Here is a 57,671-nt window from a genome sequence, read left to right on the forward strand (position 1 = left end):
TCTGTCCGGATTCCAGTCGTTGTTTCCTTCGGATGCCGGGCACTCGTGGAGAGTCCCAGGAGTTCCAGGAGTGCTGAGCATCCCTTAAGGACCACCGCCCGCCCACCATCGCAAGGGAGCACGCATGGCAACCCGTGCCGTCGCCCGTCGTCAGTCCGCCACCGGCGAGACGGCCGACTCGGCCCGCAGTGTTCGCGCCCATGGCGGCGAGATCGCCGATCGCGACCTGGTCGGTATGTATCTCGACGAGATCGCGCGCACGCCGCTGCTCGACGCCGCCAAGGAAGTCGAGCTGTCCCAGACCATCGAGGCGGGTGTGTTCGCGCGGCAGGTCCTCGACGGCGAGGAGGAGTCACACACGGATGCCTCCCGCGAGGAGTTGGAGGCCCTGGTCGCCGCGGGCGAGCGGGCCAAGGACGTCTTCATCCGCTCCAACCTCCGCCTGGTCGTGGCGGTGGCCCGGCGCTACCCGCGCAGCGGCCTGCCCCTCCTCGACCTGATCCAGGAGGGCAACGCCGGTCTGGTGCGCGCCGTCGAGAAGTTCGACTACCGCAAGGGCTTCAAGTTCTCGACGTACGCCACCTGGTGGATCCGTCAGGCCATCACCCGCTCCATCGCCGACCAGTCCCGCACGATCCGGCTCCCCGTCCACCTGGTGGAGGAACTGGGCCGTATCCGCCGCGTGCAGCGCGAGTTCAACCGCGAGAACGGGCGCGATCCGGAGCCCGCGGAGATCGCCGCCGAGCTGGGCTCGACGCCGGAGCGCGTGACCGACGTGCTCGACTGGTCCCGTGACCCGGTCTCGCTCAACATGTCCGTGGACGACGACGGCGACACCCAGTTCGGCGACCTCCTGGAGGACACCTCGGCGGTGTCACCGGAGCAGTCGGTGCTCACGCTGCTGCGCAGTGAGGAGCTGGACGACCTGATCGGCCGCCTGGACCAGCGCACGGCCTCCATCATCAAGATGCGGTACGGCATCGAGGACGGCCGTGAGCGCACCCTGACCGAGGTCGGCAAGGAGCACGGCCTGACCCGCGAGCGCATCCGCCAGATCGAGAAGCACGCGCTGCTCGAACTGAAGAAGCTGGCCCGCACCACCGGCTTCGACGCGGCGGCGTGACGGACGGGGAAGTGCGGCCATGACGAAACCGGGCGTACGCCCGGTGGCGAAAGACGGCGCAAACATGGCGTGGTCCCATCGCTTCAACCCCGGGGCCCGAGGGAACAACCCTTCAGGGCCCAGGAGTTGGACCCCAGGGCCCGCACTCCCGCCCTTCGCGGACACCCCACGTCTGCCAGTGACGAGCACGTCGTAGGTCTTCTTCGTCAGTTCCTGCTCGACAAGTGAGCCACGTCCCCGCGCCATCCCCCCCCGGCGCCGGGACCTTCCCAGAGCCGGGCTTCGGCGCCTACCCCCCCCCAGGCGCCGGGGCCCGGCTTCTTGCCGTGGGCGCGGGGGAGGAGAGCGGGGAGCGGAGGAAGAGGGTCGGCTCGCCGAAGGCCGGCGGTGCGGACATGCTGGATCGGCGGGCCACCCCGTACCTGAACCCCGGGGTGGCCCGCCGGATGGCAGATTCTGCCACATCGGCATAGCCTGCCGAGGTGAGCACCCCCAGCACCACGGGCAACACCGCGCACCAGCCCTTTTCCGCCTCGGCCCCCGCCCCGGCGTCCCTGACGGAGCGCCGCAAGGCGGAGACCCGCATGGAGATCGCCCGCGCGGCGGCCGCCCTTTTCGTCCGCCAAGGGCTGCGTGCCACCCGGGCGGAGGACATCGCCCAGGCGGCGGGCATCGCCCCGCGCACGTTCTACCGCTACTTCGCCTCGAAGGAGGAGGCGGTGGCCCCTCTCTACGCGGCGGGTGCCCAGCTCTGGACGCAGGCGGTGCGCGAGGCCCCGCCGGCGCTCACCGTCCCGGAGGCCCTGCGCCACGCGGTCCACCAGACCCTCACCCCCGGCGCCGCCGTCTCGGCCTCGTCCTGGGAATGGGTCCGCACCCTGATCCGTCTGGCCGACGCGAGTCCCGCCCTGCGCAAGGTCTGGGCGGAGGTCTGCCAGTCCTCGGAGAAGACGCTCGCGGAGATTCTGGCGGAGCGTTCGCCGGTGTCCCGAGGGCAGACGGTCTCCGCCGATCCGGAGCCCGGCGACAACGTTGCCCGCCCGGCCGCGATCCCCCCGCGCCTCCACTTCGCTGCGGCGGTGGCGGGCGCGGCGGTCCGGGTGGCCGTCGAATCCTGGTCCACCACGACGTCTCCACCCACCGGCCCCACCGGCCCGGCAGCCCTGGCCCTCCAGAACCTGGATGCGCTGGGGGAGTTCGAGTGGGACGAGGAGTAGCCGGCACCGTTCGCTCCGCCGGCTGTGCGGCTGCGGGCACGTTGTGGCCGGTCGCGCAGTTCCCCGCGCCGCTGGGAGTTGCAGCCCCGTCGGCTGCGCGGCCGCTCAGGAGGTCGGCTGAAACCCGCCTAGGCCGCCCCGGTTCCCCCCGCCCGGCTCAACCGCGCGCCCAACTCACGTACGCACACCGCGAGTTCGGCCGGTCCCCGAACCGAGAACTCACCCCCCGTCATCGCCAGCCGCACCGCCAGCCACTCCACCGGATCCCCGCTGCTGCCCCGCACCACGCACCAGCCCTCCCCGTCCGGCTCCGGCACCCCGACCCAACCGGGCACCCGCGACGACACCTCTTCCACGGACCCGGCGAACCGGACCTCGAACTCGTACGTCCCGGTGTCGGGCCGCCGCTGGATGGACCGCCGCAGGTACTCCGCCGCGCTTCCCATCGGCAACTCCCGCGGAGCGAACCGCACGCCGGTGGCGAACGGCTCCCGTACCCGGTCCACCCGGAACGTCCGCCAGTCGTCGCGCCCGAGGTCGTACGCGACGAGGTACCACCGCCGCCCGGTGGACACCAGCTGATGCGGCTCGGCCAGCCGCCGTGACTCGCTGCCGTCCTTGTCCCGGTAGGCGAACCGCAGCCGCTCGTGCCCGGCCACCGTCGACGCCATCACGGTCAGCGTCTCGGGCGCGATGCTCGCCCCGTCCCCGCTGGTCAGCGCCGTCGTCGCGGCCTGCAGCGTCGAGACCCGGTGCCGCAGCCGCGAGGGCAGCACCTGCTCCAGCTTCGCCAGCGCCCGCACCGACGCCTCCTCCACCCCCTCCACCGCGTGTCCGGCACCGGCCCGCAGCCCGACCGCGATCGCCACCGCCTCCTCGTCGTCGAGCACCAGCGGCGGCATCGCCTTGCCCGCGACCAGCCGGTATCCGCCGTCGGCGCCCTTCGTGGCCTGCACGGGATAGCCCAGCTCCCGCAGCCGGTCGATGTCCCGCCGCACGGTACGGCGGGACACCCCGAGCCGGTCGGACAGCTCGCCGCCGGGCCACTCACGCGGGGTCTGGAGGAGGGAGAGCAACTGGAGGAGCCGAGCCGGAGTGTCCGTCGTCATGTGTTCGAGAATGCCCTACAACTAGGACACGATCTGACCTAATGGGGTCCTAACTTGTACCCATGACCTCCACGGAACAGACCCTCAGCGCAGAGCAGAGCCCGGGCGACCGCCGCCGGTGGTTCGCGCTCGCGATCGTGATGACCGCGGCCTTCATGGACCTCGTCGACGTCACGATCGTCAACATCGCGATCCCCTCGATCCAGCACGACGAGGGCGCCTCCTTCAGCCAGATCCAGTGGATAACCGCGGGCTACGCCCTGGCCTTCGCCGCCGGTCTGATCACCGGCGGCCGGCTCGGCGACATCCACGGCCGCCGCCGGATGTTCCTCATCGGCATCGGCGGCTTCACCCTGGCCTCGGCCCTGTGCGGCTTCGCCGCGAACCCCGAGATGCTGGTCGCCTCCCGCATCCTGCAGGGCGGCATGGCGGCGATGATGGTCCCGCAGGTCCTGTCGATCGTGCACGCCACCTTCCCCGCCCACGAGCGCGGCAAGGTCTTCGGTCTCTTCGGCGCGATCGTCGGCCTGGGCGCGGTCTCCGGCCCGCTGCTCGGCGCCCTGCTGACGGAGTGGAACCTGTTCGGGCTCGAGTGGCGCCCGATCTTCCTGATCAACCTCCCCGTGGGCGTCGCCGCCTTCCTCCTCGGGCGCCGCTTCATCAGCGAGTCCCGCGCCCCGAAGGCGCTGAAGCTGGACCTCGTCGGCGTCGCCCTGGTGACCCTGGGTCTGCTGATGCTGCTCTACCCGCTCACCCGCGGCCGCGAGCTGGGCTGGCCGCTGTGGGGGTACGTCTCGATGGCCGGCGCGTTCGGCGTCTTCGCGGCGCTGGTGGCGTACGAGCGGCGCAAGGCGGCCCAGGACGGTTCCCCGCTGATCGAGCTGTCGCTGTTCCGTGTGAAGAGCTTCGCCGCCGGTATCGCCGTGCAGGCCGTCTTCGGCGTGGCGCTCGGCATCTTCTTCCTGGTCTGGACGCTGTACATGCAGGTCGGGCTGGGCTGGAGCCCGCTGCGGGCCGGCCTGACGGGCGTGCCGTTCTCGCTCGCGGTCTCGACGGCGGCCGGCATGTCCGTGCAGAAGCTGGTCCCGCGCTTCGGCCGTAACGTGCTCCAGATGGGCGCGCTGGTGATGGGTGCGGGCGTCCTCGTCTACATCTGGGAGTCGCACCGGTACGGCCTCGGTATCGCCTCCTGGCAGATGGCCCTTCCGCTGGTCGTGATGGGCGCCGGCATGGGCCTGATCGTGGCCCCGCTGACGGACGCGGTGCTCTCGGAGGTGCCGCGCGAGCACGCCGGTTCCGCGTCCGGCCTGATCAACACCGTGCAGCAGATGGGCAACGCGCTCGGCCTCGGACTGGTCTCGGTGGTGTTCTTCGGCGTGATCGACGACCGGCTGACGCGCGCCGAGGTGGGCCCGGCCTTCGTCCACGGCTTCCAGCACGCGCTGTGGTGGGTGGCCGGCGTGATGGGCGTGATCTTCCTGCTGATGTCCGCTCTGCCGAAGCGTCCGGCGCAGCACGTGGAGGGCGCGTCCGACGCTCCGGCGGTGGAGAGGGAACCCGAGCTGGTGTCCTGACCAGAGGCAGGAGGGGGCCCGGTACCGACCAGGTACCGGGCCCTTCTGCTGTCCGGACAGAACCGGAAGTCCGTTCATGCCCGATTGTGGCCCGAACCTGTTTACTTCCCGAAAATCGAGGCGTAGTCTCGCGGTGAAACCACACGTTCGGGCATGAGGCGGAGGCAAACGGACATGTACGCACCGGAGCGGCAGCAGGAGATCCTCCGGATCGCCCGTGATGGCGGCCGGGTGGACGTGCTGTCGCTGGCCGAGGAGTTCCAGGTCACGGCGGAGACGATCCGCCGGGATCTGAAGGCCCTCGACCGTGCGGGCCTCGTCCGCCGGGTGCACGGCGGTGCCATCCCGGTCGGCCGCCTCGACTTCGAGCCGGACCTCGCCGAACGCGAGTCCACCGCCGCCGACGAGAAGGACCGCATCGCCAAGGCGGCCCTCGCCGAGCTGCCCGTCGAGGGCACGATGATCCTCGACGCCGGTACGACGGTGGCGCGGTTGGCCGCGGCCATCCCGCTGGAGGCCTCCCTCACCGTCGTCACGCACAGCCTGCCGATCGCCGCCCGCCTCGCCGACCACCCGGGCATCCAGCTGCACCTGGTCGGCGGGCGCGTCCGGCACCGCACACGCGCCGCGGTGGACGCCTGGGCGTTGCGCGCGTACGGCGAGATCCGCGCCGACGTCCTGTTCGTCGCCGCCAACGGCTTCTCCGCCGAGCACGGTCTGACCACCCCCGACCTCGCCGAGGCCGCGGTCAAGCGCGCGGCCGTCGCCGCCGCCCGCCGCGTCGTCCTCCTCGCCGACTCCGCCAAGCACGGCCAGGAGCACTTCGCCCGCTTCGGCGACCTGAGCGACGTGGACCTGCTGATCACCGACAGCGGGCTGAGCCCCGAAGACGCCGCCGTGATCGAGCGCGGCGGCACGGAAGTAGTGCGCGCATGATCCTCACCGTCACTCCCAACCCGTCCCTCGACCGCACCTACGAGGTCCAGAAACTGAAGCGTGGCGAGGTCATCCGGGCCGAGACCGAGCGCACGGACCCCGGTGGCAAGGGCGTGAACGTCTCGCGCGCCGTCGCGGCCGCCGGGCGGCGCACGGTCGCCGTACTGCCCCTGGGCGGTGCGCCGGGTGCGCTCGTCGCCGATCTGCTCGACGCGCAGGGCATCGAGGTCGCTCCGGTCCCGGTCGCCGGTGCCACCCGCTCGAACATCGCGCTCGCGGAGGCGGACGGGGTGCTCACGAAGATCAACGCGCCGGGCCCCGAACTGTCCCCGGCCGAACAGGAGCTGCTCCTGGACGCCGTCCGCGAGCAGTCCCGCGACGCGGACTGGATCGCGTGCTGCGGAAGCCTGCCCCGGGGCCTCACGCCCTCCTGGTACGCCGACGTCGTCACGCGGGCGCACGCCGGCGGCGCACGCATCGCCCTGGACACCTCGGGGCGCGCGCTCCTGGAGGCGCTGCGCGCCCGGCCCGACGTGGTGAAGCCGAACGCCGAGGAGCTGGCGGAAGCCGTCGGGCGCCCCCTGGCGACGGTGGGCGACGCGGTGAAGGCGGCCGAGGAACTGCGCGAGATGGGCGCGCGCGCCGTGCTCGCGAGCCTGGGTGCCGACGGGCAGCTGCTGGTGGACGGCGCGGGCGCCTGGTTCGGCAGCGCGCACGTGGACGCCGTACGCAGCAACGTGGGCGCCGGCGACTCCTCCCTCGCCGGCTTCCTGATCGCCGGCGGCCGCGGCCCGGAGGCCCTCGCCTCCGCCGTCGCCCACGGCGCCGCCGCCGTCCGGCTCCCCGGCAGTGTGATGCCGACCCCCGCCGACCTGGCCCCGGCCGCGGTGACGGTCACGGCCGACATCCCGGTCGACCGCGAACTGACGGAGCCGGTGTCATGAACGTCCACGAGCCCCGCACGGCCGCGCCGATCACGCCGGCCCTGCCGTCGGCGCCGCTGCGGCCACCGGCCATGAAGCGGCGGGGCTCCCCGTTACCCGCCGCCTCGGCGGGCCGGCAGGACGCCCCGATCCGCCCTGCCACCCCCAGCAGGCAGGGTCTCCCCGGCCAGGCCTGCGCCCACCCCGCCGCCTCCCCCCGCAGCACTCCCGTCCCCACCTCCGCCCACCCCACTCCCCGGGCGATACGCGTGCATAGGAGCCCGCGATGAGCGACATGATCACCGCGGACCTGGTCGACCTCGACCTGTCCGCCGACACCAAGGAAGCGGCGGCGCGCGCCCTCGCCGAGCGCATGGTGGCCCAGGGCCGGGTGACCGACCTGGAGGGCTTCCTCGCCGACGTGGCCGCCCGGGAGGCCCAGATGCCGACCGGCCTCGACGGCGGCATCGGCATCCCGCACTGCCGCAGCGCCCATGTCACCGAGCCGACGCTCGCTTTCGGCCGCAGCGCCGCCGGCATCGACTTCGGCGCCCCGGACGGTCCCGCCGACCTGATCTTCCTGATCGCGGCCCCGGCCGGCGCCGACGACGCGCACCTGACGATCCTCTCCTCGCTGGCCCGGCAACTGATGAACACCGAGTTCACGGACGCGCTGCGGTCGGCGGGCGACCCGGGGACGACGGCGGCGCTGATCCGCGGGGAGCAGGCACCGGCGACCGCGGACAGCGCGTCCGCCGGTGCACAGGCGTCCGAGGACGCCTCCGAAGACTCCGCTGCGACGCCGGTGGCGGCCTCCGCCGGCGCCGCAGCGGGCAGCACGGCCCCGGCGCCGGGCGCGGCCACCGAGAGCGGCTCCGCCCCGGCGCCGGGCGCCACGGGAACGACGGGACCGGGCGAACGCCCCTTCCGTATCGTCGCCGTCACCTCCTGCCCGACCGGCATCGCCCACACCTACATGGCGGCCGAGTCCCTGGAGAACGCGGGCCACGAGGCGGACGTCGAGGTCGTCGTCGAGACACAGGGCTCGGCCGGCTTCACCCGGCTCGACCCGGCGGTGATCGCGGCGGCGGACGGCGTGATCTTCGCGCACGACGTCCCCGTACGCGACAAGGAGCGCTTCGCGGGCAAGCCGACGGTCGACGTCGGCGTGAAGGCGGGCATCAACCGCCCCGCCGAGCTGATCTCCGAGGTGCGCGGCAGGGCCGAGCGCGGCGAGGTCACCGCGGGCGCCGCCGCGGGGACGCCGGTCGAGCGCGCGGGCGACTCCACCGAGGGCTACGGCACCAAGCTCCGCAAGTGGCTGATGTCCGGCGTCAGCTACATGGTCCCGTTCGTCGCGGCCGGCGGTCTGCTCATCGCCCTCGGCTTCGCGATCGGCGGCTGGAAGGTCAGCAAGGCGCCGTCGGTCATGGACCACTTCGTCTGGACCCAGTCGGGCAGCTGGGGCGCGCTGCTCCTCCAGATCGGCGTGGTGTCCTTCGGCTTCCTCATCCCGGTCCTGGCCGGCTACATCGCCTACGGCATGGCGGACCGCCCCGGCCTCGTCCCCGGCTTCGTCGGCGGTTCGATCGCCCTCACCATCAACGCCGGCTTCCTCGGCGGTCTGGCGGCCGGTCTGATCGCCGGTGGTGTGGTGACGGCGATCCAGAAGATCAGCATCCCGGCGCCGTTGCGCGGCATCATGCCGGTGGTGGTGATCCCGCTGATCTCCTCGGCGATCGTCGGGTTCCTGATGTTCGTCGTGATCGGCAAGCCCATCGCGTCCGCCCAGAAGGGCCTGACCGACTGGCTGGGCGGCCTCACCGGCACCAACGCCATCCTGCTCGGTGCCCTGCTCGGCCTGATGATGTGCTTCGACCTGGGCGGCCCGGTCAACAAGGTGGCCTACACCTTCGCCACCGCGGGCATCGCGGTCGCCAGCCCGAGCGACTCCGCGATGAAGATCATGGCCGCGGTGATGGCGGCCGGCATGGTCCCGCCGCTGGCGATGGCCCTGGCCACGACGGTCCGCGGCAGGCTCTTCACCCGGACCGAGCGCGAGAACGGCAAGGCCGCCTGGGTGCTGGGCGCCTCCTTCATCTCCGAGGGCGCGATCCCGTTCGCCGCGGCGGACCCGCTGCGGGTCATCCCGTCCGTCATGGTGGGCGGCGCGATCACCGGCGCGCTGTCGATGGGCTTCGGAGCCACCCTGCGCGCCCCGCACGGCGGCATCTTCGTGGTCCCGCTGATCGGCAACCCGTTCCTCTACCTGATCGCCATCGCGGTCGGCGTCTGCGTCAGCGCGACCCTGGTCGTCCTCCTCAAGGGCATGCGCAAGCAGGCTCCGGAGGCCACGGCCACGGACCCCGCCGCCAACCCCGCCACGACGCCGAAGGAGGCGAAGCAGCCCGTCGCCGCCTGACGGGGTACCGCCACACTTGTCCCTTTGGTGAGCTGTGAGTTGTTCACGGCACCTGCGAGATACGTCACGGTCCGGGGTCAAAGTCCCGGACCGTGGTGTCTACTGGACGGCATGCCTGAGCAAGTCCCGACTCTTCAGCTGATCGGCGTGACCGTCCTCACCCTGGCGGGCGTCGTCTGGGCCCTCGCGGTGACCCGCATCATGCGCCGTGCCCGTGTTGAGGCTGCTCTGGCGGCCTTCCCGCACCAGCGCTTCGGCCCTCCGCCGCAGGAGTACGTCGAACTGAGCGCGGCGGAACAGGACGCCTTCGCCGGCCTCGTACGGCGACTCGGAAGCCGCTGACGGAAGCGGGCCCCGACGCTGCTGTCAGGCCTGCCGCGCCGCGCGCCGTTCCATGGCGTCCCGGGCCGCGTCCTCCGACGTGTAGACCTCGCACATGTGCCGTCCGTCGGGCGTCGCCGTGTGCTCGACCTCCCACAGCGAGACCTCCCGGTCGTCCGGCAGCAGGAACGCGTGCTCGTACAGCGCGAAGCTCAGGCCCGCGCGGCCGGTCCGGCCGGGCCGCCCGAACGCCTGGGTGATCTGATGCGCGGCCGCCGTCGCCAGCAGCGCCGCCGTCTCCGCGTCCGGACGGTCGGGGTTCTCCGCGCGGCGCAGCAGCCGGCGCGCGTGGTCCGCCGAGTCGTCCGGGGCGTACACATGCCGGGGCTCGGGGATCGCCGACAGCTGTATCAGCACCGGCAGCTCGAAGTCCGGGGTGTCCGCCGGCAGCGCGAGCCGGGCGGTGGCCGTGTGCAGCTCCTCCTCGTCGACGTACACCTCGTGCTGGGCGTCGCCGCCCGGCACGGTGTTGTGGACCAGCTCCCACAGGGTCACCGCCGAGCCGTCGGCGAGCAGCCAGGTGTGCCGGTACGTCTCGCGGTGCAGTCCCGCGCTGTGGTGGGCGGAGTGCAGGGAACTGTCCTGCGCCAGGGCGCAGTCGAGCTGCCGTAACACCTCGTCGGGCAGTTCGAAGGAGTTCAGGGCACGGCCGAGGAGTCGCTCGAGATGCTCCTCCGGAGACTCGGGCGACTCGGCTGGTTCGTACGCTGCCGTCTCGTACGGAACGCTCAAGGCTTCTCCCGGCGTTGCTGCATGTCACCTTGTGGGTGCATACCGTAGCCCCTCGGTCGGACATCATGTCCGGGAACCGAGAAAACGTATGCCCGGAAAACGCGCGGGCCGCGCGAGAAGTTCCCGCGCGGCCTCACGAACCGTCAGAATCGGCCGGTCAGACGGCGTTTCCGGCGGTCCAGGCGCTCCAGGACATGTTCCAGCCGTTGAGGCCGTTGTCCGGGGACACCGTCTTGTCCGGGGAGTTCTTCACGATCACGACGTCACCGATGAGCGAGTTGTCGTAGAACCACTTGGCCGTCGTGTCGCCCTGCGCGCCCTGCACGTCCGCCAGGCCGACGCAGCCGTGGCTGGTGCCCTCCCGGCCGAACGGCGGGTTGCCCTTGTTGTACCAGTAGTTGCCGTGGATGAACGTGCCGGAGGTCGTCAGGCGCATCGCGTGCGGCACGTCGGAGATGTCGTACTCCCCGCCGAAGCCGACGGTCGAGCCGTTCATACGGGTCTGCACGAACTTCTCGGAGATGACCATCTGGCCGTTGTACGTGGTGTGCTGCGCGCTGCCCGCGGAGATCGGCACCGACTTGAGCGTCTTGCCGTCCCGCTGCACCGTCATCGTCTGCGTGTTGACGTCGACCGTGGAGACCTGCGAGCGCCCGATGGTGAAGGACACCGTCTTCTTCTGCACGCCGTAGACGCCGTTCGCGCCCTGCACCCCGTCCAGGTCGATCTTCATCGTGACCTTGGAGCCGGCCTTCCAGTACTCCTGCGGCCGGAAGTCGAGCCGCTGGTTCCCGAACCAGTGCCCGACGATCTGCTGACCGCTGCTGGAGCCGACCGTGATGTGCGACTGCACGGCCTTCTTGTCGGTGATGGCCTTGTCGAAGGTGAACGACACCGGCATGCCCACGCCGACGGTCGAGCCGTCGTCCGGGGTGTAGGTGCCGATGAAGCTGTTGGCCGAGCTGACGGTGGTGAAGATGGAGTTGGCCGCCGCCGTGCGCCCGCTCGCGTCCTTCGCGGTCGCGTCGATCTCGTACTTCGTGCCGCGCTCCAGCTGTCCCTTCGGCTTCCAGCTGCTGCCGTCCGCCGATATCGCCCCCTGCACCGCCTGCCCCGACCCGGCCACGGTCATCTTCACGTCCGTCAGCCTGCCGCCGCTGACCTTCACACCGGTGGCGTTGATCGACGCGCCGGTCGAACCGTCCTTGGCCGAGATCACGACCTTCGCCGTCGACGTCCTGGGCGAGTCCTTGCCGCCCTTGCCGTCGTCGTTCGAGGCGTTGGCGCTGCCACCGCAGGCGGTCAGGGTCAGGGCGCCGACCACCAAGGCGGCACAGGCCCCCAGTACGCGCCGCGCTGCAATGTCCGGCGTTGTCACGGGCTGCTCCAGGTTCGTGTGATGTGCGTGATCCGTTCCAGTGCGTCATGAAAGAGGGCCCGGGCCCGGGGGGAGGTTCCCTCCGCAGCCGGTTGACGTCATCACGTGACAGAACCGCGACAATCCGTGGCTCGACCCGCGGCCCGACGGCCGCCGGGGCTCAGCGCTTCCCGTACAACTCCCTGTACGACGGCCACGTTCCACCCCGCCCGTCCACCGGCTCGGCGGCGCGCACGGCCCGCACGATCGCCCGGGTCACGACATCGGCGCCGGCCGCGAGGACGTCGTTGAGCGCCAACGGGCCGGCGCCGTCGAGCGTGCGGGTGCCGGTCGCCAGCGCGAAGACCGTGTCGCCGTCGTGCAGCAGGTGCACCGGCCGCACGGCGCGTGCGATGCCGTCGTGCGCCGTGCCCGCCATCTTCTGCGCCTGCGCCTTGGTGAGGTCCGCGTCGGTCGCGACCACCGCGAGCGTCGTGTTCAGCGGCGGCGGCGCGTTCTTCGCGGCCACCTCGGCGAGACGCCGACGCGCTACCTCGTGCACGCGCTCCTCCGGATACCGCACGCGCCCCTGGAACAACTCCCCGTACAGGACGCCCGTGTCCGGATCCAGCACCGACCCCGCCGCGTTCACCACCACCAGCGCGGCCACCGTGATCCCCGAGTCCAGCACCGCACTCGCGGTGCCCACCCCGCCCTTGAGCTGCCCCGCCACGGCGCCCGTACCGGCGCCCACGCACCCCTCGTGCACGGCCGCGCCGCGCCTGCTCGCCGCGGCCGCCTCCACCGCCGCACGCCCCGTCGCCGCGTCCGGACGGGCGCGGAAGTCCCCGCCGCGCCCCAGATCGAAGACGCACGCGGCGGGCACCACCGGCACGACGTGCTCCGGGTCAGGCCCGACCCGCACCCCGCGCCCCTGCTCCTCGAGCCAGGCCATCACCCCGGACGCCGCGTCGAGCCCGTAGGCGCTGCCTCCGGTCAGCACGACGGCGTCGACCTTCTGCACCACGTTGCGCGGATCGAGGGCGTCGGTCTCCTTGGTGCCGGGACCGCCCCCGCGCACGTCCACGGCGGCGACCGCGCCGCCCTCGGGCGCGAGGACGACCGTGGTGCCGGTGAGCCGGCCGTCCCCGCCGAGGGTGGCGTGTCCCACCCGCAGCCCGGCGACATCCGTCAATGCGTCAACTGTCATGGGGTCAGTCTGGCCCAGCCCCAGGACGCGTCCGCGGGGTTCAGGCGGCCGGTGCCGTCGCGTTCGTGCGCCGCCCGCGGGAGACCATGCGCGCCGTGAGGGTGACCCCGACCACCACCGAGGCGGCGCACACGAGCCCCGCGGCGAGCACCGCCCACTCACCCAGGAAGGTGCAGCAGACCACCACCAGCGCCGTGACCGGAAGCACCAGCTGCTGGCCGATGCCGACCTTGAAGTACCGCGAGTGCAGCGCCCACACGGTCAGCAGGTACAGCGCCGTCGGCAGGGTCACGGCCGCCGAGGCGGACAGCGTCGAGATGTGCGCCTTGCCGACCGCCTGCTCCACCGCCACCTCCAGGCCGGCGCCGATCGCCGCGGCCGAGGCGAAGATCAGATAGTGGCCGTAGCCCCAGAGGAACGCTTGCCTGCTGGAGCGCAGGTGACCGTGGATGGGCACCACGAAGTAGATCCACCACGCGGCGAAGACGATCAGCAGGCCGCCCGCCGCGATCGGCAGCAGTTCGCCCAGCGCGTCCTGCTCGTCCAGCGCCGACTTCACGGCGACCGTGGCCGCGGCGATCGTCTCGCCGAGCACGATGATCGTGAACAGGCCGTACCGCTCGGCGATGTGGTGCGGATGCCAGGACGTCCCACGAGCCTTCTCCGCGTACAGCGGCACGGACAGCTCCGCGATCACCATCACCAGGAACACCCAGGGCCGGGCCGGCTCCGGCAGCAGGATCAGCCCCAGCCAGCCGACCTGGCACAACAGCACACCGCACACGTATCTGAGCGCCATGGTCCGTTCCGGACCCTCGGTCGATCGAGCCGCTCTCAGCCACTGCGCGACCATCGCCAGCCGCATGATCACGTAGCCGAGGAAGACGACCAGGAAGTCGTGGTGCTCGAACGCCCGGGAGACACCCGCCGCCAGTACCAGCACACCGGCGATCTGGACCAGGGTCACCACCCGGTAGAGCGCGTCGTCGTTGTCGTACGCCGAGGCGAACCACGTGAAATTCATCCAGGCCCACCAGATGGCGAAGAACACCATCGCGTAGTTCAGGATCCCGTGGCCCGCGTGCCCCTCGACCACGGCGTGCACGAGCTGCACGCCCGCCTGTGCGATGGCCACCACGAAACACAGGTCGAAGAAGAGCTCCAGCGGGGAGGAGACCCGGTGCGCCTCGTCGCGCCTGCGCGCGGTGAGCGGCCGCAGGGGCCCCCGGGAATTGTGCGCACCCGGGGCGGGCGCCGGAGCGGAACTGGACGTCATGCGTCCCAGCACAGCAGAAAACCGCGACAAAATCTTGTGAAGGGATTCACAATCCTGTCGGGGCCCGACGCGGCGGAGAAACCTCCAGGTCAGAGGCTGCGCGTGGGCGCCCGGGCCGGGGCCGTACCCTGGGGACATGAGCACCGCCCCCGAACCCGAGTCGCGCGACCCGAAGCCCGCGCTGATCTTCGACGACCCGTTGAGCCAGCAGTCCTCGGACGACACCGACCGTGGGTGGGGCGAGCGCCCGGACGGCGACAGTGCCGCCGACCTGAAGCGCTTCCTCGACGAGAAGCCGCCCCACCACCTCTGAGCCGCCCGCGGGAGCGCCGCTAGCGCTCGTCGCGTCCCGATCCGCGCTGGGCGACCAGCGCGTCGCGGATCTCCTTGAGGACCTCCAGCTCGGTCACCTCGATGATCTCGTGCGTGCCCTCCCTCGCCTTCCGGCGGGCCTCCACCCGGGCCAGGTACTTCGCCATCGGCAGGACCATCAGGAAGTACACGACGGCCGCGGTGATCACGAAGCTCAGCGTCGCGCCGAGGACCGATCCCCACATCAGCCGGATGCCCTGGTCCCCCTTGCAGCTGCTGCTCAGGCACGAGCTGTAGTGGTCCAGGTTCTGTGTGCCGATCGCGCCCACCAGCGGGTTGATGAGCCCCTTCACCACCGAGTTGACGATGTTGGTGAAGGCGGCGCCGATGACCACCGCGACTGCCAGATCGACGACGTTGCCGCGCATCAGGAAGGCCTTGAAGCCCTGCCAGATGCTCGGTTCCTTCTTCGCGTTCACCTCGGGGACTCTCCTCGCGCGCACAGGGTGTGGAACCAAACGCTCCGCAACCTACGGCACGATGCGGCCATTGTGTCCAATTCCGTAGCTCGATCGTTGGACTTGACGGCGGGTCGCAGAGACATCGGCCGAGGTGACTCAGCACAGCGTCACCGCCAGCCGAGCGGTGGCGCTCGCGCCCACGAGCCGCGCCGCCATGGTGCGCGGCACCGACAGGACGACCAGCGCCCCGCTCTCGGACGCATCCTCCAGCGGCTCCGGCACCCTCGTCACCCGCACTCCCCGCGCGAGCACCCGGGCGCCGCCTCCGGCCGAGGGGTCCTCGGCCGCGACGACGTCGACGCGGTCGCCGGGCCGGAGCAGCCGGACGGTGGCGGCGTCCGAGATCCGCACCGGCGCCGTCACCATGCGCACCGCTCCGTGCCGTCGTGCGGGTTCCGTGACCGGGTGCCCGCGGACCCGTTCGGCGCGGTGGGGTTCGGCCGCGGTCCGCGGCCCCGCCGCCACGAGCGCGGCAGCGGTCACGGCGAGGCCGGCCGCGACAGCCCGCCTGCGCTGCCGTACGAACCGTTGCAGCTGATACAGACCGCCGCGTACGCGCACCGGGGCGAAGGGTGGGACCTCGCAGGTCGCCGGGGCGTCGGTGCCGAGGGGAAGCGGGAGACGGAGGGGAGGTGCGGCCGGACCGGGGGACGACGGGGTCAAGGGCATGGGGATCACCGCCTGCGACGAGGGGATTTCGGCTTGCCCTGCCACGATGACGCCTCGCGCCGAAGCCCGCCGGAGCCGGTGGACCACCGAGAGGTTGTGGACAACCCGCCCACCCGAACGAGGACTTCCGCTCGCCCGTCCGTCGCGTATCCACGTCCCGCGCGTCGCCTGTCCCCCACGGCGCCGGCCCCCGCGCGTCGCCCGTCCCTCGCCGCGCCCCGTTCCCGGTGTCGCCCGGTCCCCCGCTACGGCAGTCGGAAGCCCGGATCCATCCCGCCGAGCGCGTTCTTGCAGAGGCAGTCCCGCGCCCCGGTCTCCGGCAGCGCCGCCACCGCGTCGAACAGCACGCCCCGCAACCGGTCCACGTTGGCCGCGAACACCTGCAGCACCTCCTCGTGGGAGACCCCCTCGCCGGTCTCGGCACCGGCGTCCAGGTCGGTGACCAGGGTCAGCGACGTGTAGCAGAGCTCCAGTTCACGGGCGAGAGCCGCCTCGGGGTGGCCGGTCATGCCCACCACCGACCAGCCCTGCGCCTGGTGCCACAACGATTCGGCGCGGGTCGAGAAGCGCGGCCCCTCGACCACGACCAGCGTGCCGCCGTCCACCGGTTCCCACTCCCGTCCGCGCGCCGCCTTCAGCGCGGCGGCCCGGCCGGCGGGGCAGTAGGGGTCGGCCATGGACACGTGCACCACGTTGGGCACCGTGCCGTCGGGCAGCGGCAGCCCGTCGAAGTACGTCTGGACCCTGGCCTTCGTGCGGTCCACCGTCTGGTCCGGTACGAGCAGGGTGCCCGGGCCGTACTCGGGGCGCAGTCCGCCGACCGCGCACGGTCCGAGGACCTGCCGGACGCCGACCGAGCGCAGGGCCCAGAGGTTGGCGCGGTAGTTGATCCGGTGCGGTGGCAGGTGGTGGCCGCGGCCGTGCCGGGGCAGGAAGGCGACCCGTCGGCCGGCGATCTCGCCGAGGAAGAGGGAGTCGCTGGGCTGCCCGTAGGGGGTGTCCACCTGGACCTCGGTCACGTCGTCGAGGAACGAGTAGAAGCCCGACCCGCCGATGACACCGATCTCTGCGTTCGCCATGACGAGCACACTAGCTGGCCCCCGAAAGGCGGGGGAGCCGGTGCCCGGGTACACCCCGGGCCCTGCCGTCACGCGACGGCAGGGCCCGGGGAGCGAGATCTCAGGCCGCGGAGCTGCTGCTCGAGGAGCCCGACGAAGTCGAGGACGAAGAGGACGCCGAAGACGTCGAGGACGCCGACGGGGACGACTTCGCGTCGGTCGACGAGGAGCTGGACGACTTCGTCGCCGGGCTGCTGCTCGACGTGGAGCCGCGGGAGTCGTTGCGGTAGAAGCCGGAGCCCTTGAAGACGATGCCGACCGCGGAGAACACCTTCTTCAGGCGGCCACCGCAGTTGGGGCACTCGGTCAGGGCGTCATCGGTGAACTTCTGAACCGCCTCGAGGCCCTCGCCGCACTCGGTGCACTGGTACTGGTAGGTCGGCACTGTCTTCCTCCTGGCACTCTGACTCAATGAGTGCTAACGACGGTCCATAGTGACGTATTCCCGGGGATCAGTCCACCGTCACCGGCACGCGGTGACCGACGCCACGTGCGACCGTGCGGGTCTGGGCCCGGGCGACCAGCCGCGAACGCAGGGCGACCAGGGTGACCAGCGCGAGCACGGTGCCGGCCATCGGCACCAGGAAACCGGCACCGCCCCACAGGCGGTCCTCCAGCTGTCCGGCGACCGTGACGGCGGCCGCCTGACCGAGCGCGACGGCACCGGTCAGCCAGGTGAACGCCTCGGTGCGGGCCTCGGCCGGCACCAGGCCCTCGACCAGCGTGTAGCCGGTGATCAGGGCCGGCGCGATGCACATGCCGACCAGCAGGCCGAGACCGGCCAGCAGCAGTACCGAGTGCGCCGTCCACAGCGCGGACGCGGTCAGCGCGAGCGCGGCGTATCCGACGACCAGGCGCCGCTGCGGGGCGGCCTTCCAGGCGATCGCACCGCAGACGATGCCGGAGAGCATGTTGCCCGCGGCGAAGGTGCCGTAGAGGACACCGTTGAGGCCGGGCTCGCCGATCGACTCGGTGAACGCCGCGAGCGCCACCTGCATGCCGCCGAAGACCGACCCGATGCCCAGGAAGGTCACGACCAGCACCCGGACGCCCGGGACGCGCAGGGCGGAGGTGTGCTGCACGTGCGCGTGCCCGCTCCCGCCGGACACCGACGGCTGCGTGCTCTTCTGCGCGGCGAACAGCAGACCGCCGACGAGCGTCAGCGCGGCCTCGGTCACCAGGCCCGCGGACGGGGTGACGGCGGTGCACAGCGCGGTCGCCAGCAGGGGCCCGAAGACGAAGGTCAGCTCGTCCGTAACGGACTCGAAGGCCGCCGCGGTGGTCATCAGGGGCGAGCCCTGGAGCTTCACGCCCCAGCGCGCACGCACCATGGGGCCCACCTGCGGCACCGAGGCGCCGGTCGGCACGGCCGCCACGAACAGCGCCCACAGGGGCGCGTGCGCCAGCGCGAGCGCCGTCAGCGTCAGGCCCGACAGCGTGTGCACCAGGACACCCGGGATCAGGACGGCGCGCTGCCCGTAGCGGTCGGCGAGGCGGCCGCTGTACGGCGCGAACAGCGCCATGGAGACACCGGTGGCGGCCGCGGCGGCGCCTGCGGCGCCGTACGAGCCGGTGGTGTGCTGCACGAGCAGCACGATGGAGATGGTGAGCATCGCGAACGGCTGGCGCGCCGCGAAGCCGGGGAGCAGGAACGTCCAGGCGCCGCGGGTGCGCAGCAGCTGTCCGTATCCGGGGCGGGAAGGGGCCGGCGAGGTCGTCTCCGGTGCGGTGGTGCTGACCGTGGATCCCACGGCCCGTGCCTTTCTGCCGCCTGGTAGCGCGTGCCCCGTTGTGGGCCCGGGCGCCGAGAGCTGTCCTCTTGCGCAAACTGCGGTAGATACCGGCGCCCACTGTGGGTGGGAGAGGCCCGGCCGCCATACGGTCGCGCCAGCTCTGCGTCAGGCAGAGTTGGTTCGATCAAAGTGCGCCTTCATCGTACAGGCGGCTTTGCCTCGCCCACCTGTGAAAATGAGCACCACCCGGGGCGATCACCTGTGATTGCCGAGGGTGTGAACCGTACGAAACACCCCCTTAACGTGAGCTGCCCGCCCCGTCCGTGCCCAGCCAGCCGGCCAGCTTGCCGCCGTGGGCGACCGCGCGCAGGCGCCGTTCCGCGGCGTCGCGCACGGGGTCGGTGGCGACCACGAGGAGTTCGTCCCCGTGCCGCAGCACTGTCGTGGGCAGCGGAACAAACGATTTTCCGTCCCGGACGACGAGGGTGACGGCGGCGCCGGGCGGCAGCCGCAGCTCGTTGACCTCGACGCCGTGCATCCGGGAGCCCTCGGGGATCGAGACGGACAGCAGATGCCCGCGCAGTCGCTCCAGGGGGGCCGACTCGATGCCCAGGTCGGACGCTTCGCCCGGCCCGCCGAGGCGCAGCCGGCTCGCCAGCCAGGGCAGGGTCGGCCCCTGCACGAGGGTGTAGACGACGACCAGCACGAAGACGATGTTGAAGATCCGCTGGCTGCCGGCGACGCCGTTCACCATGGGGATCGTCGCCAGGATGATGGGCACGGCGCCGCGCAGCCCAGCCCAGGACATCAGCGCCTGCTCCGGCCACGGCACCCGGAACGGGGCCAGGCTGAGCACGACGCTCAGCGGGCGGGCCACCATGGTCAGCGCGAGCCCGATGACGAGGGCCGGCCAGATGTCGTCGCCCAGCTCGTGCGGGGTGACGAGCAGGCCGAGCAGGACGAACATGCCGATCTGGGCGATCCAGCCGAGCCCCTCGGCGAAGCCGCGCGTGGCGGGCCAGTGCGGGAGCTTGGCGTTGCCGAGCATCATCGACGCCAGGTAGACGGCGAGGAAGCCGCTGCCGTGGTCCAGGGCGCCGGCGGCGTAGGCGGCGACGGCGATCGCCAGCACGGCGATCGGGTAGAGGCCGGAGGCGGGCAGGGCGACCCGCTTGAGGGTCCAGGCCCCGAGCCAGCCCACCGTGAGACCCACGGCCGCGCCGATGGCCAGTTCCAGCGCTATCTCGCCGACCAGGACGTACCAGTGCTCGACCGGGCCGGCCGTGGAGAAGGCGACGACCAGGATGACCACCGGGGCGTCGTTGAAGCCGGACTCCGCCTCCAGCGTGCCCGTCACGCGCGCGGGCAGGGGGATCCTGCGCAGGACCGAGAAGACCGCCGCCGCGTCCGTCGAGGAGACGACCGCGCCGATGATGAGCGCCTGCCGCCAGTCCAGCCCGACCAGATAGTGCGCGCCCGCCGCGGTCGCGCCGACGCTGATCGCGACCCCCGCCAGCGCCAGCATGGAGGCGGACCCGAGGACCGGCCGGATCTCCTTCCACTTTGTGCCGAGACCGCCCTCGGCGAGGATCACGACCAGGGCCGCGTACCCGATGACCTGGGTCATCTCGGCGTTGTTGAAGTGGATGTTCCCGACGCCGTCCTGGCCCATGAGGACGCCGATCCCCAGGTAGACGAGCAGGCTGGGGAGCCCGCTGCGTGAGGAGATCCGGACGGCCGCGACGGCGACCAGGAGGACCAGGGAGCAGACGAGCAGGAGCTGGTCGAGGTGGTGAACAGTCAGCGGCGGTTCCCTTCCTTGGCCCGCGCGGGGAGCGCGCGGGCTCACGTACACAAGACCCGAGGCTGCGGCGCACCGCACCCAAGTACTTCGTTACCTTACCTAACTCTTGACGCTTTCTTGACACTCGCCAGGGCAAGATCGAACGTCCGTGCGCGCCGGTTCCCGACTCCGCGTCAAGCGGCTCGGGGCCCTGCGCCTATGGTTGCTCCAGCGCTCATTCAAAGTCACAGCCCGACCTGCCGCTCGCGTTAGGACAGCAAGGACAGCGATGCCCCCCAACACCACCGCCACAACGGGTGACAAGCCCGGCAAGTCCGGCAGGAAGAAGGGGCGCAAAGCCCGACTTATCGTGCTGGTGCTCGTCCTGGCCATCATCGGAGGCGTCGCCTACGGGGCTTACTGGTCGATCAGCACCGTCCGCGCCTCCTTCCCGCAGACCACCGGTTCGATCACGCTCCAGGGCCTGTCGGGGCCCGTCGACGTCAAGCGGGACGGGAACGGCATTCCGCAGATCTACGCCTCGTCCGACGAGGACCTGTTCATGGCGCAGGGCTTCGTCCAGGCGCAGGACCGGTTCTACGAGATGGACGTGCGCCGGCACATGACCTCCGGGCGCCTGTCGGAGATGTTCGGCAAGGGGCAGGTCAAGAACGACGAGTTCCTGCGCACCCTCGGCTGGGACCGGATCGCCAAGCAGGAGTACGACACCAAGCTGTCGGCCTCCACGAAGAAGTATCTCGACGCCTACGCCAAGGGTGTCAACGCCTACCTCCAGGGCAAGGACGGCGAGGACATCTCCCTGGAGTACGCGGCCCTCGGCTTCACCAACGACTACAAGCCGCAGAAGTGGACCCCGGTCGACTCGGTCTCCTGGCTGAAGGCGATGGCCTGGGACCTGCGCGGCAACATGCAGGACGAGATCGACCGCGCCCTGATGACCAGCCGGCTCGGCCCGCAGCAGATCGAGGACCTGTACCCCGAGTACCCCTACAGCCGCAACAAGCCGATCGTCCAGGAGGGCCAGTACAGCGACGTGGCCAAGGCCTTCCGGCAGGGCGGCGCCACGAGCGGTTCTCGGGGCGCGACCGGCGCGACCGGCTCCACCACCTCGGCCACGGCAGGTTCGGCCCTCACGAGCCAGCTGTCGGGCCTCTACAAGGTCCTGGACAACGTGCCCACCGCGGTCGGCGTGAACGGCCAGGGCATCGGCTCCAACTCCTGGGTCGTCGCCGGGAAGTACACCATCACCGGCAAGCCGCTGCTCGCCAACGACCCGCACCTGTCGGCGTCGCTGCCGTCCGTCTGGTACCAGATGGGCCTGCACTGCCGCACCGTCTCCAGCAAGTGCCAGTACGACGTCACCGGCTACACGTTCGCCGGCATGCCCGGTGTGATCATCGGCCACAACGCGGACATCGCCTGGGGCATGACCAACTCCGGGGTGGACGTCACCGACCTGTACCTGGAGAAGCTCAGCGGCGACGGCTACCTGTACGACGGCAAGGTCCGGCCCTTCAAGAGCCGCGAGGAGACCATCAAGGTCGCCGGCGGCAAGCCCAAGAAGATCGTCGTGCGCCAGACCGCCGACGGGATGCCGCTGCTGTCCGACCGTGACGACGAACTCGTCCAGGTCGGCCGGAAGGCCGCTGTCAACACGGCCGCGCCCGACCGAGGTGACGGCTACGGCATCGCCCTGAGGTGGACGGCGCTCGACCCGGGCACCTCCATGGACGCCGTGTTCGCCCTCGACAGGGCAGCCGGCTGGAACGACTTCCGCTCCGCCGCCGCCCTGTTCGACGTGCCCTCGCAGAACCTGGTCTACGCCAGCACGGACAACCACATCGGCTACACCCTGCCCGGCCGGATCCCCACCCGCTCCTCGGTGGACGACGGCTCGATCCCGGCGCCGGGCTGGGACTCGAAGTACCGCTGGACCGGCTTCATCAAGCAGGACGAGCTGCCCTACGAGTACGACCCCGAGCGGGGCTACATCGTCACCGCCAACCAGGCCGTGGTCGACAAGGACAAGTACCCGTACACGCTCACCACCGACTGGGGCTACGGCGCCCGCAGCCAGCGCATCACCGACCTGATCGAGTCCAAGATCAAGGGCACGGGCAAGATCTCCACCGACGACATGCGCCAGATGCAGCTGGACAACAGCAGCGAGATCGCCAAGCTGCTGGTGCCCAAGCTGCTGCGGATCAACCTCGACGACAAGAACGTCCGGGAGGCGCAGAAGCTGCTGGAGGGCTGGGACTACACCCAGGACGCCGACTCCGCGGCGGCCGCCTACTTCAACTCCGTGTGGCGCAACATCCTCAAGCTCGCCTTCGGCAACAAGCTCCCCAAGGAGCTGCGCGTCAAGGGTCAGTGCCTGTGGGTCGACAAGATCGACAGCACCGGCCCGGTGGACGACGACACGAAGGTGCGCGAGTGCGGCCAGCGCGACGCCGACCAGGCGCAGCCGGACGGTGGCGACCGCTGGTTCGAGGTCGTGCGCACCCTCATGGACAAGCCGAACAGCGACTGGTGGAAGACTCCGGCCGGAGTGGGCGACCGCAACAAGGCCGACAACCGTGACGAGCTGTTCAAGCGCGCCATGATCGACGCCCGCTGGGAGCTGACCGCCAAGCTCGGCAAGGACATCGACACCTGGAGCTGGGGCCGGCTGCACCGCCTGTTCCTGAAGAACCAGACGCTCGGCACCGAGGGTCCCGGGTTCCTCCAGTACGTCCTCAACCGCGGTCCCTGGAAGCTCAGCGGCGGCGAGGCCACCGTCAACGCGACCGGCTGGAACGCCGCCGGCGGCTACGGCGTCGTCTGGGTTCCTTCGATGCGCATGGTCGTCAACCTCAAGGACCTCGACAAGTCCAAGTGGATCAACCTGACCGGAGCCTCCGGACACGCCTACAGCGCCCACTACACCGACCAGACCGGCAAGTGGGTCAAGGGCGAGCTGCTGCCCTGGTCGTTCTCGGACAAGGCGGTCGACGCGAGCACGAGCGACACACTCGTCCTCAAGCCGTGATCCGCTGACGGCAGGCATACGGGACGGGCCCCCTCCACACGCGCGTGGAGGGGGCCCGTCCCGTATGCGGACCAGGGGCCTCGCCCGGTCAGCCGCCCGTGAAGCGGCGCACACCCGACGGCGTCACCACCGCGTGCACCGGCTGATCGTGCGCCTCCTCCGGGACGCGTGCGACGACTTCCGTGTCGTACAGGAGCACCACGAGCGCGGGGCGCGCGCCCGCCCGCTCCAGGCGTGCGAGCACCCGGTCGTACGACCCGCCGCCGCGCCCCAGGCGCATCCCGCGCGTGTCCACCGCGAGCCCGGGCAGCAGAACGACGTCCGCCGCGATCACGGCGTCCGGGCCGAGGCGCTCACCGGAGGGCTCGAACAGGGCCATTTTTCGGCCGTGTTGGATCCGCTCCAGAGAGTCCGGACCGGTGTAATCGCCCCAGTCCAGGTCGTTGTCGGGCAGGAGTGCAGGGAGCAGGACGCGCACGCCCCGCGCGCGCAACGCGTCCAGCAGGGCGAGCGTGCCGGGCTCGCTCCCGACGGAGACGTACGCCGCCACCGTGCGCGCACGCGCCAGTTCGGGCAGGTCAAAAGCGCGCTCGGCCAGCGTGTCACCCGCCTCCCGTACGACATCCTCCGGCAACCTGTTCCTCACCGCGAGGAACTCCCGTCGCAACGTTCGCTTGTCAGGCTCGCTCGTGCGTCCGTCGTGTACCACTGGTCGTTCTCGCACCCTTCTCAATGTGCTCATATGAGGGCCAATTAACCGGAGCCACAGAATCCTTACCAAAGGCACCGGATAAGGTTGCGAGCATGACTCAGTCGCACCCCAGGATCAGCAAGGCTGTCATTCCCGCAGCGGGCCTCGGTACCCGGTTCCTGCCGGCGACCAAAGCCACTCCCAAGGAGATGCTGCCGGTCGTGGACAAGCCGGCGATCCAGTACGTGGTCGAGGAGGCCGTGTCGGCGGGGCTCGACGACGTCCTCATGATCACCGGACGCAACAAGCGTCCCCTCGAGGATCACTTCGACCGCAACTACGAGCTGGAATCGGCGCTCCAGAAGAAGGGTGACGCCGGGCGGCTCGCGAAGGTGCAGGAGTCCAGCGACCTGGCCACCATGCACTACGTGCGCCAGGGCGACCCCAGGGGCCTCGGTCACGCCGTCCTGTGCGCCGCCCCGCACGTCGGCCATGAGCCCTTCGCGGTCCTCCTCGGCGACGACCTGATCGACCCGCGCGACCCGCTGCTCCAGCGCATGATCGAGGTCCAGGAGCAGCACGGCGGCAGCGTGATCGCGCTCATGGAGGTCGCGCCCGAGCAGATCCACCTGTACGGCTGCGCGGCCGTCGAGGCCACCGCCGAGGGCGACGTGGTCAAGGTGACCGGCCTGGTCGAGAAGCCGGACCCGGCGGACGCCCCGTCGAACTACGCGATCATCGGCCGCTACGTCCTCGACCCGCACATCTTCGACATACTGCGCAAGACCGAGCCCGGTCGCGGCGGCGAGATCCAACTGACCGACGCCCTGCAGCAGCTGGCCCAGGACGAGAAGGTCGGCGGCCCGGTGCACGGCGTCGTCTTCGAGGGACGCCGCTATGACACCGGCGACCGTGGCGACTACCTGCGTGCCATTGTCAGACTTGCGTGCGAACGTGAAGACCTGGGTCCGGACTTCCGGGCCTGGCTTCGCAGTTACGTAGCCGAGGAGATGCAGCAACGTTGAGCAGCGCCGCGACCAGCCCCGCCGGCCCGGACCACCTCTGGTCGGTGGACGAGCACCTGGAGGACATCCTCACCACCGTCCGTCCCCTCGAACCCATCGAGCTGCAACTGCTCGACGCCCAGGGCTGCGTCCTGGTCGACGACATCACGGTGCCGGTCTCCCTGCCGCCGTTCGACAACAGCTCGATGGACGGGTACGCGGTGCGGGTCGCGGACGTCGCCGGCGCCACCGAGGAGTTCCCGGCCGCCCTCGAGGTCGTCGGGGACGTCGCGGCCGGCTCGGCCGACCTGGTCCGGGTCGGGCCCGGCCAGGCCGCCCGCATCATGACCGGCGCCCCGCTGCCGCCCGGCGCCGAGGCAGTCGTGCCCGTCGAGTGGACCGACGGAGGGCTCGGCGAGGGCCCCGTGAGCGGGATGCAGGCCCGCAGCCTGGCCCCCGAGGGTGCCGAGGGACAGGTGCGTGTGCACCGCCCCGCAGAGGCACGCGCGCACGTGCGCGCCAGGGGCAGCGACGTGAAGGCCGGAGACCTGGCCCTGGAGGCCGGGACGATCCTCGGTCCGCCGCAGATCGCGCTGCTCGCCGCGATCGGCCGGGGCACGGTGCGGGTGCGCCCGCGCCCGCGCGTGGTCGTCGTGTCCACGGGCAGCGAACTCGTCCAGCCCGGCGAGGATCTGGGCAAGGGCCAGATCTACGACTCCAACAGCTTCGCCCTCACCGCGGCCGCCCGTGACGCGGGCGCCATCGCCTACCGGGTGGGCGCCGTCGCCGACGACGCCGACATCCTGCGCTCCACCATCGAGGACCAGCTCATCCGCGCCGATCTGCTGGTGACCACGGGCGGGGTGAGCGTCGGGGCGTACGACGTCGTCAAGGAGGCGCTGTCGCACGTCGGCGACGAGGACGAGGCGGGCGGCGGCATCGACTTCCGCAAGATCGCCATGCAGCCGGGCAAGCCCCAGGGCTTCGGCTCCATCGGCCGCGACCACACGCCCCTGCTGGCCCTGCCCGGCAACCCCGTGTCCTCGTACGTCTCCTTCGAACTGTTCGTCCGCCCCGCGATCCGCACCCTGATGGGCCTCGAGGACGTCCACCGGCCCCGCACCCGGGCCACCCTCAAGGCGGACAAGGCGCTCGGCTCTCCCAAGGGGCGCCGGCAGTTCCTGCGCGGCAAGTACGCCGACGGCGAGGTGACCCCGGTGGGCGGCTCGGGTTCCCACCTGGTCGCGGCGCTGGCGCAGGCCGACGCGCTGATCGTCGTCCCCGAGGACGTGGAGTCCGCCGAGCCCGGTACGGACGTGGAGGTCGTGCTGCTCGGCTGACGAGCGGGCGGTACCGTGTCGCGCACAACAGGCCCGTGCACCGCACTGCGACGGGCCCGGACCGGGAGCGCCACACACCATGACTGTGCCTTCCCGGGGGGAGACCCCCGGACGCCCTGAGCAGGACCGCCTGACGCACATCGACGACGCGGGCGCGGCCCGCATGGTCGACGTGTCCGGGAAGGACGTGACCGCGCGCACCGCCCGCGCGAGCGGCCGGGTCCTGGTGTCACCGCGGGTGGTCGAGCTGCTGCGCGGTGAGGGGGTGCCCAAGGGGGACGCCCTTGCTACCGCGCGCATCGCGGGCATCATGGGCGCCAAGCGCACCCCGGACCTGATCCCGCTGTGCCACCCCTTGTCGGTGTCCGGTGTGAAACTGGACCTGTCGGTCGCGGACGACGCCGTGGAGATCCGGGCCACCGTGAAGACGACGGACCGCACGGGCGTCGAGATGGAGGCCCTCACCGCGGTGACGGTCGCCGCGCTCACCGTGATCGACATGGTCAAGGCGGTCGACAAGGGAGCGGTCATCACGGACGTGCGGGTGGAGGAGAAGACAGGCGGCAAGTCGGGCGACTGGAGCCGGTCATGACGTACCGCGCACTGGTGGTCACCGCCTCCAACCGGGCTGCCGCCGGGGTCTACGAGGACAGGGGCGGCCCCCTGGTCGCCGACGGCCTGCGGGGCTTCGGCTTCGAGGTCGACGGCCCCCGGGTCGTCCCGGACGGGGACCCGGTGCGCGAGGCGCTGCGCACCGGTGCCGACGCCGGCTATGACGTCGTCGTCACCACCGGCGGCACCGGCGTCTCGCCCACCGACCGCACGCCCGAGGCGACCCGCTCGGTGATCGACTACGAGGTGCCGGGCATCGCGGAGGCCATCCGGGCGTTCGGACGGGAGAAGGTGCCGACCGCGGCGCTGTCCCGGGGTCTGGCCGGGGTGGCCGGGCGGACCCTGATCGTCAACCTGCCGGGCTCCACCGGCGGGGTGCGGGACGGTCTCGCCGTCCTGGAGCCGCTGCTGGTCCACGCCGTCGACCAGATCCGCGGCGGCGACCATCCGAGACCCAGTAGTGGGGGTGCGAGCTGAACAGCCCTTCCTGGCCGGTCGTGCTGGCGGACGGAGATGTCGTCCTCCGGCCGATAAAGCTGCGCGACCAGCGGGCCTGGCGTGAGGTGAACCGGCGCAACAGGGACTGGCTGCGCCCCTGGGAGGCGACCATCCCGCCGCCCACGCCGAGCGGGCCGATCACGCACCGGCCGACCTACCGCCAGATGGTCCGGCATCTGCGGTCCGAGGCCCATGCGGGCCGGATGCTGCCGTTCGTCATCGAGTACCAGGGGCAGCTCGTCGGGCAGTTGACGGTCGCCGGGATCACCTGGGGGTCGATGTGCTCGGGCCATGTCGGCTACTGGGTGGACGAGTCGGTGGCCGGGCGAGGGGTGATGCCGACGGCCGTCGCGCTCGTGGTGGACCACTGTTTCCGCACCGTCGGGCTGCACCGCATCGAGGTCTGCATTCGCCCCGAGAACCGGCCCAGCCGCCGGGTCGTGGAGAAACTCGGATTCCGCGAGGAGGGGCTGCGGCCGCGTTATCTGCACATCGACGGGGCCTGGCGCGACCACCTCGTCTTCGCGCTCACGGCGGAAGAGGTGCCGGAGGGGTTGCTCGGGCGCTGGCAGCGGGCACGCTCCCAGCAGACGCGGCACACGCAGGAGAACACCCCGGGGAATCCCGTCTAGGCCAGAAATTGAATACGTGTTCGAAATTGATCGACTGATGACCGTCTCAGTGCATTGAATTGGCGGCTCGGACGGTCCGCTGATCGCATCGGTCGCAAAAAAAGCTGGAAATATCAGCCAGATCGTGCGACACACCGGCTCAATTGGCGGATGGCCTCACGCAAACCCCTCTACCGTGTGAGGCGTGAGCAGCAGCGGCCTCATCTACGCAGTCATTGTCGGGGCCTGGGCCGCCTACTTGGTGCCCATGTGGCTCCGTAGGCAGGACGAGCTGAACGAGGCTCGTCCGACGGAACGCTTCAGCACCGCCATCCGGCTGCTGTCCGGACGGGCGGGGATGGAGCGCCGGTACGCCAGGGACCTGCGGGCGCGCTCCGCCCAGGAGGGGGAGCCGGACGCCAGTGATCCGGACGCCGCCACCGACTCGGTGGACGTCCGGGCCTTCGCCATGCCTCCGACCCGCCGTCAGGTGCGTGCGGAGGCCGGGGCGGAGACGCCCGGGCGGGCGGAACCGGTACCCGACCGGCCCGTCATCCCGGCGCCCAAGTCTTCCTCCGCGTCCGCGCATCACACGCCCGGTGCCTCCGCTTCCGCCGCCGCGCCGAAGCGAGTGCCTGCCGCGCGGCGCGCGCCCGCGTCGCAGGCGTCCGCGGCACGTGCCCGGCGCTCGAAGGCGCTCGCACGCCGTCGGCGTACCACCGTGATGCTCTTCGTCGCCTTCACCCTCGGCGCGATCGTCGCCGCCGTCGGAGGCATCCCCTTCCTGTGGGCGCCCGGCGTACCCGCGGTCATGCTCAGCGCGTACATCGGCTACCTGCGCGCCCAGGAGCGCCGCCGGTTCGCCTACCAGATGGACCGCAGGCGCGCCGAGGTCGCGGCCCAGCGTCTGCGCGAACGGCAGCCGCGCCGGCGCGCGACCCTCGACGCGGGCCCCGCCGCCGACGAACCGGACGAGGGACCAGAGACCGAGACCGACACCGGCCTCTCCGCGCTCGCGGCGGACCGCCGCGCCCTCGTGGAGCAGACCGACCACGCCGAGTGGGTCGACCAGCAGCAGCGTGAGCGTCAGCGGCGGCCCGGGCACGGGGACAGCTGGGACCCGGTGCCGGTGCCCCTGCCGACATACGTGACCGCGCCGGTCGCGCCGCGGGCCACCTCCGACGTGGATCTGGGGGCGCCCGACACCTGGAGTTCGGCGCGTTCCAGCTCCGTCGTGCCGGAGCAGGAGGCGAGCCGTGCGCCGGAGGCCGAGGCGGCGCTCGAGTCCGAGGACAAGTCGGCGGACGGCCGGAGCGACGCCCGCCGCGCGGCCTCCGCCCGCCGCTCGCGCGAGCGCGGACGCACCCCCCTCTTCGACCAGTACGAGGACGGGGACCGGCCGCGGGCGGCCAACGAGTGACCGCTGTCACGCGGCCGGAAGCCCGCCTCTGACCAGTCAGGGAACGGATTTCCAAGCACCCCGATGGGGATGCTAGAGTTTCACTCGTTGCAAGGGCCTGTGGCGCAGTCCGGTAGCGCACCTCGTTCGCATCGAGGGGGCCAGGGGTTCAAATCCCCTCAGGTCCACGCATCATGAAGCCCCGGTCGGCAGTAGCCGACCGGGGCTTCATCGTGTTCTACAGCTGCTTCGCGTAGCAGAGGCTCTCCTCGTGGTGGCGGTAGTAGCCGAACTTGGCGCAGGGCTCGTAACCGCTCGAGGCGTACAGGGCGATGGCCTCCGGCTGCTTGGTGCCGGTCTCCAGGACCATACGGACGCGGCCGGCCGCGCGGGCGTCCTCCTCCAGGGCGGCGAGGATGCGGCGGGCGAGGCCCCGGCCGCGCATCGCGTCGACGACGAACATGCGCTTGAGTTCGGCGTCGCCGTCCTCGTTGCCCTCCTCGTTGAGGTCCTGGCTGCGCCAGCCGCCGGTGGCCACCGGGCGGTCGTGCTCGTCGTAGGCGATCAGGTACGCGCCCTGCGGCGGGGCGAAGTCGGCGGCGTCGAGGGCCGTGGCGTCGCCGCCGTCGCCGTAGCGCAGGTGGTACTCGGCCTGGACCTCGTCGTTGAGCTTGACGGCGTCGGGGTGATCGAAGCGAACACGACGTATATTCATGCTAAGTATCGTACTTCTATGCAGAGGGTGGGAAAGACGGACCACGACCAGTGTGCCGGTATCGTGCCCTGGTGCTGACTGTGACCTCGGTGAACGTGAACGGACTGCGGGCCGCCGCCAAGAAGGGCTTCGTGGAGTGGCTCGCCCAGACCTCCGCGGACGTCGTCTGCCTGCAGGAGGTGCGCGCCGAGCCGCACCAGCTGCCGGAGGAGGTCAGGCAGCCCGACGGCTGGCACGTCGTGCACGCCCCGGCGGCCGCCAAGGGGCGCGCGGGCGTCTCCCTGTACACGCGGCGCGAGCCCGACCGTGTCCGGGTCGGCTTCGGGTCGGCCGAGTTCGACGGCAGCGGGCGCTACGTCGAGGCCGATTTGCCCGGTGTGACCGTCGCCTCGCTCTACCTGCCCTCCGGTGAGGTCGGCACCGAGCGCCAGGACGAGAAGGTCCGCTTCATGGGCGAGTTCCTCGTCCACCTCAAGGAGCTGCGCGAGCGGGCCGCCGCCGACGGGCGCCAGGTGGTCGTCTGCGGCGACTGGAACATCGCCCACCAGCAGGCCGACCTCAAGAACTGGCGTGGCAACACCAAGAACTCGGGCTTCCTGCCGGAGGAGCGGGAGTGGCTCGGCCGGGTGCTCGCCGCGGAGGACGGCGGCTACGTCGACGTCGTACGGACCCTGCACCCGGACGTCGAGGGGCCGTACACCTGGTGGTCGTACCGTGGGCGGGCGTTCGACAACGACTCGGGATGGCGCATCGACTATCACGTGGCCACCCCGGGGCTCGCGGCGAAGGCGGTGAAGGGGCTCGTGGAGCGCGCGGCCACGCACGCCGAGCGGTGGTCCGACCATGCGCCGGTGACCGTCGTGTACGACCTGTAGGAGCGCCGCTCAGTCCCGCTTGTTGAGCCGCCGGTCCAGTGCCAGGGACAGTTCCGCCTCCACGACGCTCCGGGCGAGCGGGCGCAGGCGGTGCAGGTCCTCCTCGGGGGCGTGGCGCAGGATCAGGTCGCGGAAGAGTTCGGCGAGGGCGTCGGCGTGTTCGCGGACGCGTTTGCCGGCCGCCAGGACCTCGGCGAGGGGTATGCCCTCGCGGACCAGGGCGGAGGAGACGTCCAGCAGGCGGCGGCTGATGTGGACGATCTCGTCGCCGTCGGTGCCGAGGTAGCCCAGCTCCATGGCGGCGGCGAGGTTCTCGGGGGTGACCTCGCCCTCGAAGCGGGCGGCGAGTTCCTCGGGGGTGAGGTGGACCGGCTCCTCCTCGGTGGGGGTGCCGACGCCGAGCAGGTCGGCGACATCCCGGCCCTGGTCGAGGGCCTCCGCGAGTTCCGCGATGCCATTGAGGGTGTGGCCGCGCTCCAGTAGTGCCGAGATCGTGCGCAGGCGGGCCAGGTGGTGGTCGTCGTACCAGGCGATACGGCCCTCGCGGCGGGGTGGCGAAAGCAGCTTGCGCTCGCGGTAGAAGCGCAGCGTGCGCACGGTGATGCCGGCCAGGCGGGCCAGCTCCTCCATGCGGTACTCGCGCGGTGCGCCGGCCCTGCCGCTGTCCTGCTCGTCCTTGTGCTCGCCGTCGTCTGCCACGTCCGAAGCCTATGTTGTACCGCCGGTAACTTTCCTTTCCCCGCCCCCTACCGCTCGGTACGGAGCTGCTCTACAGTCCCATTGCGCCAGTGTTCACTGGCAGAGTCCAAGGCGATGCGTGGAGGCTTCGGGATGGCCGAGCACGAGCATGTACGAGTGGCGGTGATCGGGTCCGGGTTCGGCGGACTGGGAGCCGCGGTGCGGCTGCGCCGCGAGGGGATCACCGACTTCGTCGTCCTGGAGCGGGCCGACAGCGTCGGCGGCACCTGGCGGGACAACAGCTACCCCGGGTGCGCCTGCGACGTCCCCTCCCACCTGTACTCCTTCTCCTTCGCGCCCAACCCGGACTGGCCGCGCACCTTCTCCGGGCAGCAGCACATCCGCGCCTACCTGGAGCACGTCACCGACGTCTTCGGGCTGCGCCCGCACATCCGTTTCGATTCCGAGGTGAAGCGGATGACCTGGGACGGCGAGCGGCTGTGCTGGGAGATCGAGACGGCCCGGGGGACGCTGACCGCGGACGTCGTGGTGTCCGCCACCGGGCCGCTGTCCGACCCGAAGGTCCCGCAGATCCCGGGGCTCGACACCTTCCCGGGCAAGGTGTTCCACTCGGCCCGCTGGGACCACGACCACGACCTGCGCGGCAAGCGCGTCGCCATGGTCGGCACCGGCGCCTCCGCCATCCAGATCGTCCCCGCCATCCAGCGCCAGGTCGGCCGGCTCACCCTCTTCCAGCGCACCCCGCCCTGGGTGATGCCCCGCATGGACCGTGCCATCAGCGGCGCGGAGCGGCGGCTGCACCGGGCACTGCCCTTCACCACCCAGCTGCGGCGCGGGCTGCTGTGGGGGCTGCGGGAGCTGCAGGTGCAGGCGTTCACCAAGCATCCCGACGAACTCGGCCTGGTCGAGCAGCTGGCCAAGCGCAACATGGCCCGTGCCATCAAGGACCCGGCCCTGCGCGCCAAGCTCACCCCGGACTACCGCATCGGCTGCAAGCGGATCCTGCTGTCCAGCGAGTACTACCCGGCGCTCGCCCGGCCGAATGTGGATGTCGTCGCGAGCGGGCTCACCGAGATCCGCGGGTCGACCGTGATCGCGGCCGACGGCACCGAGGCCGAGGTCGACGTGATCATCTTCGGTACGGGCTTCCACGTCACGGACATGCCCATCGCCGAGCGCGTGGTCGGCGCGGCGGGCGGCACGCTCGCGGAGTCCTGGAAGGGCGGCATGCAGGCGCTGCGCGGCGCCTCGGCCGCCGGCTTCCCGAACTGGATGACGATCATCGGGCCCAACACCGGCCTCGGGAACTCCTCCATGATCCTCATGATCGAGTCCCAGCTGAACTACATGGCCGACTACCTGCGCCAGCTCGACGTCCTGGGGGTCCCCCCAGGCCCTCAAGGCACTGGGGGAAGCCGCGCCGCCCTCGACGCCCGGCCCGCGGCCGTCGACGACTGGAACGACAAGGTCCAGGAGCGGATGAAGCGGACGGTGTGGAACACCGGCGGCTGCACCAGCTGGTACCTCGACGCGAGCGGCCGCAACACCACCATCTGGCCCGGTACGACGAGCGAGTTCCGGCGCGCGACCCGGCGGGTGGACCTGGCGGAGTACGAGGTGATCCGCAAGGCCGAGGAGAAGCCGAAGGCAGAGAAGAAACCGACGGCCGCGGAACGGCCGAAGACGGCGTCCGCCGAGAAGAAGGCCTCCGAGAAGGCCGGGAAGAAGAGCGAGGCCGCCGCATGAGCCGTCTCACCTCCGTGGCCTCCGGCCCCTACGCCCCGCCCGTCCCCGCCCGCACCCTCACCGCGGTCTCCGCCGACGGCGCACACCTGTACGTCGAGGTCCACGGGCCCGAGAGCGCGCCCCCCGTCGTCCTCTCCCACGGCTGGACCTGCTCCACCGCGTTCTGGGCGGCCCAGATACGGGAGTTGGCGGCCGACCACCGGGTGATCACGTACGACCAGCGGGGGCACGGGCGCAGTCCCGCGAGCCCCGCGTGCACCACCGACGTGCTGGCGGACGACCTCGAAGCGGTGCTCGCGCAGACGCTGGAGCCCGGGGAGAAGGCCGTGGTCGTCGGCCACTCCATGGGCGGGATGACGGTCATGGCGGCCTCCGCTCGCCCCCGCTTCCGCGAACACGCCGCCGCCGTCCTGCTGTGCAGCACCGGCAGCTCGCGGCTGGTCGCGGAGTCGCGGGTGGTGCCGCTGCGTGCCGGGCGCGTGCGCACCTGGATCACCGGGCACATCCTCGGTTCGCGCGCCCCTCTCGGCCCGGTCACACCCGTCGCGAAGCGCATCCTCAAGTACGCCACCATGGGCGCCGGTTCGGCCCCGCACATGGTGGAGGCGTGCGCGCGGATCGTGCACGCCTGCCCGCGTGCCGTGCGCCACGCCTGGGCCGCCGTGCTCGCGGGGCTCGACCTCGACCACGGCGTACGGGAGTTGCACGTCCCCACCGAGGTGGTGCACGGCGCGTCCGACCGGCTGACGCCCCCCGTGCACGCCCGCGCGCTGGTGGCCGCGCTGCCCCGGTGCATCGGCCTCACCGAGCTCCCCGGCGTCGGCCACATGACTCCGATCGAGGCCCCGGAGTTGATGACCGGCAAGATCCGGGAACTCGTGACCACGTACGTCACGGGGAACGCCCCCGAGTCCCACCCCACCCCCGCGCAGCAGATCAAGGAGGGCGCATGAGCAGGGTCAGCCTCGAAGGGCAGGTCGCCGTCGTCACGGGAGCGGCGCGCGGCGTCGGCGAGTTGCTCGCGCGCAAGCTGTCCGCGCGCGGCGCCAAGGTGGCGCTCGTCGGCCTGGAGGAGGAGGCGCTCAAGGAGGTCTCCGAGCGGCTGCACAGCGACAGTGCGCACTGGTACGCCGACGTCACCGACCACGAGACGATGAGCCGGGTGGCGCAGGAGGTCAAGGAGCGGTTCGGCAAGGTCGACATCGTCGTGGCCAACGCCGGTGTGGCGACCGGCGGGCCCTTCGCCGACTCCGATCCGCAGGCCTGGCGGCGCGTGATCGAGGTGAACCTGATCGGTTCGGCGGTGACGGCCCGGGCCTTCCTGCCGGTGCTCACCGAGAGCCGCGGCTACCTGCTGCAGATCGCCTCGCTCGCCGCGATGACCCCGGCGCCGATGATGACGGCGTACTGCGCCTCCAAGTCGGGCGTGGAGGCGTACGCGCACAGTCTGCGCGCCGAGGTCGGCCACCAGGGCGTGCGCGTCGGCGTCGGGTACCTGTCCTGGACCGACACCGACATGGTGCGCGGGGCCGACCAGGACGACGTCATGCGGGAGCTGAGGCAGCGGCTGCCGTGGCCGTCGAACAAGACCTACCCGCTGGGCCCGGCGGTGGACCGGATCGTCGCCGGTATCGAGCGGCGCTCGGCGCATGTGTACGGGCAGAGGTGGCTGCGCGGCATGCAGGGCGTGCGCGGATATCTGCCGGCGCTCATCGGCACCGTCGGCCAGCGCGAGATGCGGCGGTTCGGGCCCCGTCTGCAGGGGATGCGTTCCGGGCTCGTCGGCGCGGGCGGCGCGGCCGACGAAGCAGCGAGGACTACGCACCGTAACTGATCGAAGTGCGTTCCGTGTCCACCCGTGTGAATCTGGTCGAGGCCCCCTCCGAGGGGCCGACCCCCCCCACCCACACCCACCACGGGAGTGAACCCACATGGGTATGAAGGACAAGTCCAACAAGCTCGGTCAGGCCAAGGAGAAGGCTGGTCAGCAGGGCCAGCCGCAGCGTGGTCAGCAGGGCCAGCCGCAGCGTGGTCAGCAGGGCCAGCCGCAGCGTGGCCAGCAGGGCCAGCCGCAGCGTGGCCAGCAGTCCGAGCGCCACATCCCGGACACTGACAAGGAGATGAGGGACCGGCTCGACCAGGACTACGACGCCTAGTCGCCACCCTCGACTTCACCCCTGAGGCGGGGTGCCCGGTGATCGCCGGGCACCCCGCTTCGTCGTTCGCCAGTTCGCTAGGGCGTCGTCCGGGGCGGCAGCTTGGGCCTCGACCGGTCCGGTACGTCGGTGTAGTCCGGGGGAACCGCCGCGGGGTTGGTGTCCAGCAGTTCCACGGCGAGCTGCACGGCGTCGTCGAGCTGGGCGTGCCGGCCCTCGGCCCAGTCGAGCGGGGTGCGCAGGATCTCCAGGTCGGGGGCTACGCCGTGGTTCTCCACGGACCAGCCGTAGGCGTCGAACCAGGCGGCGTTCATCGGGACCGTGATCACCGTGCCGTCGCCGAGGCGGTGCCGGCCGGTCATGCCGACGACTCCGCCCCAGGTGCGCTGCCCCACGACCGGGCCGAGGTGCAGGAGTCTGAAGGCGGCGGTGATCATGTCGCCGTCGGAGGAGGTCGCCTCGTCCGCCAGGGCCACCACCGGGCCCCGGGGCGCGTTCGAGGTGTACGACACCGGTTGCGCGTTCCGGGTCAGGTCCCAGCCCAGGATCGTCCGGGTGAGCTTCTCGATGACGAGTTCGCTGATGTGCCCGCCGGCGTTGCCGCGCACGTCCACGATCAGCGCGGGCCGGGACACCTCCATGCGCAGGTCCCGGTTGAACTGGGCCCAGCCGGAGCCGCCCATGTCCGGGATGTGCAGGTAGCCGCACTTGCCGCCGCTCAGCTCCCGGACGACCTCCCGGCGCTTGGTGACCCAGTCCTGGTAGCGCAGCGGCCGTTCGTCGACGAGCGGGACGACGGCGACCCGCCGGGGCACGCCGGTCTCGCCCTCCGCCGGTGCGAAGGTCAGCTCCACGGTCGTGCCGCCCGAGCCCGCGAGCAGCGGATACGGTCCCGCCACCGGATCGACCGGGCGGCCGTCCACATGGGTCAGGACGGCGCCCTCCTGGATGCCGGTCCCGGCCAGTGGCGAGCGGGCCTTGGAGTCGGACGATTCGCCGGGCAGGATGCGCTTGACCGTCCAGCCGCCGTCCCGGCGTACGAAGTTGGCGCCGAGCAGGCCCTGCCAGCGCTGGTAGTGGGGCGGGCCCTCGTTGCGCCGGGCGGCGGTGACGTAGGCGTGCGACGTGCCCAGCTCGCCCAGGACCTCGCGCAGCAGGTCGGCGAACTCGTCGGGCGAGGCGACCCGTTCGACGAGCGGCCGGTACTGGGCGAGCACGGTGTCCCAGTCGATGCCGCTCATGCCCGGGTCCCAGAAGTAGGAGCGGATGAGACGGCCGGCCTCCTCGTAGGACTGGCGCCATTCGGCGGCCGGGTCGACCTCGTGCAGGATGCGGCGCAGGTCGATCCACACGGTCGTGTCGCTGTCGCCGGACTCGGTCGACGGCACCGCCCGCAGATCCCCCTCGTCGACCACCACGAGCCGGGTCCCGTCCCCGCTGACCGCGAACCAGTCCAGGTGGTCGACGAGTTCGGACTTCTTCGCCTTGGTGATGTTGAAGTACTCCAGCGTCGGCCGTCCGCTGATGTCGGCCGGGTTGACGAAGGTCTCGCCGAGCGCGCCGGAGATGGGCCAGCGCAGCCAGACCAGGCCGCCGCCCGCGACCGGGTGCAGCGCCGAGTACTTGGAGGCGATGACCGGGAACGGCGTCACCCGGTTCTCCAGGCCCTCCACCTCAACGGTCACCGTGCCGGCCTCGCCGGTCTCCTCGTCCTCGACGGGGTCGAGCCCGCCGGCCGCCGGCCGGCCCTCGGGGTTCAGGGCGAACGGGGACGGGGTCGCGGAGGACAGCGGGACCAGGTACGGGCGGCAGCCCAGCGGGAAGGACAGGTCTCCGGTGTGGACGTCGTACACCGGGTCGAAGCCGCGCCAGGAGAGGAAGGCGAGGTAGCGGCCGTCGCGGGTGAAGACGGGGTTCTCGTCCTCGAAGCGGCCGTTGGTGACGTCCACGATCAGCCGGTCCTTGATGCGGGCCAGCTTGATCTGCCGCAGCGAGCGGCCGATGCCCGGCTGCGACCAGGCGAGCCAGGATCCGTCCGGGGAGAAGGCGAGGTCGCGGACGGGCCCGTTGACGGACCGGATCAGCTCGGCGACGTGCCCGTCCGAGCCCTCGGCCGCATCCCCGTCGGTCGCCTCCGCCCCTGCCGGCCCCTCTGCCCCCTCCGTCCCCTCCGCCACGTCGATCAGCAGCAACCGCCCGTCGTGCGACGCGATCGCCAGCCGCTCGCCGAGCGGATCGGAGGCCGTCTCCAGCACCCGGCCCAGCTCGCCCGAGGCCAGTCGGCGCGGGGCGCGGTCGCCGCTGGCGCGGGGGAGGTGGGCGATCTCGACGGCGTCCTCGCCCTCGGCGTCCGTCACGTACGCCACCTGCCCGGTCGAGCCGAGCATCTCCGGCAGCCGGACCCGCACGCCGGGCGTGTCCGTGATCGTGCGCGCGGGGCCGTCCCGGTGCGTGAGCCAGTGCAGGCTGCCGCGCACGACGACGGCGCTGGCCCGCCCGGTCTCGTCCACGGAGATGCCGTCCACGTGCTGGGCGGCCGGCACCTGGTACCTGCGGCGTCCCGCGCGCGGGCCGCTCAGCCGGATGTCGAGCTTGTGCGGTACGGCGTTCGCGGCGAGGTCGTCCACCAGCCACAGGTCGCCCGCGCACTGGTAGACCACCCGGGTGCCGTCGCTGGCGGCGTTGCGGGCGTAGAAGGCGTCGTGGTCGGTGTGGCGGCGCAGGTCGGAGCCGTCGTAGGCACAGGAGTAGAGGTTGCCGACGCCCTCGTGGTCGGAGAGGAAGGCGATCCGGCCGGCGACGAACATGGGGGAGGCCAGATGCCCGCCGATGCCCTCCAGCAGCCGCTGCCCGTGCAGCCACAGCCGGCCCATGGCGCCGCCCCGGTACCGCTTCCAGGAGGCGGGTTCGTGCGGCGGGGTGCCGGTGAGCAGCAGGGTCATGTGCACGTCGTCGATGTCGGCGACCTGGATGTCGGTGGTCGGGCCCCAGGGCAGCTTGCGGCCGGGGTCGCCGTCCGTGGGCACCTTGTAGGCCCAGGTGTAGTACGAGAAGGGCTGGCCGTGGGAGGCCACGGCGAGGATGTCGCTGTGGCCGTCCGCGTCGGGCGGTGTCCAGCCGCAGACCTGGGTGTCGACGCTGCCCCAGTAGGTCAGCTGCCGCGCGGGTCCGCCCTCGGCGGCGACGAGATGGATCTCGGGCATGAGGCTGCGCCAGCTCGTGTAGGCGATCTGGCGGCCGTCGGGGGAGAAGCGGGGATGGCCGGTCTTGGTGCGGTCGACGGTGAGCCGCCAGGCTCGGCCGGGGGAGTCGAGGGGGGCCAGCCACAGGTCGTCCTCGGCCACGAAGCACAGCAGGTCGCCGTTGAGGTGGGGAAGGCGCAGATAGCTCACCTCCCCATGCTTTTCCGGGGGCGGTGGCCCAGCAACTTATGGAAAACCGACACGAGTGACCCAGCACACGTACGAAACCGTTTCGTTTCGCTTGCCGCTGCGGTACATTCGTCATGTACGAAACCGTGTCGTTCGGAGCGGGCAACCGCGTTGGGGAAGGTGAGGAGCATGACTGAGGCCGCCGCAGCGCGTCGCAGTCGGATCACGCCCGAACGCGAGGCCGAGTTGTACGAGGCCGTGCTCGAACTGCTCCGCGAAGTCGGTTACGACGCCCTCACCATGGACGCCGTGGCCGCTCGCACCCGGTCCAGCAAGGCGACGCTCTACCGCCAGTGGGGCGGCAAGGCCGAGCTGGTGGCCAAGGCGGTGCGGCACAACAAGCCGGGCGGCTTCGGTCTCGAGGAGATCGACACGGGGTCGCTCAAGGGCGACCTGCACGCCCTGACCATGCGTTCGGACGACTGCGAGATGGAACAGAACTCCGCGCTGATGCGGGGTCTGGCCATGGCGATCCATGGCAACCCGGACCTCCTGAGGGCGTTCCGGGACCATCTGATCGAGCCGGAGATGGCCCAGTTCCGCGATGTGCTGCAGCGGGCGATCGACCGGGGCGAGGTCCGTGCGGACAACCCGGCGATCGAGTTCGTGATGCACATGATGATCGGCGGGTTCGCGGCCCGCACGATGATCGACGAGAAGCCGCCGACCCAGGCCTTCCTCATTTCGTACATCGACGCCGTGGTCCTCCCCGCCCTCGGCGTCACCGCCGGCTGAATCCGCCGGCCGAGCCCCTCGGCCGGACCCGTCGGCTGAACCCTCTCCCCAGCATGCCCACCACCTGACGTCACCGCTCACGTCGTCGGGCTGATCGCCCCTGCCCAGATGAACCCCACGACCTGACCGGGAGTACGCCCTCGTGGCCACGTTCCTCTACAGAATCGGCCGGCTCGCCTTCAGGCGACGGCACTTCGTCGCCCTCATATGGGTCGCGCTGCTCACCCTCGCCGGGGTGGGCGCCGCCTCCGCGCCGGCTGCCGGCAACTCCTCCTTCTCGATCCCCGGCACGGAGGCCCAGAAGGCCTTCGACCTGCTGGAACAGCGCTTCCCCGGGATGAGCGCCGACGGCGCGACCGCCCGGGTCGTCTTCAAGGCGCCGCACGGCGAGAAGATGACGGACGCCGACAACAAGGCGGCCGTCAAGAAGACGGTGAAGGAGCTGCAGAGCGGCTCCGAGGTCGTCTCCGTCGCCGACCCGTACGTCGGGCACGCCGTCAGCAAGGACGGCACGATCGCCTACGCCTCGGTGAAGTACAAGGTCTCCGGCATGGAGCTGGAGGACTCCTCGCGCGACGCGCTGAAGGAGGCCGCGCAGGACGCGCGGCACGCCGGGCTCACGGTCGAGATCGGCGGTGACGCGCTGCAGACGGCGCCCGAGACCGGCTCCAGCGAGGTCATCGGCCTCGCGGTCGCCGCGGTCGTCCTCGTCATCACCTTCGGCTCGCTGCTCGCCGCCGGATTCCCGCTGCTGACCGCGGTCATCGGCGTCGGCATCGGCGTCTCCACGATCACCGCGCTGGCGAACGCCCTGGACCTGGGCACGACCACCTCCACCCTGGCCTCGATGATCGGCCTCGCCGTCGGCATCGACTACGCCCTCTTCATCGTTTCCCGCTACCGCTCCGAACTGGCCGAGGGCCGCGAGCGCGAGGAGGCGGCCGGACGGGCCGTCGGCACGGCGGGCTCGGCGGTGGTCTTCGCCGGCCTGACCGTCGTCATCGCCCTGGTGGGCCTGTCCGTGGTCAACATCCCGATGCTGACCAAGATGGGTGTCGCGGCCGCCGGCACGGTCGCGATCGCGGTCCTCATCGCCCTCACGCTGATCCCGGCGCTGCTCGGCTACGCGGGCCGCAGGATCAAGCCGGCCGGTGAGAAGAGCAAGCTGCTCGGCGGCGGCCGTCGGCCCAAGCAGGCGGACCGCCCCAACATGGGCACCCGCTGGGCGAGCTTCGTCGTACGGCGCCCGGTCGCCGTCCTGCTGCTCGGTGTGATCGGCCTCGGCGCGGCGGCGGTCCCGGCCGCCTCCCTCGAACTCGGCCTGCCGGACGACGGCTCCCAGCCGGTCTCCACCACCCAGCGCCGCGCCTACGACCTCCTGTCCGACGGCTTCGGACCGGGCTTCAACGGCCCGCTGATGGTCGTGGTCGACGCCAAGGGCAGTGACGACCCGAAGGCGGCCTTCACCAAGGTCGGCGACGAGATCAAGGGTCTGAAGGACGTCGTCACGGTCACCCCGCCGGCGCCCAACAAGGCGGGCGACACCGCGACGATCACCGTCATCCCGGACTCCAAGCCGTCCTCGACCACCACCGAGGACCTGGTGCACGCCATCCGCGGCAAGGGCGCGGACATCACCTCGGCGACCGACGCGAAGGTGCTGGTCACCGGCTCCACGGCGATGAACATCGACGTCTCGCAGCGGCTGAACGACGCCCTGCTGCCGTATCTCGCCCTCGTGGTCGGCCTGGCCTTCCTGCTGCTGATCGTGGTCTTCCGCTCGATCCTCGTCCCGCTGAAGGCGGCCCTCGGCTTCCTGCTCAGCGTGATGGCGGCCCTCGGCGCCGTGGTCGCGGTCTTCCAGTGGGGCTGGCTGTCGGGCCTGATGAACGTCGAGGAGACCGGCCCGGTCATGTCGATGATGCCGATCTTCATGGTCGGTGTGGTCTTCGGTCTCGCCATGGACTACGAGGTGTTCCTCGTGACCCGCATGCGGGAGGCGTACGTCCACGGGGAGAAGCCCGCCCAGGCCGTCGTGACCGGCTTCAAGCACGGCGCACGGGTCGTCACGGCCGCCGCGATCATCATGATCGCCGTCTTCTCCGGCTTCATCGGCTCCAGCGAGTCGATGGTCAAGATGATCGGCTTCGGACTCGCCGTCGCCGTCTTCTTCGACGCGTTCATCGTCCGCATGGCCATCGTCCCGGCGGTGCTCGCACTGCTCGGAAGGAGGGCCTGGTGGCTGCCGAAGTGGCTGGACCGCGCCCTGCCCAACGTCGACGTCGAGGGCGAGGGCCTGCGCACGGCCGAGGAGCGCCGGGACGCCGACCCCGACGGGGAACGGGAGCTGGTACGCGTCTGACGTACCGCCGATGAAGGACCGCCGGTGAGGGATCCGTGGGGACGGGGCACCCTCACCGGCTTCTTTCTGTGACTCAGACGGGGCGGGGAGCGGATGAGTACCCGCTGAGTACCCGCGCCCATGCCGCACCGGCGGCTCCGAGCGGAAGATCGTGGTCGTCCGCACAGGCACGAAAGGAACCGCCGGTGAATCCCCAGACGTACGCGAACCTGTACAGCCCGGCCCAGCCGGCACCGCGGCAGCGCCGGGGCGAGACCGCGGTGGGCCTGCTGGCAGTCCTGCTCTGGGTGCTCACCCTCGCCTCGGTCGGCTGGCTGACGTTCCTCGTGGGCATGGTGGCCATGTGGAGCCTGGCGGACGGCGCGTCCTGGGCGGAGATCCGGGGCTTCGCCCTCCCGTACGCCCTGACCGTCGTCGGCGCGGCGGCGGCCCTGCTCGCACTGGCCTTCGCCCCCGGGGTCCGCCGCCTCACCCCGCTCACCCGCCTGCTCCTGCTGGGTGCCCTCGCCTTCCCGGTGCCGACGGCCCTGGCCCTGTGGACATGGGGCAGGACCGGCTGACGCGGCCGCACGGAAAACCCCGTGAGCGCGGCTCGGGCGATGTCGTAGCGTGCCCACCATGACGACGACAGCCGCCACTGACGCCGAAGAGTCCGGAGCCCACCCCCGGTTCGCCGAAGCCCTCCGCGCGCTCGGTCTCGAGGAACTCCTCGCCCGCACCCGCCGGTTCCCGGAGGCCACCCGCACCGCCGCCGAGGCCGCCGCAGCCCTCGGGTGCGAGCTGAGCCGGATCTGCAAGTCGCTGGTCTTCGCGGCGGACGGGGTGCCGGTGCTGGTGCTGATGGACGGGGCCTCGCGGGTGGACGTGGAGCGGGTGCGCGAGGTGCTGGGGGCCGGGAAGGTCACCCGGGCCGACGCCGACGTCGTACGCGAGACCACGGGCTACGCCATCGGCGGCGTACCGCCGTTCGGCCACCGCACCCGCACCCGGGTCCTCGCCGACCGCTCGCTGCTCGCGCACGACGTGGTGTGGGCGGCGGCCGGGACACCGCACACGGTCTTCCCGATCGAGCCGAAGGCACTCGTCGCCCACGCCGGTGCCGAACCGGTGGACGTCCGCGAGCAGACCGCGTGACGCCGCTGGTCACCGCGGCGGTGCTGCTCGCCGCGGTCACCCACGCCAGCTGGAACGCCATCGCGCACCGCATCACCGACAAACTGGTCGGCTTCACGCTGATCTCCGGCGGCGGCATGTTCATCGGGCTCGCGGCGGCGCCGTTCGTGGCGTTTCCCGCGGGTGCGGCCTGGCCGTACCTGCTCGCCTCCTCGTGCGTGCACATCGCCTACTACGCCCTGCTGATGACCTCGTTCCGGCTGGGCGACTTCGGGCAGACGTACCCCATCGCGCGCGGCAGCGCACCGCTGGTGGTGACCGTGCTGGCGGCGGTGTTCGCGCACGAGGTGCCCGGCGCGTGGGCGGCGGCCGGGATCGTCGTGTCGTGCGTCGGGCTCACCGGCGTCAGCCTGTGGGGACTGCGCGGCCACCGGCCCAACTGGGCGGCGATCGGAGCCGCCCTCGCGACCGGTCTGACCATCGCCGTGTACACGGTGATCGACGGCCTGGGCGTACGCGCCTCGCACGCGCCGCTCGGCTACATCGCCTGGCTGATGGCCGTTCAGGGGGTCTTCGTGCCCGCGTACATGTACGCACGCGTGCGCGGTGACACGGTCCGGCAGCTACGGCCGTACGCCTTCGTCGGCCTCCTCGGCGCCGCCCTGTCCGTCGCCGCGTACGCCCTCGTCCTGTGGGCCCAGACCCGTGCCGCCCTCGCCCCCATCGCCGCCCTGCGCGAGTCCTCGATCATCGTGGGCGCGGCCATCGGCGCCCTGTTCTTCAAGGAGCGCTTCGGCGCGCCGCGGATGGCCGCGGCCGGTCTGCTGGTCGTGGGGATCGGGCTGATGCTGCACGCGGGGTAGCGAGCGCCCCGGCAGACGGGACCGACCTGTTCCTTTCGGTAACAGTGTGGTTTTTGGTCCGGGATTGCCGATTTCAGGCCGGAACAAAATCCAACCCTTTACATAAGCCCTCAGTAACGATCGACAATGGCCCGGAATCGGAAGGACCGGTTCATTCCCCGGTGCGGCTGAGCACTCCGCTGACGTTCAGGACCTCGTGGCACCCCTGTGCCTGACGGCCCGTGGCCGGTGTGCCGGGCTTCGCGCACGTCACGTTGATGGTCACGCTGTCGTTCGCGGGGATCTTGATGGGGGTCACCCAGTGGTAGTCCTGGTTCCGGAAGGTCTCCAGCGCGATCGTGGTGATCTTGCGCTCGCCGAACGTGATCGTCAGCACCCCCTCGTCGCCCTGGAAGTTGGCGACGACGATGTCCGTGACCCCGAAGACACTGTCCTCGGGCACCTTGTAGGTACCGGTCCTGGTCTGCCCGCCGGACGTCTTCAGATCGATGGTCGCCGAGCTCTGCCGGCCGGCGCCGCCCGAGGTGCCGTCGCCGCCCGAACCGCCGTCACCGCCGGTTTTGGACGGTGCCCCCGAGGCCTTGCCGCCGGGCTTGTTGTTCCCACCGGTGCCCGCCGAGTCCCCGGCACCCTGGTCCCCGGCGGTCGTGGGACGGGGCTGAACCGCTTCGTGGGCCGCTTCCTTGGCGGCGCTGCGCACCGCCGGACGGACCAGCGTGAACCAGGCGAGCAACAGCGCGAGCAGCGCGGCGAGCAGCGCGAGCAGCCACTTCGGGAAGACGGGTATCTGGACGAACTCCGCGTCCAGCGGCGCCCGTACGACGGGCTCGTCCCGCCCGGACTGCGCGGCCTCCTCCCGGTCCCCGGTCTCGGCGGTGTCCACGGTGAACGGCCACACCACGGGATTGCCGAACCACACCGGCTTGGCCGTGCGGACCCGCAGCACGACCTCCGTCGACTCACCGGGCTCCAGCTTCGGCTCCGCCGGGGCGAAGACGAACCCCAGCTCCTCGCCGGCCTGGCCGGGAGTGAAACCCACCTGCACCGGGGTGTTGCCCTGGTTGCGCACGGCCAGCCGGTAGCGGCCGCGCAGCCAGCCGCGCCGGCGGCGCGGGGCCAGCTCGGTCTGCAGCTCGTGGAACTCCTGGACGTGCACGGTGGTTTCGAGGACCCGCACCGACTCGGGGTGCTCGGTCGGCAGCACCCGCACACCGAGCGGCTTGTCGCCGGCCCGGATCTCCGGGGAGCGCGGCGGCGCCAGACGGAGCGTCACCGTCTCGGACGTGCCGGGGTACAGCGAGACACGCGCGGGTTCCACCGTGGTCCAGGGGGCGCAGTCCCCGACGACCTCCAGGGTGTACGCCTCGACGATGTCACTGTCGTTGCGCACGGTCAGGGTGGTGGTGGCGATGTCGCCCGGCGTCACCGTCACGGCCGGGATGTCGAGGCCGGGCGCACCGGGTCCGGAAGAGGCTGCGGAAGGCGTCACGCCAGCACGCTAGGAGAGCGCTCCCGAGCGCGGCGAGGAGCGCGAGGGCAACATCCGGGCAGTCACGGTGCCCGTGAAGTCAAATCGAACAGCTTTGTGACAGCGGGTCGTTGATGTGGCGCGCCGCCTCCCGGGCGCCGCCCTCCCGTGGTCGCCTCGAGATGCATTTCTTACCCCCCATGAACTCATGAAGCAGGTACACCATGTCCCGTGTTGAGGAGAACGGTCCTGTTATGTCCGACGCCACGTCACATGCTGCCGCTCGGATCGACTCGACCTACCGGACCTCCCGCCCGGATCGCCCGAACCGGGTGACGGTGGCCGTCTACGCCGCCGATCCCGTCCTGCGCACCGGCATCGTCCAGCAGCTGCGCCAGCGCCCCGAGATCGACCTGGTGGAGGAGGCCGCCGCGGACCGGGCCCAGGTGTCACTGGTGGTCGTGGACAGCGTCGACGACGACGTCGCCGCCCTGCTCAACCGGCTGCGGCACAACAACGCCACGCACACGGGCCTCGTGGTCGGCGCCCTCGGCGCCGGCGGACTGCAACGCGTCATCGAGTGCGGCGTCGCGGCGGTGCTGCGCCGCGCCGAGGCCGATCAGGACCAGCTCCTGCGCCTGGTCCTGGCGCTGGCCAACGGCGAAGGAGTGCTGCCCGGCGACCTGCTCGGCAAGCTGCTCTCCCACGTCGGCAGCCTGCAGCGCTCGGCGCTCGACCACGGGAGCCTGTCCCTGTCCACCCTGACGACGCGCGAGGCGGACATGCTGCGCCTGGTGTCGGAGGGCCTGGACACCGCGGAGATAGCCCGCAAGACCGCGTACTCCGAACGAACCGTCAAGAACGTCCTGCACGAGATCATCACCCGGCTGCAGCTGCGCAACCGGGCCCACGCAGTCGGCTATGCGCTGCGCAACGGACTGATCTGACCGACGGCGCCGTCGGACCGGGCCGAGGGCTGATCCGGCGGCCGGCCCGGCGACGGCAGGGAACCCGGCACTGCCCGAAAGCGCACCGCGCGCTTCCCCCGGGTACGGCCCCGCCGCCCTGCCGCGCCGCGCGCGGCCGGTGCACGGTGGCGGGGGCACATCCGGATGCCGCACCACACTGCGAAGGGGACCGCGATGGAAACCGCTGGCTCCGGCGGGCGGTACCGCCTGGGGAGACTCGGCTCGGCCTTGCTGCTGCTCGTCCCGCTGCTCGGCGTGGCCGCGGCCGCCGGGCCGGGCAGCGCCGAACCCCGGGCGAGGGCGGCCGACGCCGCGGCCACCCGGGTCGCGTACGCCGGCACCCGGCACCGCAGTCTCGGCCGGGTCGCCACCACCACCTCCAGCACACCGCTGTTCGGCGCGGGCCCGGCCCACAACGACGTCCAGCCGTCCGCCCTCGGCGACCAGATGGTCTTCGCCGGCCGCCGTGACGAGAAGAACCCGCAGATCTACCTGCGGTCCGCCGACGGTTCGGTCAGCCGGCTCACCAGGGGCATGGACGCGGCACACCCCCGGCTGACGCCGGACGGCCGGGCCGTGGTGTTCGACTCGGCCCGGTCCGGCGGCCCGGACGGCCGGACACAGCGCGACCTGTGGCTGGTGCGCACCGACGGCACCGGCCTGACCCGGCTGACCGACACACCCGCCGACGAGGAGTGCCCGACGGTGTCCCCGGACGGGCAGCGCCTGGCCTACTCCAGCGACAGCGACCCGGTGGCCGGCCGGCAGATCTACGTCCGGCCCCTGAACGGCGGAACCGCCACCCGGGTCACCGATCCGGCGAACGGCACGGCCACCGAACCGGCGTGGAACCCGGTGAACGACGACGAGAACCGGAACTGGATCGCGTACACCGCCACGACCACCGTCGACGGGCGGTCCGTGCCCCGGCTGCGGGTGACGAACGCGGAAGGCACCGGTGACGAGCCGCTCCTCGGGGGCGCGCGGGCCCAGTGGCGTGCCCACGGGGCAGCATGGCTGCCCGACGGGGACGGGGTGCTGTTCCTGAGCCCGGAGATCACCTGTGAGTGCGAGGGCGACTGGGACCACGTGTTCCGGGCGGACGCCCACTCCGACCAGGTCCCCAAGCTGGAACTCAACGAGAACCGCGAGGTCCTCTCACCCACCTGGCTCGGCCCGCTCGACGGCGGCGGCGTGGTCGTGGAGCGCACCTCGGCGGCCACCCCGCACACGGTGACCCTGCAGGACATCCGGATGGACGGGGCCGACCCGCGCGACCTGGGGCTGACGATCCTCGACGAGGACCCCGCGGCCGACACCAACACCGATCCCGCCAAGGACCCGCTGTTCCAGCCCGCGGCCGGGCACGACCCGTGGACCGAGCGGCAGAACTACACGCCCGACGGCCGCCGGATCGTCGTCACCCGCTTCGAGAACAACGCCGACGGCCGGCGGATCGAGCGGATCTGGATGACGGACGCCGACGGTTCCAACGCCGCCCCCCTGCCGCTGGCGGGACGCGGGGCGAACGACTGGGACACCGACCCGACGTTCTCCCCGGACGGCAAGTACCTGGCCTTCACCCGGACTTCGCCGGGAGGAGCCGGTCAGGACGCCGGACCCAGCCGCATCCTGATCGCGGAGGCCGCCACCGGCGCGATCACCGGGGAGATCACCCCGCCGGCCGGGCAGCTCCAGGGCCAGGACGCCCAGCCGACCTGGTCCTCCGACGGCACCACCCTGGCCTTCACCCGCAACATGGAGATCAACGGGGGCGGCGGCGACAAGCACATCTGGACCGTGCCCGTGAACGACCTGACCAGGCAGCGCGACCTGAGCGCCAGGATCTGCCCGGGCAGCTGCGAGGTCATCGACGACAGCCCGGCGTTCTCCCCGGACGGTCTCGGCATCGCCTTCAACCGCAAGAACGGCGCCGGCCGGATCGACGAGCGGAACGGCATCCTCCTGACGTCGCTGTCCGGCGGCGACTGCCAGGTGCTGCTGCCCACCGCCGCCCGCGGCCTGCCCGGCGCCTGCGGCCGGGAACTGCCGGAGAACACCGGCCCGTTCCAGCCGCGGGACGCCGCCTGGACGGCCGACGGCAAGGGGCTGGTGATCAGCGCCCGCCCCAGTCGCCCGGTCAACACCCCCGAGAAACTCAAGCTCCTGGACATCGCGTCCGGCAGGCTCACGAAGCTCACGACCGAACTCCCGGGCCGGCAGAAGGAACCCAGCGTCCAGCAGTCCGTGGACCTCGCCGTCAAGGCGCCCGGCACCGTCCCGGAGGTGACGGTCGGTGACTCCACCACGGTCCGCGTCGACGTCGTGAACAACGGCCCCGCCGCCTCACCCGGCACCCGGCTGACCATCGCCCCGCCGTCCGGCGTGCGCATCACCCGGATCACCTGGTCCGGGGGCACCTGCGACGCCGCCTCCCTCCAGTGCGACGTCGGCGTGGTGCCGCCCGGCACGACCGTTCCGGTGGACGTCACCCTCACCGGGGTCACCGCCGGCGACGCGCCCGTCGACTGGTCGGTCACCGGCACGGTCCTGGATCCGCGGCCCAGCGACAACGCGGGCCGGACCGTGGTGCCGGTGCGTGCGGCCACGCCGCCCCCGACCCCCACGCCGACCCCGACCCCGACTCCGAAGCCGCCGCCCACCGTGCCGCCGAAGCCGCAGGAGCCCAAGGCCGGGCCCGGGGTGCGCGTCACGGCCCAGCCGAACCCCGGCTACGTCGGCGGGCGCGTGGTCGTGACGTACACGGTGCACAACGGCCGCAACGCGCTGGCGACCGGTCTGCGGCTGCGCATCGGCCTGCCCAAGGGCATCCCGAACAGCGGGCCACCGGAGGGCTGCGACCGCTCCTGGGTGTGCGCGCTGCCGGACCTGACACCGGGCGCGAGCACCGTCGTACGCGTCGTGCTCAGCCCCGACAAGGCGCTGACCGGCCGCGTCACCGGCGTCCTCACCACCACCGGCACGGACGCCGACAAGAGCGACAACACCGCACGGCAGCGGCTGCGCATCCTGCAGCCGCGCATCATCGCGGTGCCGGACATCGGCAAGCCCGGATTCGTCACCTCGGTGCGCGGCAAGGACTTCCCGCCGGGCGTGCCGGTGCGGTTCACCTGGAAGCCGGGGATCACCGCTGCGGCGGCGCCGACCGTTCCGAAGCCGGACGGCACGTTCATCGGCCAGCTGCTCATCCTCGCCAAGGACCAGACGGGACCGCGCGTCATCACCGCCAAGGGCCCCGGGTTCTCCCCGGTGACCACCGACTTCCTGGTGGTCAGCGGCAGCGTGCAGCCGCCGGACGAGGTGACCCGCCGATGATCCACGAGGTCGACGAGGGGCTGCGCCGCCTGCTCGGCGAGTCGGGCCTGGAGACATCGGGTGTCGACGTGGCCTTCGACTCCCCCACCCGGGACTGGGCGGCGCGCCGCAGCGCCCCGACGGTGTGCGTCTTCCTGTACCACATCCGCGAGGACGCGACCCGGCGCGGCAGCGGCGCCGGGGAGGTGTACGACGAGGACGGGTATCTCGTGGCGCGGCGCAGCCCGCCGCGCTGGTTCGAGCTGACGTACCTGGTCACGGCGTGGGCGAACCGCCCGCAGGACGAACACCGGCTGCTCTCGCAGGTGCTCACCACTCTGGTCGCCAACGACACGCTTCCCGCGCGGCTGCTCACCGGCACCCTCGCCGAACTCGGCCTGACCGTGGGACTGGACACCGCCGGGGCCGCGCTCGACGCACCGGCCGCCTCCGACGTGTGGTCGGCGCTGGGCGGGGAGATGAAGGCCTCGCTCGCGGTGCGGGTACGGGCACCGCTCGCCGGCGTGACCGCGGCCGCCGCACCACCGGTCACCGAAGGCCTGGTCATCCGCTCCGCGGCCGGGCGCGAGGGCGAAGAAGTGACGTCCGGGCGCCGGCTGCGCTACACGGAGGCCGGCGATCCGGGTCCGGAGGGCTTCACCGGCCCGCGCGAACGGCCGCCCGCCCCCGCCCGACGCCGCCGCCGAGGAGACCGCCAGCCGTGACACACACCGCCGAAGATGTCGTCGCGGACGCCCGAGCCGACGTCCGCCCTGGTGCTGGTGCTGGTGCTGGTGCTGGTGCTGGTGCCGTCTCCGCCGACGTGGACCACCTGTGGACACGGCTTCGCGTGGTCGAGGAGCGTGTGCGGCACGCGGTGGCGGTTCGCCGGGCCGGCGACCCCGACCCCGACGACCCGTACCGGGGCCAGTACCTCACGCCCGAGGCGGCGGCCCGCATCCTGGACGAGCCGGGCGGCCTCGGCGTACCCGCGCACGAGCCGGGGCGGCCGCCCGCCGGGTCCGTCCTCGACGGCCTCGCCCGGCGGTTCGGGCTGTCCCCGCTCGACCTGGACCTGCTCCTGGTCGCGTTGGCACCCGACCTCGACGCACGCTTCGAGCGGCTCTACGGCTACCTCAACGACGACCTGACACGACGACGCCCCACGGTCGGGCTCGCCCTGGAACTGTGCGGGCTCGCCGGGGCGGCGTCCGCCCGGTTCCGGCTCGTTCCGGGCGCCCCGCTGATCGCGGGCGGTCTGATGGAGGTCACGGAGCCCGAACGGCCGCCACTGTCACGGGGGCTGGCGGTCTCCGACCGGGTCACCGGGCATCTGCTGGGCAGTGCCCGGCCCGACGCCCGGCTCGCCGGGATGCTCGGCGAGGCCCGTGAGGACCCGACCGCCGAGGCGGCCGACGTCCACCGCACGGCGGCCGCGGCCGGCACCGGCGTCGGTCTCGTCCATCTGCGCAGCCGGGGCGGCGATGCGGCGGGTCTCGCCGTCGCCGCCCTGCGTGCGGCCGGGCTGCAACCGCTCGTCCTGGACGCGGTGGCCCTCGCCCGGCGCCCGGCCGACGTACCGGAACTCGCCCGGATCACCGCCCTCGAAGCCCGCCTCACCGGCGCCGGAGTCGTCCTCGGCCCCCTGGAGGCGCTCCCCGGGGAGCCTGTCGAACGGGCCGCCGCACTAGGGGTGTTGTGCGCGACGCTGCGGGGGATCCCCCTGATCACGCACGGCACGGTCGGCTGGGCCCCGGAGTGGGCAGCCGACACCCCCGTCGCCCTGACCGTGCCGGCGCCCTCGCCCGGACGGCAGGCCGCGCGCTGGCGGCACGCCCTCGAAGGGGCGGCCGGCAACATCTCGGGCGACGACCTCGCGACCGATGACGTGGAAGCGCTCGCCGAGGCCGTCGCCGCGCACCGCCTGGACTCCGGGCAGCTGCGCCGCGCCGCCGACGTGGCGGTGCGCACGGCCGCCCTCGCGGGGCGTCCGGTCCGCCCCGACGACCTGCGCACGGCCGCACGGGCCCAGAACGGCGCGGGGCTCGAGCGGCTCGCCCGCCGGGTGGAACCGGGCGTCGGCTGGGACGACCTGGTGCTGCCGCCGGCCACCCACCGGCGGCTGCGCGAACTCGCGCTGCGCGCCCGCCACCGCGAGCAGGTGCTCGGGCAGTGGGGGATGCGGCCCGGCGGCGGCCGGGGACGCGGCGTGATCGCGCTCTTCGCAGGGGAGTCGGGCACCGGCAAGACCATGTCCGCCGAGGTCGTCGCCGCCGACCTGGGCATGGACCTGTACGTGGTGGACCTGTCCACGGTGGTGGACAAGTACGTGGGGGAGACCGAGAAGAACCTGGAACGGATCTTCACCGAGGCGTCGGCGGTCAACGCGGTGCTGCTCTTCGACGAGGCCGACGCCATCTTCGGCAAGCGCTCGGAGGTGAAGGACGCACACGACCGGCACGCCAACATCGAGTCGGCGTACCTGCTCCAGCGCATGGAGTCCTTCGACGGGATCGCGGTGCTGACCACCAACCTGCGGGCCAACCTCGACGAGGCGTTCACCCGCCGCCTGGACGTCGTGGCGGACTTCCCGGTGCCCGATGCCGGCCAGCGCCTCGCCCTGTGGGAGCGCTGCCTGGGCGACCGGCTGCCCCGCGCCGAGGACCTGGACCCAGCCTTCTGCGCCGACCGCTTCGAACTCGCCGGCGGCTCCATCCGCGCCTGCGCGGTGACCGCGGCCTACCTCGCGGCCGAGTCCGGCAGCCCGCTCACCATGCGGCAACTGGTGACGGCGGTCGCGCAGGAGTACCGCAAGCTGGGACGGCTGGTCCTGGAGGGCGAGTTCGGGCCCTACCTGGCGGACGCCGTCGACGCCTGAGACGCGGACCGAGGAAGACCTCAGTCGGAGGCCTTCTTCCACTTGGCGCCCACTTTCACCCACCGTTCGAGGGCGGGCGGGGAGAGAATCGCGCCTCCGTACTCCTCTTCGTGGAGGCGCTGCGCCGCCCTCAGCTTGTTCGCAACGGCCTCCCAGTTGACGGTGGGTGCGCTCGCCATGCTCAGTGCGTCCTTCAGCTCGCTCGACCGTGGCGTCATCGCGCCCGAAGGCGTGTAGTTGAAGTCGCTTCCGGATCCAGGGTCGCCTGTCCTCGTGTCGCTCGCCGGCCCCATCTCCAGGTTGGCCGGCATGTTGTGCAGGGCTTTTTTGTTCGCCGCGGTCGAGTTGAGTACCTCCCGCATCTCGTCCAGGAACTCGAACAGCGGTTTCGCGTTCGCCCTGTCCTGCTCGGCCGAGGCGAGTACGGAGTCCAACTCGCTGCGGGAGATCTTGTGATGCAGGGTCGTCCTGTCGCCCCAGAGCGGATGCTCCGTCCGCATCTCCGCATGTGCCGAAGTGACCGCGCTCGCCGCCCAGTCACTGCTGCCGCCGCCCATGCCCGAGAACCCGGACGCGTGCTTCGCGGTTTCGATCTCCGCGAGGAAATCGCTCAGCATCGACTCGTCGTTCTTTACTTCGTCGAGCGTGAAAAGATCACTGTCGGGCATGATTCCTATCTGTTCGAGGATGTACTCCTTCTCGTTCTGCTTCTTTGCTTTGAACTCTTCGCTGAGTCCCTCGAAGTGCTCCATGATTTCCTCGAACAGAGTCTTCGAGGAAGTGGCCGCTGCTGCAGGTGGGTTGCCCCCCGCCTGATTCTTCGTCGTCTTCTTCTTCGGCATGCGCTGCACCTCGGCCGACGCCTCGGCCGTCCGGTGCGCGGCGTCGGCCGTGTGGTCGGCGACCGACCGCTGGACGTCCGCTCCGCCCCGCATCACCTGCTCGGCCTTGCGTTCGGCCGACCTCTCGAACCGGTCGGAGGGGTCGCTGATGCTCAGGCCCCTGCCGTTGTCGGTACCGGTCACAGCCCCGGCACGCTGCTGGCGGACGTGCTCCAGTTCGTGCGCGAGGGTCTTCTTGTCGATCGTGCCGCGGAACACGATGTGACGGGTGCCGGTGGTGTACGCCTCGGCCCCGACCGCCTCGGCGGAACGCCGGGCAGCGGCGCCGGTGTGGACCGCGACGTCGGAGAAGTCCTCGCCCGAGAAACGGGCTTCCATCTCCCGCTGCAGCGAGGCGGGCAGTCGGTTGCCGGCGGACCGCACCACGGAGTTCACCGCGTCGGCGGCGCTCGGCTGCGCCGCGGCTTCCCGGTCGTGTTCCGCGCCGTGCCGATGGTTCGAGTGAGAGTCCTCGTGCACCCCGGCGTCCGGCTGCTCCTGGGCGGACGCGCGCCGGGCGATCATGGCGGTGACCGCGGCGTTGCCCGAGCCGCGCTGCGCCGCCCGGAGCGCGTCGGCGGTGAGTGGCGGCGGCACGGCGGCGCCGCCCGCGGAAGTCTCCCGGCGGGCGGCGGCCGCGGCCGGGCCGCGTGTGGCCTGCCGGTTCTCGGTCTGCTCCGTGTGCGCCCCGGACGTCCGCAATTCGCTGCCTCCTAGTCGGCCGCACCCCTGCTGCGGTCCACCAGTGGACCGCCCGGGCGACCGGGACGTCCAGGCCCGTACGGGCAGAACGAGGGCAAGGCGGGGCGGCGGCCGGACCGCCCGAGCGGGCAGCCGAAGGCAGCGATCTTGCCCTCGGCAAGGTCCCCGCGTCCCTGTCACCGCGGCGGACCTCCCGCGCAGACTCGGCCTGGACACAGCTGACAGACCCGTAGGACGCGAAGGAGCGAGCATGCCGACGTACCTCACCCCGGGCGTGTACGTGGAGGAGGTGCAGTCCGGTGCCCGCCCGATCGAAGGGGTCGGCACCGCCGTCGCCGCGTTCGTGGGGTTCGCCGAGAGCGGCCCGTTCCACGCGCCGACGCTGGTCACCGGATGGGACCAGTACACCCAGCTGTTCGGTGGCTTCACCGAGGGCGCCTACCTGCCGCACGCGGTCTACGGCTACTTCGCCAACGGCGGCGGCGCCGCCTACATCGTGCGGATCGGCGGATCCGCCGAGGACACCTCCGCGCCGGCGGCCCAGGGCGCCAAGCGGCAGGACACCAAGGCCGTGGAACCGGCGGAACTCGGCGGCTTCCTGGTCGCGGCCAGGCCGGGCGTCCTCGGGGTGTCGGTGGAGGTCGCCGACGCGGACGGCGAGAACCCGCCGGAGGACCGCTTCAAGATCCTGGTCCGCCAGGGCGAGCAGGTGGCGGAGACGTACGAGGCGTCCGCCCGCAAGAACGTCAAGGGGTACCTGGTCAACCAGGTCCGCGCCTCCAAGCTGATCGAGGTCACCGAGCAGCGCGGTGCCACCCAGAGCAGGCCCGCCAACCAGACCGTGGCACTGGCCGACGCCCCGGCCGCGCCGGCCGTGCCCGGCGCAGGCGCGGTGTCCCGCCTCGACCCGGCCGAGTACGTCGGTGACGCCGGGGCCCGCACCGGGTTCGGCGGCCTGGAGACCATCGACGAGATCACCATGGTCGCGGTGCCGGACCTGATGAGCGCCTACCAGCGCGGCGACATCGACGCCGAGGGCGTGCGGACCGTGCAGCTCGCCGTGATCTCGCACTGCGAGCAGATGGGCGACCGGGTCGCCGTCCTGGACGCGCCGCCCGGGCTCACCGCCCAGCAGGTGCGCACCTGGCGCAACGACGAGGCGGGCTACGACTCCCGCTACGCCACCCTCTACTACCCGTGGGTGCGGGTCTTCGACCCGGCCGCCGGACGCAACGCCCTCGTCCCGCCGAGCGGTCACGTCGCCGGTGTGTGGGCGCGCAGCGACGTCGAGCGCGGCGTGCACAAGGCGCCCGCCAACGAGGTGATCCGCGGCGCGGTCGACCTGGAACTCCGGCTCAGCAAGGGCGAGCAGGACCTGCTCAACCCGATCGGCGTGAACTGCATCCGGGCCTTCCCCGGCCGGGGCATCCGGATCTGGGGCGCGCGCACCCTCTCCTCCGACCCGGCCTGGCGCTACCTGAACGTGCGCCGCCTGTTCAACTACCTGGAGGAGTCGATCCTCCTGGGCACCCAGTGGGTGGTCTTCGAGCCGAACGACGACCGGCTGTGGTCGAGCATCCGGCGCAACGTCACGGCGTTCCTCAGCGAGGAGTGGCGCCGGGGCGCCCTGTTCGGCCGCACCGCCGAAGAGGCCTTCTACGTGAAGTGTGACCGCGACAACAACCCGCAGGAGTCCATCGACCAGGGCCGGGTCGTCTGCGAGATCGGTGTCTCGCCGGTCAAGCCGGCCGAGTTCGTGGTCTTCCGGCTGGCCCAGTTCTCCGACAGCACCAGCCTCATCGACGAGTGACCCGCGGGTCCGCAAGGAAAAGGTGACAGACAGTCATGGCAACGGGAGATGCGCTTTCCACCCACGTCTTCGGTGTGCAGCTGGGCGGCTACCTGGTCGAGTCGATCCAGGAGATCAGCGGGCTGACCGTCGAAGAAGAGGTCGTCGAGGTCAAGCAGGTCAGCGCGGACGGCAAGCAGATCATCCGCAAGCAGCCCGGCGCCCGGCAGGCCGGCGAGATCACGATCACCCGGGGACTCGACAAGAGCAGTGAGTTCACCAAGTGGATCAAGGAGACGCTGAACAAGGGCGCCGTGAACTCCGCGCGGCAGAACCTCACCATCGAGATCAAGGACTCCGAGGGCAGCACGGTCCGCCGTATCCAGCTGCTGCAGGGCTGGGCCTCCAAGTGGGAAGGCCCCTCCCTGAAGGCGGGCGAGTCGTCCCCGGCCACCGAGTCCGTCACGATCGTGTTCGAGGAGATCGTCGTCGAATGAGGCGTCGTACGGTGACGGCGGGCAACCTGGAGGAGATACTCCAGGTCACGGCACCCGCCGCGGCTCCGGAGCAGGCGGCCGCCCCGGCCGCCGCCCCGGCGCCGCCCCGGGAGGACCACGGTCTGCGCACCGAGTTCGAGTTCGAGCTGCCGCGCGGGTACGTCGACGAGGCGGGCACGGTGCATCGCCACGGCTCGATGCGCCTGGCCACCGCCCGGGACGAGCTGCGGCCCCAGATCGATCTGCGGGTCAAGGAGAACCCGGCGTACCTGAGCGTCGTGCTGCTGAGCCAGGTGATCACCCGGCTCGGGAACATCACCGACGTGCACGCCGGGGTCGTGGAACGGATGTATGCCACCGACGTCGCCTTCCTCCAGGACTTCTACCGCCGTGTCAACAGCGAGGGCCACACCCGTGCGGCGGTGACCTGCCCGCACTGCGACGGCGGCTTCGAGGTCGACCTCTCGGGTGGGCGCCTGGGGGAATCGTGACGTACGCCCTTCCCCGCCTCCGGGAGGAGATCGCGTACATCGCCTACCACTTCCACTGGCAACGCGAGGAGATCCTCGATCTGACCCACGGCGAACGCCGGCAGTGGGTGACCGAGATCGCCCGTATCAACACCCGCATGAACGAAGGCGGTTGAGCACATGGCATGGCGGGACAGGCTGCGCCGCCGGGCCGCCGGAGGACCGGACACCGCGGAGCGCCCGCGGCGTGCGGGGCGCACCGGCGCCCCGGCGGCCGGTCCGTCCGGCGAGGGTCCGGACCCGAGCGCGCCCGGCGGCTCGGGTTCCGCCACGCCGGTTCCCTCCGCCCCGGTTCCCTCCGTGCCGCACGACTGGGACGGCGGCTGGCGCCGTACCGCCGCGCCC

Annotated in this window: 51 protein-coding genes and 1 tRNA gene (1 of these 52 running past the window's edge); 35 read left to right on the forward strand and 17 right to left on the reverse strand. The window is 71.7% G+C overall.

Annotation, left to right across the window (positions count from 1 at the left end; all coding sequences use genetic code 11):
* Positions 1–124 precede the first annotated feature (124 nt).
* Together AC07DS_RS12300 and AC07DS_RS12305 are read left to right on the forward strand one after the other, a co-directional pair.
* Positions 125–1,123, forward strand: a complete 999-nt coding sequence (locus AC07DS_RS12300) for a sigma-70 family RNA polymerase sigma factor (RefSeq protein WP_479144468.1) — start codon at positions 125–127, stop codon at positions 1,121–1,123.
* Positions 1,124–1,707: 584 nt separating this feature from the next.
* Positions 1,708–2,340, forward strand: a complete 633-nt coding sequence (locus tag AC07DS_RS12305; RefSeq protein WP_479144747.1) for a TetR/AcrR family transcriptional regulator — start codon at positions 1,708–1,710, stop codon at positions 2,338–2,340.
* A 128-nt stretch (positions 2,341–2,468) separates the two neighbouring features.
* Here the strand turns inward: AC07DS_RS12305 and AC07DS_RS12310 are convergent, their stop codons facing one another.
* Positions 2,469–3,449: a helix-turn-helix transcriptional regulator gene (locus AC07DS_RS12310; RefSeq protein WP_479144470.1), complete on the reverse strand. Its 981-nt coding sequence runs from the start codon at positions 3,447–3,449 to the stop codon at positions 2,469–2,471.
* A gap of 62 nt (positions 3,450–3,511) precedes the next feature.
* Between AC07DS_RS12310 and AC07DS_RS12315 the strand changes: the two genes are divergently transcribed.
* The 5 genes from AC07DS_RS12315 to AC07DS_RS12335 all read left to right on the forward strand — a co-directional run bounded on the left by AC07DS_RS12315 (position 3,512) and on the right by AC07DS_RS12335 (position 9,646).
* Positions 3,512–5,023 carry an MFS transporter gene (locus AC07DS_RS12315; RefSeq protein WP_479144472.1) on the forward strand — a complete coding sequence of 504 codons (1,512 nt, stop codon included), beginning with the start codon at positions 3,512–3,514 and terminating at the stop codon, positions 5,021–5,023.
* 174 nt (positions 5,024–5,197) lie between these two features.
* On the forward strand, positions 5,198–5,959 hold the full coding sequence (locus AC07DS_RS12320; RefSeq protein WP_479144474.1) for a DeoR/GlpR family DNA-binding transcription regulator: 762 nt from the start codon (positions 5,198–5,200) through the stop codon (positions 5,957–5,959).
* The gene (gene pfkB / locus AC07DS_RS12325; RefSeq protein WP_479144476.1) at positions 5,956–6,903 is read left to right on the forward strand and encodes a 1-phosphofructokinase; all 948 of its coding nucleotides are present in this window, start codon (positions 5,956–5,958) and stop codon (positions 6,901–6,903) included. Before AC07DS_RS12320 ends, pfkB begins: the two co-directional genes overlap by 4 nt.
* Positions 6,904–7,168: 265 nt before the next feature.
* A complete protein-coding gene (locus AC07DS_RS12330; RefSeq protein ID WP_479144478.1) occupies positions 7,169–9,304 on the forward strand; it encodes a PTS fructose transporter subunit IIABC in 2,136 nt (711 codons plus the stop codon).
* Between the two features lie 111 nt (positions 9,305–9,415).
* Positions 9,416–9,646, forward strand: coding sequence for a hypothetical protein (locus AC07DS_RS12335; protein WP_479144480.1), 231 nt, complete (start codon positions 9,416–9,418; stop codon positions 9,644–9,646).
* Positions 9,647–9,670: 24 nt separating this feature from the next.
* Here the strand turns inward: AC07DS_RS12335 and AC07DS_RS12340 are convergent, their stop codons facing one another.
* From AC07DS_RS12340 to AC07DS_RS12355, 4 genes are all read right to left on the reverse strand, one after another.
* Positions 9,671–10,417 (reverse strand): DUF6227 family protein, encoded by a 747-nt coding sequence (locus AC07DS_RS12340; protein ID WP_479144482.1) that lies wholly within the window; start codon positions 10,415–10,417, stop codon positions 9,671–9,673.
* Positions 10,418–10,574: 157 nt separating this feature from the next.
* On the reverse strand, positions 10,575–11,795 hold the full coding sequence (locus AC07DS_RS12345) for a L,D-transpeptidase (RefSeq protein ID WP_479144483.1): 1,221 nt from the start codon (positions 11,793–11,795) through the stop codon (positions 10,575–10,577).
* A 160-nt stretch (positions 11,796–11,955) separates the two neighbouring features.
* Positions 11,956–12,984 (reverse strand): P1 family peptidase, encoded by a 1,029-nt coding sequence (locus tag AC07DS_RS12350; RefSeq protein WP_479144485.1) that lies wholly within the window; start codon positions 12,982–12,984, stop codon positions 11,956–11,958.
* Positions 12,985–13,024: 40 nt separating this feature from the next.
* The gene (locus AC07DS_RS12355) at positions 13,025–14,260 is read right to left on the reverse strand and encodes a low temperature requirement protein A (protein ID WP_479144487.1); all 1,236 of its coding nucleotides are present in this window, start codon (positions 14,258–14,260) and stop codon (positions 13,025–13,027) included.
* Positions 14,261–14,396: 136 nt separating this feature from the next.
* On the opposite strand from AC07DS_RS12355, the gene AC07DS_RS12360 reads away from it, so the two are divergent.
* On the forward strand, positions 14,397–14,573 hold the full coding sequence (locus AC07DS_RS12360; protein ID WP_145876429.1) for a hypothetical protein: 177 nt from the start codon (positions 14,397–14,399) through the stop codon (positions 14,571–14,573).
* A 19-nt stretch (positions 14,574–14,592) separates the two neighbouring features.
* On the opposite strand, the gene mscL is transcribed toward AC07DS_RS12360, so the two are convergent.
* The 6 genes from mscL to AC07DS_RS12390 form a co-directional block, all read right to left on the reverse strand.
* Entirely contained in the window at positions 14,593–15,051 is a 459-nt protein-coding gene (mscL, locus tag AC07DS_RS12365; protein ID WP_479144489.1) for a large conductance mechanosensitive channel protein MscL, read from the reverse strand.
* A 138-nt stretch (positions 15,052–15,189) separates the two neighbouring features.
* On the reverse strand, positions 15,190–15,762 hold the full coding sequence (locus AC07DS_RS12370; RefSeq protein ID WP_479144491.1) for a hypothetical protein: 573 nt from the start codon (positions 15,760–15,762) through the stop codon (positions 15,190–15,192).
* Positions 15,763–16,007: 245 nt separating this feature from the next.
* Positions 16,008–16,841: an S-methyl-5'-thioadenosine phosphorylase gene (locus AC07DS_RS12375; RefSeq protein WP_479144493.1), complete on the reverse strand. Its 834-nt coding sequence runs from the start codon at positions 16,839–16,841 to the stop codon at positions 16,008–16,010.
* Positions 16,842–16,941: 100 nt separating this feature from the next.
* On the reverse strand, positions 16,942–17,265 hold the full coding sequence (locus tag AC07DS_RS12380; RefSeq protein WP_479144495.1) for an FmdB family zinc ribbon protein: 324 nt from the start codon (positions 17,263–17,265) through the stop codon (positions 16,942–16,944).
* A 67-nt stretch (positions 17,266–17,332) separates the two neighbouring features.
* Complete coding sequence (locus tag AC07DS_RS12385) at positions 17,333–18,631, reverse strand: MFS transporter (protein ID WP_479144497.1); 1,299 nt, start codon at positions 18,629–18,631, stop codon at positions 17,333–17,335.
* Between the two features lie 280 nt (positions 18,632–18,911).
* Positions 18,912–20,462 (reverse strand): potassium/proton antiporter, encoded by a 1,551-nt coding sequence (locus tag AC07DS_RS12390; protein ID WP_479144499.1) that lies wholly within the window; start codon positions 20,460–20,462, stop codon positions 18,912–18,914.
* Between the two features lie 223 nt (positions 20,463–20,685).
* Between AC07DS_RS12390 and AC07DS_RS12395 the strand changes: the two genes are divergently transcribed.
* Entirely contained in the window at positions 20,686–23,448 is a 2,763-nt protein-coding gene (locus AC07DS_RS12395; RefSeq protein ID WP_479144501.1) for a penicillin acylase family protein, read from the forward strand.
* Positions 23,449–23,536: 88 nt separating this feature from the next.
* On the opposite strand, the gene AC07DS_RS12400 is transcribed toward AC07DS_RS12395, so the two are convergent.
* On the reverse strand, positions 23,537–24,157 hold the full coding sequence (locus AC07DS_RS12400) for a 5-formyltetrahydrofolate cyclo-ligase (RefSeq protein ID WP_479144749.1): 621 nt from the start codon (positions 24,155–24,157) through the stop codon (positions 23,537–23,539).
* 95 nt (positions 24,158–24,252) lie between these two features.
* Between AC07DS_RS12400 and galU the strand changes: the two genes are divergently transcribed.
* From galU to AC07DS_RS12435, 7 genes are all read left to right on the forward strand, one after another.
* Positions 24,253–25,164: a UTP--glucose-1-phosphate uridylyltransferase GalU gene (galU, locus tag AC07DS_RS12405; protein WP_479144503.1), complete on the forward strand. Its 912-nt coding sequence runs from the start codon at positions 24,253–24,255 to the stop codon at positions 25,162–25,164.
* On the forward strand, positions 25,161–26,483 hold the full coding sequence (gene glp / locus AC07DS_RS12410) for a molybdotransferase-like divisome protein Glp (RefSeq protein WP_479144504.1): 1,323 nt from the start codon (positions 25,161–25,163) through the stop codon (positions 26,481–26,483). The genes galU and glp overlap by 4 nt, the downstream gene beginning before the upstream one ends.
* Before the next feature lie 79 nt (positions 26,484–26,562).
* Positions 26,563–27,075 (forward strand): cyclic pyranopterin monophosphate synthase MoaC, encoded by a 513-nt coding sequence (gene moaC / locus AC07DS_RS12415; RefSeq protein WP_145876448.1) that lies wholly within the window; start codon positions 26,563–26,565, stop codon positions 27,073–27,075.
* A complete protein-coding gene (locus AC07DS_RS12420) occupies positions 27,072–27,572 on the forward strand; it encodes a MogA/MoaB family molybdenum cofactor biosynthesis protein (RefSeq protein ID WP_479144506.1) in 501 nt (166 codons plus the stop codon). Before moaC ends, AC07DS_RS12420 begins: the two co-directional genes overlap by 4 nt.
* Positions 27,573–27,592: 20 nt before the next feature.
* On the forward strand, positions 27,593–28,225 hold the full coding sequence (locus AC07DS_RS12425) for a GNAT family N-acetyltransferase (protein ID WP_479144508.1): 633 nt from the start codon (positions 27,593–27,595) through the stop codon (positions 28,223–28,225).
* Positions 28,226–28,409: 184 nt separating this feature from the next.
* Positions 28,410–29,624 (forward strand): divisome protein SepX/GlpR, encoded by a 1,215-nt coding sequence (gene sepX / locus AC07DS_RS12430; protein ID WP_479144510.1) that lies wholly within the window; start codon positions 28,410–28,412, stop codon positions 29,622–29,624.
* A 93-nt stretch (positions 29,625–29,717) separates the two neighbouring features.
* A tRNA-Ala gene (locus AC07DS_RS12435) sits at positions 29,718–29,791 on the forward strand.
* 50 nt (positions 29,792–29,841) lie between these two features.
* Here the strand turns inward: AC07DS_RS12435 and AC07DS_RS12440 are convergent.
* Complete coding sequence (locus AC07DS_RS12440; protein WP_479144512.1) at positions 29,842–30,318, reverse strand: GNAT family N-acetyltransferase; 477 nt, start codon at positions 30,316–30,318, stop codon at positions 29,842–29,844.
* A 71-nt stretch (positions 30,319–30,389) separates the two neighbouring features.
* On the opposite strand from AC07DS_RS12440, the gene AC07DS_RS12445 reads away from it, so the two are divergent.
* A complete protein-coding gene (locus AC07DS_RS12445; protein WP_479144514.1) occupies positions 30,390–31,193 on the forward strand; it encodes an exodeoxyribonuclease III in 804 nt (267 codons plus the stop codon).
* A 9-nt stretch (positions 31,194–31,202) separates the two neighbouring features.
* On the opposite strand, the gene AC07DS_RS12450 is transcribed toward AC07DS_RS12445, so the two are convergent.
* Positions 31,203–31,823 carry a MerR family transcriptional regulator gene (locus AC07DS_RS12450; protein ID WP_479144751.1) on the reverse strand — a complete coding sequence of 207 codons (621 nt, stop codon included), beginning with the start codon at positions 31,821–31,823 and terminating at the stop codon, positions 31,203–31,205.
* Positions 31,824–32,024: 201 nt separating this feature from the next.
* On the opposite strand from AC07DS_RS12450, the gene AC07DS_RS12455 reads away from it, so the two are divergent.
* The 4 genes from AC07DS_RS12455 (at position 32,025) to AC07DS_RS12470 (ending at position 35,794) form a co-directional block, all read left to right on the forward strand.
* The gene (locus AC07DS_RS12455; protein ID WP_479144516.1) at positions 32,025–33,638 is read left to right on the forward strand and encodes a flavin-containing monooxygenase; all 1,614 of its coding nucleotides are present in this window, start codon (positions 32,025–32,027) and stop codon (positions 33,636–33,638) included.
* Positions 33,635–34,591: an alpha/beta fold hydrolase gene (locus AC07DS_RS12460; protein WP_479144518.1), complete on the forward strand. Its 957-nt coding sequence runs from the start codon at positions 33,635–33,637 to the stop codon at positions 34,589–34,591. Before AC07DS_RS12455 ends, AC07DS_RS12460 begins: the two co-directional genes overlap by 4 nt.
* A complete protein-coding gene (locus AC07DS_RS12465; protein ID WP_479144520.1) occupies positions 34,588–35,472 on the forward strand; it encodes an SDR family oxidoreductase in 885 nt (294 codons plus the stop codon). The genes AC07DS_RS12460 and AC07DS_RS12465 overlap by 4 nt, the downstream gene beginning before the upstream one ends.
* Before the next feature lie 103 nt (positions 35,473–35,575).
* Positions 35,576–35,794: a hypothetical protein gene (locus AC07DS_RS12470; RefSeq protein ID WP_479144521.1), complete on the forward strand. Its 219-nt coding sequence runs from the start codon at positions 35,576–35,578 to the stop codon at positions 35,792–35,794.
* A gap of 77 nt (positions 35,795–35,871) precedes the next feature.
* Here the strand turns inward: AC07DS_RS12470 and AC07DS_RS12475 are convergent, their stop codons facing one another.
* The gene (locus tag AC07DS_RS12475; protein WP_479144522.1) at positions 35,872–39,186 is read right to left on the reverse strand and encodes a S41 family peptidase; all 3,315 of its coding nucleotides are present in this window, start codon (positions 39,184–39,186) and stop codon (positions 35,872–35,874) included.
* 168 nt (positions 39,187–39,354) lie between these two features.
* Here AC07DS_RS12475 and AC07DS_RS12480 point away from each other — a divergent pair, with 168 nt between their 5' ends.
* The 5 genes from AC07DS_RS12480 (at position 39,355) to AC07DS_RS12500 (ending at position 44,298) form a co-directional block, all read left to right on the forward strand.
* Positions 39,355–39,960 (forward strand): TetR/AcrR family transcriptional regulator, encoded by a 606-nt coding sequence (locus AC07DS_RS12480; RefSeq protein ID WP_479144524.1) that lies wholly within the window; start codon positions 39,355–39,357, stop codon positions 39,958–39,960.
* Between the two features lie 142 nt (positions 39,961–40,102).
* Positions 40,103–42,322, forward strand: coding sequence for an MMPL family transporter (locus tag AC07DS_RS12485; protein WP_479144526.1), 2,220 nt, complete (start codon positions 40,103–40,105; stop codon positions 42,320–42,322).
* Between the two features lie 185 nt (positions 42,323–42,507).
* Positions 42,508–42,882, forward strand: coding sequence for a hypothetical protein (locus AC07DS_RS12490; protein ID WP_479144528.1), 375 nt, complete (start codon positions 42,508–42,510; stop codon positions 42,880–42,882).
* Between the two features lie 58 nt (positions 42,883–42,940).
* Positions 42,941–43,456: a YbaK/EbsC family protein gene (locus tag AC07DS_RS12495; RefSeq protein WP_479144530.1), complete on the forward strand. Its 516-nt coding sequence runs from the start codon at positions 42,941–42,943 to the stop codon at positions 43,454–43,456.
* Positions 43,453–44,298 carry an EamA family transporter gene (locus AC07DS_RS12500; protein ID WP_479144532.1) on the forward strand — a complete coding sequence of 282 codons (846 nt, stop codon included), beginning with the start codon at positions 43,453–43,455 and terminating at the stop codon, positions 44,296–44,298. Before AC07DS_RS12495 ends, AC07DS_RS12500 begins: the two co-directional genes overlap by 4 nt.
* A 151-nt stretch (positions 44,299–44,449) precedes the next feature.
* On the opposite strand, the gene AC07DS_RS12505 is transcribed toward AC07DS_RS12500, so the two are convergent.
* On the reverse strand, positions 44,450–45,787 hold the full coding sequence (locus AC07DS_RS12505; protein WP_479144534.1) for a COG1470 family protein: 1,338 nt from the start codon (positions 45,785–45,787) through the stop codon (positions 44,450–44,452).
* 233 nt (positions 45,788–46,020) lie between these two features.
* Here AC07DS_RS12505 and AC07DS_RS12510 point away from each other — a divergent pair, with 233 nt between their 5' ends.
* From AC07DS_RS12510 to AC07DS_RS12525, 4 genes are all read left to right on the forward strand, one after another.
* Complete coding sequence (locus AC07DS_RS12510) at positions 46,021–46,713, forward strand: helix-turn-helix transcriptional regulator (RefSeq protein ID WP_479144536.1); 693 nt, start codon at positions 46,021–46,023, stop codon at positions 46,711–46,713.
* 195 nt (positions 46,714–46,908) lie between these two features.
* A complete protein-coding gene (locus tag AC07DS_RS12515; RefSeq protein WP_479144538.1) occupies positions 46,909–50,070 on the forward strand; it encodes a hypothetical protein in 3,162 nt (1,053 codons plus the stop codon).
* Positions 50,067–50,774, forward strand: coding sequence for a Pvc16 family protein (locus AC07DS_RS12520; RefSeq protein ID WP_479144540.1), 708 nt, complete (start codon positions 50,067–50,069; stop codon positions 50,772–50,774). The genes AC07DS_RS12515 and AC07DS_RS12520 overlap by 4 nt, the downstream gene beginning before the upstream one ends.
* A 125-nt stretch (positions 50,775–50,899) precedes the next feature.
* Entirely contained in the window at positions 50,900–52,927 is a 2,028-nt protein-coding gene (locus AC07DS_RS12525; RefSeq protein ID WP_479144542.1) for an ATP-binding protein, read from the forward strand.
* Between the two features lie 20 nt (positions 52,928–52,947).
* Here the strand turns inward: AC07DS_RS12525 and AC07DS_RS12530 are convergent, their stop codons facing one another.
* Complete coding sequence (locus AC07DS_RS12530) at positions 52,948–54,510, reverse strand: eCIS core domain-containing protein (RefSeq protein WP_479144544.1); 1,563 nt, start codon at positions 54,508–54,510, stop codon at positions 52,948–52,950.
* A 250-nt stretch (positions 54,511–54,760) separates the two neighbouring features.
* On the opposite strand from AC07DS_RS12530, the gene AC07DS_RS12535 reads away from it, so the two are divergent.
* The 5 genes in view from AC07DS_RS12535 to AC07DS_RS12555 are tightly spaced (at most 35 nt apart) and all read left to right on the forward strand, a layout consistent with a single transcriptional unit that may run on beyond the window.
* A complete protein-coding gene (locus AC07DS_RS12535) occupies positions 54,761–56,320 on the forward strand; it encodes a phage tail sheath family protein (RefSeq protein WP_479144546.1) in 1,560 nt (519 codons plus the stop codon).
* A gap of 35 nt (positions 56,321–56,355) precedes the next feature.
* The gene (locus AC07DS_RS12540; protein ID WP_145876475.1) at positions 56,356–56,796 is read left to right on the forward strand and encodes a phage tail protein; all 441 of its coding nucleotides are present in this window, start codon (positions 56,356–56,358) and stop codon (positions 56,794–56,796) included.
* Entirely contained in the window at positions 56,793–57,287 is a 495-nt protein-coding gene (locus AC07DS_RS12545) for a hypothetical protein (protein ID WP_336110474.1), read from the forward strand. Before AC07DS_RS12540 ends, AC07DS_RS12545 begins: the two co-directional genes overlap by 4 nt.
* Positions 57,284–57,442: a DUF6760 family protein gene (locus AC07DS_RS12550; RefSeq protein ID WP_479144548.1), complete on the forward strand. Its 159-nt coding sequence runs from the start codon at positions 57,284–57,286 to the stop codon at positions 57,440–57,442. The genes AC07DS_RS12545 and AC07DS_RS12550 overlap by 4 nt, the downstream gene beginning before the upstream one ends.
* Positions 57,443–57,446: 4 nt before the next feature.
* Positions 57,447–57,671 carry the 5' end (the start) of a hypothetical protein gene (locus tag AC07DS_RS12555; RefSeq protein ID WP_479144550.1) on the forward strand. 3,075 nt of this gene lie beyond the right edge of the window, so 225 of the gene's 3,300 nt are visible here — the first part of the coding sequence; its start codon is at positions 57,447–57,449; its stop codon lies beyond the right edge, outside the window.

The organism is Streptomyces sp. NPDC044064 (assembly GCF_056434245.1).

Coding starts and splice junctions, on each gene's coding strand:
- AC07DS_RS12305 (WP_479144747.1), top strand. CDS start 1,708: ATGGAGATCGCCCGCGCGGCGGCCGCCCTTTTCGTCCGCCAAGGGCTG.
- AC07DS_RS12350 (WP_479144485.1), bottom strand. CDS start 12,984: ATGACAGTTGACGCATTGACGGATGTCGCCGGGCTGCGGGTGGGACAC.
- galU (WP_479144503.1), top strand. CDS start 24,253: ATGACTCAGTCGCACCCCAGGATCAGCAAGGCTGTCATTCCCGCAGCG.
- AC07DS_RS12545 (WP_336110474.1), top strand. CDS start 56,793: ATGAGGCGTCGTACGGTGACGGCGGGCAACCTGGAGGAGATACTCCAG.
- AC07DS_RS12330 (WP_479144478.1), top strand. CDS start 7,169: ATGAGCGACATGATCACCGCGGACCTGGTCGACCTCGACCTGTCCGCC.
- AC07DS_RS12335 (WP_479144480.1), top strand. CDS start 9,416: ATGCCTGAGCAAGTCCCGACTCTTCAGCTGATCGGCGTGACCGTCCTC.
- AC07DS_RS12535 (WP_479144546.1), top strand. CDS start 54,761: ATGCCGACGTACCTCACCCCGGGCGTGTACGTGGAGGAGGTGCAGTCC.
- AC07DS_RS12510 (WP_479144536.1), top strand. CDS start 46,021: ATGTCCGACGCCACGTCACATGCTGCCGCTCGGATCGACTCGACCTAC.
- AC07DS_RS12540 (WP_145876475.1), top strand. CDS start 56,356: ATGGCAACGGGAGATGCGCTTTCCACCCACGTCTTCGGTGTGCAGCTG.
- AC07DS_RS12395 (WP_479144501.1), top strand. CDS start 20,686: ATGCCCCCCAACACCACCGCCACAACGGGTGACAAGCCCGGCAAGTCC.
- AC07DS_RS12370 (WP_479144491.1), bottom strand. CDS start 15,762: ATGCCCTTGACCCCGTCGTCCCCCGGTCCGGCCGCACCTCCCCTCCGT.
- AC07DS_RS12460 (WP_479144518.1), top strand. CDS start 33,635: ATGAGCCGTCTCACCTCCGTGGCCTCCGGCCCCTACGCCCCGCCCGTC.
- AC07DS_RS12420 (WP_479144506.1), top strand. CDS start 27,072: ATGACGTACCGCGCACTGGTGGTCACCGCCTCCAACCGGGCTGCCGCC.
- AC07DS_RS12375 (WP_479144493.1), bottom strand. CDS start 16,841: ATGGCGAACGCAGAGATCGGTGTCATCGGCGGGTCGGGCTTCTACTCG.
- AC07DS_RS12320 (WP_479144474.1), top strand. CDS start 5,198: ATGTACGCACCGGAGCGGCAGCAGGAGATCCTCCGGATCGCCCGTGAT.
- AC07DS_RS12315 (WP_479144472.1), top strand. CDS start 3,512: ATGACCTCCACGGAACAGACCCTCAGCGCAGAGCAGAGCCCGGGCGAC.
- AC07DS_RS12360 (WP_145876429.1), top strand. CDS start 14,397: ATGAGCACCGCCCCCGAACCCGAGTCGCGCGACCCGAAGCCCGCGCTG.
- AC07DS_RS12355 (WP_479144487.1), bottom strand. CDS start 14,260: ATGACGTCCAGTTCCGCTCCGGCGCCCGCCCCGGGTGCGCACAATTCC.
- AC07DS_RS12495 (WP_479144530.1), top strand. CDS start 42,941: ATGACGACGACAGCCGCCACTGACGCCGAAGAGTCCGGAGCCCACCCC.
- AC07DS_RS12465 (WP_479144520.1), top strand. CDS start 34,588: ATGAGCAGGGTCAGCCTCGAAGGGCAGGTCGCCGTCGTCACGGGAGCG.
- AC07DS_RS12520 (WP_479144540.1), top strand. CDS start 50,067: ATGATCCACGAGGTCGACGAGGGGCTGCGCCGCCTGCTCGGCGAGTCG.
- AC07DS_RS12515 (WP_479144538.1), top strand. CDS start 46,909: ATGGAAACCGCTGGCTCCGGCGGGCGGTACCGCCTGGGGAGACTCGGC.
- AC07DS_RS12480 (WP_479144524.1), top strand. CDS start 39,355: ATGACTGAGGCCGCCGCAGCGCGTCGCAGTCGGATCACGCCCGAACGC.
- pfkB (WP_479144476.1), top strand. CDS start 5,956: ATGATCCTCACCGTCACTCCCAACCCGTCCCTCGACCGCACCTACGAG.
- AC07DS_RS12455 (WP_479144516.1), top strand. CDS start 32,025: ATGGCCGAGCACGAGCATGTACGAGTGGCGGTGATCGGGTCCGGGTTC.
- AC07DS_RS12440 (WP_479144512.1), bottom strand. CDS start 30,318: ATGAATATACGTCGTGTTCGCTTCGATCACCCCGACGCCGTCAAGCTC.
- moaC (WP_145876448.1), top strand. CDS start 26,563: ATGACTGTGCCTTCCCGGGGGGAGACCCCCGGACGCCCTGAGCAGGAC.
- AC07DS_RS12300 (WP_479144468.1), top strand. CDS start 125: ATGGCAACCCGTGCCGTCGCCCGTCGTCAGTCCGCCACCGGCGAGACG.
- AC07DS_RS12310 (WP_479144470.1), bottom strand. CDS start 3,449: ATGACGACGGACACTCCGGCTCGGCTCCTCCAGTTGCTCTCCCTCCTC.
- AC07DS_RS12450 (WP_479144751.1), bottom strand. CDS start 31,823: ATGGAGGAGCTGGCCCGCCTGGCCGGCATCACCGTGCGCACGCTGCGC.
- AC07DS_RS12470 (WP_479144521.1), top strand. CDS start 35,576: ATGAAGGACAAGTCCAACAAGCTCGGTCAGGCCAAGGAGAAGGCTGGT.